The sequence below is a fragment of the Acetobacter okinawensis genome (assembly GCF_002153655.1).
Lineage (GTDB): Bacteria > Pseudomonadota > Alphaproteobacteria > Acetobacterales > Acetobacteraceae > Acetobacter > Acetobacter okinawensis_A.
In genome coordinates, this window is the sequence record NZ_JOPJ01000006.1 from 57,105 (window position 1) to 114,775 (window position 57,671).

At 57.4% G+C, this 57,671-nt stretch carries 48 protein-coding genes (2 of these 48 cut by a window edge); 32 read left to right on the plus strand and 16 right to left on the minus strand.

Annotation, left to right across the window (positions count from 1 at the left end):
* The 6 genes from HK26_RS03050 to HK26_RS03075 all read left to right on the plus strand — a co-directional run.
* Window positions 1-1,269, plus strand: the 3' portion of a protein-coding gene (locus HK26_RS03050; RefSeq protein ID WP_086638445.1) for a Ppx/GppA family phosphatase. Its footprint begins 222 nt before the window's first position; only the last 1,269 of its 1,491 coding nucleotides appear in the window; its start codon lies off the left edge, out of view; it ends in the stop codon at window positions 1,267-1,269.
* Window positions 1,270-1,441: 172 nt separating this feature from the next.
* The gene (locus HK26_RS03055; protein ID WP_086638446.1) at window positions 1,442-3,763 is read left to right on the plus strand and encodes an adenylate/guanylate cyclase domain-containing protein; all 2,322 of its coding nucleotides are present in this window, start codon (window positions 1,442-1,444) and stop codon (window positions 3,761-3,763) included.
* Complete coding sequence (locus HK26_RS03060) at window positions 3,760-4,662, plus strand: MlaE family ABC transporter permease (protein WP_086638447.1); 903 nt, start codon at window positions 3,760-3,762, stop codon at window positions 4,660-4,662. Before HK26_RS03055 ends, HK26_RS03060 begins: the two co-directional genes overlap by 4 nt.
* A 1-nt stretch (window position 4,663) precedes the next feature.
* The gene (locus tag HK26_RS03065) at window positions 4,664-5,365 is read left to right on the plus strand and encodes a P-loop NTPase family protein (RefSeq protein WP_086638448.1); all 702 of its coding nucleotides are present in this window, start codon (window positions 4,664-4,666) and stop codon (window positions 5,363-5,365) included.
* Window positions 5,365-6,315, plus strand: a complete 951-nt coding sequence (locus HK26_RS03070; protein ID WP_086638449.1) for an MlaD family protein — start codon at window positions 5,365-5,367, stop codon at window positions 6,313-6,315. Before HK26_RS03065 ends, HK26_RS03070 begins: the two co-directional genes overlap by 1 nt.
* A complete protein-coding gene (locus HK26_RS03075) occupies window positions 6,312-7,247 on the plus strand; it encodes an outer membrane protein assembly factor BamD (protein ID WP_086638450.1) in 936 nt (311 codons plus the stop codon). Before HK26_RS03070 ends, HK26_RS03075 begins: the two co-directional genes overlap by 4 nt.
* A 130-nt stretch (window positions 7,248-7,377) precedes the next feature.
* Here the strand turns inward: HK26_RS03075 and HK26_RS03080 are convergent, their stop codons facing one another.
* Window positions 7,378-8,844: a hypothetical protein gene (locus HK26_RS03080; RefSeq protein ID WP_143296281.1), complete on the minus strand. Its 1,467-nt coding sequence runs from the start codon at window positions 8,842-8,844 to the stop codon at window positions 7,378-7,380.
* Window positions 8,845-9,159: 315 nt separating this feature from the next.
* Between HK26_RS03080 and HK26_RS03085 the strand changes: the two genes are divergently transcribed.
* From HK26_RS03085 to HK26_RS03095, 3 genes are all read left to right on the plus strand, one after another.
* Entirely contained in the window at window positions 9,160-10,131 is a 972-nt protein-coding gene (locus HK26_RS03085) for a glycosyltransferase family 2 protein (RefSeq protein ID WP_180539287.1), read from the plus strand.
* Window positions 10,132-10,179: 48 nt separating this feature from the next.
* Window positions 10,180-11,640 carry a glucosyltransferase domain-containing protein gene (locus HK26_RS03090; protein ID WP_143296282.1) on the plus strand — a complete coding sequence of 487 codons (1,461 nt, stop codon included), beginning with the start codon at window positions 10,180-10,182 and terminating at the stop codon, window positions 11,638-11,640.
* A gap of 260 nt (window positions 11,641-11,900) precedes the next feature.
* The gene (locus HK26_RS03095; protein WP_086638453.1) at window positions 11,901-12,908 is read left to right on the plus strand and encodes an ion channel; all 1,008 of its coding nucleotides are present in this window, start codon (window positions 11,901-11,903) and stop codon (window positions 12,906-12,908) included.
* Window positions 12,909-12,964: 56 nt separating this feature from the next.
* On the opposite strand, the gene HK26_RS03100 is transcribed toward HK26_RS03095, so the two are convergent.
* Complete coding sequence (locus tag HK26_RS03100; RefSeq protein WP_086638454.1) at window positions 12,965-15,148, minus strand: FUSC family protein; 2,184 nt, start codon at window positions 15,146-15,148, stop codon at window positions 12,965-12,967.
* A gap of 242 nt (window positions 15,149-15,390) precedes the next feature.
* Between HK26_RS03100 and HK26_RS03105 the strand changes: the two genes are divergently transcribed.
* Both HK26_RS03105 and HK26_RS03110 read left to right on the plus strand, forming a co-directional pair.
* A complete protein-coding gene (locus HK26_RS03105) occupies window positions 15,391-15,762 on the plus strand; it encodes a YidB family protein (RefSeq protein WP_086638708.1) in 372 nt (123 codons plus the stop codon).
* A gap of 79 nt (window positions 15,763-15,841) precedes the next feature.
* Window positions 15,842-16,372, plus strand: a complete 531-nt coding sequence (locus HK26_RS03110) for a hypothetical protein (RefSeq protein WP_025828274.1) — start codon at window positions 15,842-15,844, stop codon at window positions 16,370-16,372.
* Window positions 16,373-16,390: 18 nt separating this feature from the next.
* Here HK26_RS03110 and ccmI read toward each other — a convergent pair whose 3' ends face one another.
* Genes ccmI through HK26_RS03140 form a run of 7 tightly spaced genes read right to left on the minus strand, consistent with a single transcriptional unit; the run spans window position 16,391 to window position 21,653 of the window.
* Window positions 16,391-17,122, minus strand: a complete 732-nt coding sequence (ccmI, locus tag HK26_RS03115; protein ID WP_086638455.1) for a c-type cytochrome biogenesis protein CcmI — start codon at window positions 17,120-17,122, stop codon at window positions 16,391-16,393.
* A 4-nt stretch (window positions 17,123-17,126) separates the two neighbouring features.
* A complete protein-coding gene (locus HK26_RS03120; RefSeq protein ID WP_086638456.1) occupies window positions 17,127-17,600 on the minus strand; it encodes a cytochrome c-type biogenesis protein in 474 nt (157 codons plus the stop codon).
* Window positions 17,597-18,172, minus strand: coding sequence for a DsbE family thiol:disulfide interchange protein (locus tag HK26_RS03125; protein ID WP_086638457.1), 576 nt, complete (start codon window positions 18,170-18,172; stop codon window positions 17,597-17,599). The genes HK26_RS03120 and HK26_RS03125 overlap by 4 nt, the downstream gene beginning before the upstream one ends.
* Window positions 18,169-20,154: a heme lyase CcmF/NrfE family subunit gene (locus tag HK26_RS03130; RefSeq protein WP_086638458.1), complete on the minus strand. Its 1,986-nt coding sequence runs from the start codon at window positions 20,152-20,154 to the stop codon at window positions 18,169-18,171. The genes HK26_RS03125 and HK26_RS03130 overlap by 4 nt, the downstream gene beginning before the upstream one ends.
* Before the next feature lie 37 nt (window positions 20,155-20,191).
* Window positions 20,192-20,725 carry a cytochrome c maturation protein CcmE gene (gene ccmE / locus HK26_RS03135; RefSeq protein ID WP_086638459.1) on the minus strand — a complete coding sequence of 178 codons (534 nt, stop codon included), beginning with the start codon at window positions 20,723-20,725 and terminating at the stop codon, window positions 20,192-20,194.
* Window positions 20,722-20,883: a heme exporter protein CcmD gene (locus HK26_RS13170; RefSeq protein ID WP_143296283.1), complete on the minus strand. Its 162-nt coding sequence runs from the start codon at window positions 20,881-20,883 to the stop codon at window positions 20,722-20,724. The genes ccmE and HK26_RS13170 overlap by 4 nt, the downstream gene beginning before the upstream one ends.
* On the minus strand, window positions 20,880-21,653 hold the full coding sequence (locus HK26_RS03140) for a heme ABC transporter permease (protein WP_025828286.1): 774 nt from the start codon (window positions 21,651-21,653) through the stop codon (window positions 20,880-20,882). Before HK26_RS03140 ends, HK26_RS13170 begins: the two co-directional genes overlap by 4 nt.
* A gap of 180 nt (window positions 21,654-21,833) precedes the next feature.
* On the opposite strand from HK26_RS03140, the gene HK26_RS03145 reads away from it, so the two are divergent.
* Window positions 21,834-22,127, plus strand: a complete 294-nt coding sequence (locus tag HK26_RS03145; protein WP_025828287.1) for a YciI family protein — start codon at window positions 21,834-21,836, stop codon at window positions 22,125-22,127.
* Window position 22,128: 1 nt separating this feature from the next.
* Window positions 22,129-22,548 carry an EVE domain-containing protein gene (locus HK26_RS03150; RefSeq protein WP_086638460.1) on the plus strand — a complete coding sequence of 140 codons (420 nt, stop codon included), beginning with the start codon at window positions 22,129-22,131 and terminating at the stop codon, window positions 22,546-22,548.
* Window positions 22,549-22,644: 96 nt separating this feature from the next.
* Here the strand turns inward: HK26_RS03150 and HK26_RS03155 are convergent, their stop codons facing one another.
* Together HK26_RS03155 and HK26_RS03160 are read right to left on the minus strand one after the other, a co-directional pair.
* Entirely contained in the window at window positions 22,645-22,980 is a 336-nt protein-coding gene (locus tag HK26_RS03155) for a protein tyrosine phosphatase family protein (RefSeq protein ID WP_086638461.1), read from the minus strand.
* Between the two features lie 107 nt (window positions 22,981-23,087).
* Entirely contained in the window at window positions 23,088-23,786 is a 699-nt protein-coding gene (locus tag HK26_RS03160) for a hypothetical protein (protein ID WP_257640834.1), read from the minus strand.
* Between the two features lie 249 nt (window positions 23,787-24,035).
* Between HK26_RS03160 and HK26_RS03165 the strand changes: the two genes are divergently transcribed.
* A complete protein-coding gene (locus tag HK26_RS03165; protein WP_025828294.1) occupies window positions 24,036-24,860 on the plus strand; it encodes an EcsC family protein in 825 nt (274 codons plus the stop codon).
* 91 nt (window positions 24,861-24,951) lie between these two features.
* On the opposite strand, the gene HK26_RS13405 is transcribed toward HK26_RS03165, so the two are convergent.
* Window positions 24,952-25,122 (minus strand): hypothetical protein, encoded by a 171-nt coding sequence (locus HK26_RS13405; protein ID WP_180539291.1) that lies wholly within the window; start codon window positions 25,120-25,122, stop codon window positions 24,952-24,954.
* Window positions 25,123-25,147: 25 nt separating this feature from the next.
* Entirely contained in the window at window positions 25,148-26,122 is a 975-nt protein-coding gene (locus HK26_RS03170; RefSeq protein WP_086638462.1) for a 2-hydroxyacid dehydrogenase, read from the minus strand.
* A 180-nt stretch (window positions 26,123-26,302) separates the two neighbouring features.
* On the opposite strand from HK26_RS03170, the gene aat reads away from it, so the two are divergent.
* The 4 genes from aat (at window position 26,303) to HK26_RS03190 (ending at window position 29,128) form a co-directional block, all read left to right on the plus strand.
* Entirely contained in the window at window positions 26,303-26,944 is a 642-nt protein-coding gene (aat, locus tag HK26_RS03175) for a leucyl/phenylalanyl-tRNA--protein transferase (RefSeq protein WP_086638463.1), read from the plus strand.
* A gap of 73 nt (window positions 26,945-27,017) precedes the next feature.
* The gene (locus tag HK26_RS03180) at window positions 27,018-27,818 is read left to right on the plus strand and encodes a DUF4412 domain-containing protein (protein ID WP_086638464.1); all 801 of its coding nucleotides are present in this window, start codon (window positions 27,018-27,020) and stop codon (window positions 27,816-27,818) included.
* Entirely contained in the window at window positions 27,818-28,471 is a 654-nt protein-coding gene (locus tag HK26_RS03185; RefSeq protein WP_257640836.1) for a hypothetical protein, read from the plus strand. The genes HK26_RS03180 and HK26_RS03185 overlap by 1 nt, the downstream gene beginning before the upstream one ends.
* A 48-nt stretch (window positions 28,472-28,519) precedes the next feature.
* Window positions 28,520-29,128, plus strand: a complete 609-nt coding sequence (locus HK26_RS03190; RefSeq protein ID WP_086638465.1) for a hypothetical protein — start codon at window positions 28,520-28,522, stop codon at window positions 29,126-29,128.
* 35 nt (window positions 29,129-29,163) lie between these two features.
* Here HK26_RS03190 and HK26_RS03195 read toward each other — a convergent pair whose 3' ends face one another.
* On the minus strand, window positions 29,164-32,430 hold the full coding sequence (locus HK26_RS03195; protein WP_086638466.1) for an AsmA-like C-terminal region-containing protein: 3,267 nt from the start codon (window positions 32,428-32,430) through the stop codon (window positions 29,164-29,166).
* Window positions 32,431-32,468: 38 nt separating this feature from the next.
* On the opposite strand from HK26_RS03195, the gene HK26_RS03200 reads away from it, so the two are divergent.
* Both HK26_RS03200 and bcp read left to right on the plus strand, forming a co-directional pair.
* Window positions 32,469-35,579: a bifunctional [glutamine synthetase] adenylyltransferase/[glutamine synthetase]-adenylyl-L-tyrosine phosphorylase gene (locus tag HK26_RS03200; RefSeq protein WP_086638711.1), complete on the plus strand. Its 3,111-nt coding sequence runs from the start codon at window positions 32,469-32,471 to the stop codon at window positions 35,577-35,579.
* A gap of 35 nt (window positions 35,580-35,614) precedes the next feature.
* Complete coding sequence (gene bcp, locus HK26_RS03205; protein ID WP_086638712.1) at window positions 35,615-36,109, plus strand: thioredoxin-dependent thiol peroxidase; 495 nt, start codon at window positions 35,615-35,617, stop codon at window positions 36,107-36,109.
* A 54-nt stretch (window positions 36,110-36,163) separates the two neighbouring features.
* Here bcp and HK26_RS03210 read toward each other — a convergent pair whose 3' ends face one another.
* Window positions 36,164-36,544 (minus strand): hypothetical protein, encoded by a 381-nt coding sequence (locus HK26_RS03210; RefSeq protein WP_257640837.1) that lies wholly within the window; start codon window positions 36,542-36,544, stop codon window positions 36,164-36,166.
* Window positions 36,545-36,678: 134 nt separating this feature from the next.
* Entirely contained in the window at window positions 36,679-37,947 is a 1,269-nt protein-coding gene (locus tag HK26_RS03215) for an MFS transporter (protein WP_086638714.1), read from the minus strand.
* Between the two features lie 193 nt (window positions 37,948-38,140).
* Between HK26_RS03215 and HK26_RS03220 the strand changes: the two genes are divergently transcribed.
* The 12 genes from HK26_RS03220 to rpoC all read left to right on the plus strand — a co-directional run.
* Window positions 38,141-39,412, plus strand: a complete 1,272-nt coding sequence (locus HK26_RS03220; RefSeq protein ID WP_086638715.1) for a DNA recombination protein RmuC — start codon at window positions 38,141-38,143, stop codon at window positions 39,410-39,412.
* Window positions 39,413-39,433: 21 nt separating this feature from the next.
* Complete coding sequence (locus HK26_RS03225) at window positions 39,434-40,147, plus strand: response regulator transcription factor (RefSeq protein ID WP_257640853.1); 714 nt, start codon at window positions 39,434-39,436, stop codon at window positions 40,145-40,147.
* Window positions 40,134-41,507 carry a sensor histidine kinase gene (locus HK26_RS03230; RefSeq protein WP_086638468.1) on the plus strand — a complete coding sequence of 458 codons (1,374 nt, stop codon included), beginning with the start codon at window positions 40,134-40,136 and terminating at the stop codon, window positions 41,505-41,507. Before HK26_RS03225 ends, HK26_RS03230 begins: the two co-directional genes overlap by 14 nt.
* 119 nt (window positions 41,508-41,626) lie before the next feature.
* Window positions 41,627-44,800, plus strand: coding sequence for an efflux RND transporter permease subunit (locus HK26_RS03235; RefSeq protein WP_086638469.1), 3,174 nt, complete (start codon window positions 41,627-41,629; stop codon window positions 44,798-44,800).
* The gene (locus HK26_RS03240) at window positions 44,797-46,110 is read left to right on the plus strand and encodes an efflux RND transporter periplasmic adaptor subunit (RefSeq protein WP_180539295.1); all 1,314 of its coding nucleotides are present in this window, start codon (window positions 44,797-44,799) and stop codon (window positions 46,108-46,110) included. Before HK26_RS03235 ends, HK26_RS03240 begins: the two co-directional genes overlap by 4 nt.
* Before the next feature lie 41 nt (window positions 46,111-46,151).
* Window positions 46,152-47,720: an efflux transporter outer membrane subunit gene (locus HK26_RS03245; protein ID WP_374188215.1), complete on the plus strand. Its 1,569-nt coding sequence runs from the start codon at window positions 46,152-46,154 to the stop codon at window positions 47,718-47,720.
* Between the two features lie 106 nt (window positions 47,721-47,826).
* The gene (gene rplK / locus HK26_RS03250; RefSeq protein ID WP_025826986.1) at window positions 47,827-48,261 is read left to right on the plus strand and encodes a 50S ribosomal protein L11; all 435 of its coding nucleotides are present in this window, start codon (window positions 47,827-47,829) and stop codon (window positions 48,259-48,261) included.
* Window positions 48,262-48,265: 4 nt separating this feature from the next.
* Window positions 48,266-48,958: a 50S ribosomal protein L1 gene (gene rplA, locus HK26_RS03255; protein WP_086638471.1), complete on the plus strand. Its 693-nt coding sequence runs from the start codon at window positions 48,266-48,268 to the stop codon at window positions 48,956-48,958.
* A 284-nt stretch (window positions 48,959-49,242) separates the two neighbouring features.
* Complete coding sequence (rplJ, locus tag HK26_RS03260; protein ID WP_025826982.1) at window positions 49,243-49,761, plus strand: 50S ribosomal protein L10; 519 nt, start codon at window positions 49,243-49,245, stop codon at window positions 49,759-49,761.
* 99 nt (window positions 49,762-49,860) lie between these two features.
* On the plus strand, window positions 49,861-50,235 hold the full coding sequence (rplL, locus tag HK26_RS03265; RefSeq protein ID WP_025826980.1) for a 50S ribosomal protein L7/L12: 375 nt from the start codon (window positions 49,861-49,863) through the stop codon (window positions 50,233-50,235).
* 215 nt (window positions 50,236-50,450) lie between these two features.
* Window positions 50,451-54,623, plus strand: a complete 4,173-nt coding sequence (gene rpoB / locus HK26_RS03270; RefSeq protein ID WP_086638472.1) for a DNA-directed RNA polymerase subunit beta — start codon at window positions 50,451-50,453, stop codon at window positions 54,621-54,623.
* 93 nt (window positions 54,624-54,716) lie between these two features.
* On the plus strand, window positions 54,717-57,671 hold the 5' portion of the coding sequence (gene rpoC / locus HK26_RS03275; RefSeq protein WP_086638717.1) for a DNA-directed RNA polymerase subunit beta'. Its footprint extends 1,221 nt past the window's final position; only the first 2,955 of its 4,176 coding nucleotides appear in the window; the start codon lies at window positions 54,717-54,719; its stop codon lies off the right edge, out of view.

Consider the following 57,671-nt stretch of genomic DNA (forward strand, 5'->3'; position numbering starts at 1 on the left):
ATGCAGGCTGACCCGTTTGAGGTGCTGGCCACGGCTGCGGTGCGGGATGCGACAAACGGCCCCGCATTTGTGGAAATGCTGCGCCAGAGCATGCCCGGTGTGCCGGTGCGTATTCTGTCCGGCAAGGAGGAGGCTGACCATTCCGCCATAGGTGTGATGTGCGGCATTCCCCGTGCAGAGGGTCTGGTGGCGGATGTGGGGGGTGGCTCGCTTGAGCTGATCCACATGACCGAAACCGGACGGCACGATGCCACAACCCTACCTTTGGGTATGATCCGTCTGGCTGACCGCAGCGAGGGTGATCTGGATGTGGCCAAGCTGCTGACCGATCAGGATATTGATAGCGTGGAATGGCTGTCACGGGTCAAGGGGCAGCCGCTGTATCTGGTTGGGGGGGCGTTCCGCGCCCTTGCACGTTTGCAGATTGCGCGTACGCAGTACCCGCTCAACATTGTGCATTATTATACGCTGGACGTGCAGGAAGCGCGCGAGATGACCGGCTGGCTCCAGAACAGCTCCCGCCGGAGTCTGGAACGCCTGCCCGGTGCGCCACGCAAGCGGCTGGATGATATTCCCTTTGCCGCCGTGGTCCTGCGCAGGCTGATGAAAAAAATCCAGCCAAGCAAGATCGTGTTCTGCGTCGATGGCCTGCGCGAAGGGTGGTACATGATGAATGTTGCCCCCAGCTATCTGCCGCAGGACCCGATGGAAAGCGTTGCGCGCGATATGTGCGCGCGCTTTGGCCGCAGCAACACCCTGCCAGAAATCCTGTGGACGTGGACAGGGTGCATCAAACCCGACGAAACGCCAGAGGAGCAGCACCTGCGCCGCATTGCCTGCTGGCTGTCTGACATAGGAAGTCACGATCACCCCGAATACAGGGCCGAGCAGACTTACCTACGGATTTTGCGTGTTCAGGGAGCAGGGTTTGACCACCGCGCACGGGTCTGGCTGTCTTTGGCGCTTGCGGTCCGTTATTCGGTAGATATGAGCGCGCCAGCACTTATGCCCTCCTTTACCCTGCTGAGTGAGGCAGAGCGGCGTGATGCCACGGCCTGTGGTCTGGCCCTGCGTCTGGCCTATTCGCTCTCGGGCGGGGCCGGGAGCCTGCTGGAAGGCACATCCCTTGCGTGGGAAGGGCAGGAACTGGTGCTGACCCTGACCTCCGCCCGTGTGGCCGTAAAGGGCGAGAGCGTGCGGCGCGGGCTGGAACGCCTCGGCCAGACGCTTGGAGTGCAGACACGTTTTGAGGTGGAGCTGTCGGTCTGACCTGCCTCCACCCATTGGGGGTGGACAACAGGGTTGGTGACAGGCACGTTACCGATTATACATCTCTGTTGTATGCAAAAGCGGCTGCCCGCCAGCATGCCCCCTGCTGCATGCAGGATTATGGTGGCGCGGTCGTGAATGCCCATGACCAACAGGCAGTGGAATTTGGTGCGTGTCTTCTGAAGAGATCATAGACCCGACAGTCCAGCATAATGCATCCGTTCGGCGGGTGCTGCTGCACATGGTCCTCCCGTTTGTCCTGATTATGATGACAGTTGGCGCCATTGTGTGGGTCGGCATCAACTCGTATCGCACGACCAGCGAGGGCGTGTCGGTGCTGACGCGTGAACTCATGGAGGCAACGCAGCAGTACATCGGGCAGGAAGTGGGGGATTATATTGCCCCCTCCGCCGCAGGGAACCTGATTGCTGGCGGCATGATCGAGCATGCTCCCCCCCTTGTGTCAGACAAGGTGTTTTACTCCTACGGCAGCGTCATGCTGCAGAAAATCCCGCAGCTGCAGTCTTTTTATCTGGCGGATGATCTGGGTAATTTTACGCTGATTACCCGTTCTGCCACCAAGGATGTGCAGGACCGCGTGCGGCTGGTTACGGGCGCGGATGGCAAAAAGTTTCTCCAGCATACGCTCTACAATGCTGCGGGGCAGGTCGTCGGGCATTATGATGCCCCGGCCAATGATTATGACCCCCGGACCCGGCCGTGGTACAAAAACACGGCAAACAAAGATACCATCCAGTGGACGCAGCCTTATCTGTTTCCGTCTGACAAGCAGTTTGTCATGACCAGTTCGCTCCGCTTCAAGCGGGACGATGGGCATGAAATGGTTTTTGCCACCAATATCTCGCTCAATGAACTGAGTGCGTTTTTGGACAAGATCAAGATCGGCAAAAATGGCAGCGCCATGATTGTGGATGCAAATGGTCGGGTCATAGCTGGGCGCAATCTGATGCAGCATGCACAGGCCGCAGGCTGGGACCCGGACAAGATGGTGCTCGACCCCAAGGATTACCCGGTTTTTGCCTTGGGTTATGACCACTACCGGGTACGTGGCTTTGGCCCCAAGCATGTGGAATGGGACGGAAAAACCTACATTGCCATGGCATCGGCCCTGCCGCGCTACTCGCAGGGCTGGATTTTGCTGATTGTTGCGCCAGAGAACGATTTTGGGAGTTTTGCGCACCAGAGCAGCCGGCAGAGTTTGCAGTTTGCAGGTATTGTCACGGTTTTCTCCCTTCTGCTGGGGGGGCTGTACCTGCGCCAGCTGCGCAGGACAGAGGCTGGCAACCGCAGGCTGTCCGTGCACCAGTCGCAGGTTGCGCAGGAAAGTGGTGCGCTACAGCAGGTTGCCGTAACTCCCCATCTGTTTGACCCGACAGCCGAACCCTTGGTGATTACGGAGCAACTGGCGCAGGTCACAGGTGCCCGCCGCGCCAGCCTATGGCGCTTTTTGCACGATGGTGCGGCCATGGTCTGTGATGATACCTATGACCGGACCCAGAACACCCATTCCGGTGGGTTTGAAATGGGGCGGCAGGAACTGGGCAAGTTCTTTGATGCGGTGGAGGAGGGAAATTCCTTTTTTGTCTCCAACGCGGCAACGGATGAGCGGACCACCCGCTTTGAGCGGCTTGTGATGCGTGAAGTCAGCACGCATGCGCTTGCGGTTTACCCTGTGCACGGACCGCATGGTACGTTGGGCATGCTGGCCCTTGAAGAGCCAGTCATGCTGCCGCACCTGCTCTATTTTGTAGAGCTTATGGCCAGTATTGCTGGCACGCGCTTTGTAGCGCAGAGCACGCTGGAGGCGCAGCAAACTCCCGTGGTAGCGGGGGGCGGACTACCCGCACCCAATGCGCCCCCTGGACCAACCAAATCCGATAACCTGCTCATGCGCGCGGATGAAATGGCAGCGGTAACAGGGGCCAGCATTTACCCCTCCGTGGCTGTGCTTGTTGTCAGCTTTTCCGACCCTGTTGTGGAGGGGAACAAGGAGACCGCAACCCTTATTGCCCTGATTAACCAGTTGGCCACACAGGTCCAGAGTGTGGCGCAGGAAGAGCAGTTGTTTGCGGTGGAAGTTGCCGGTCACCGCATGATCTGCATGGCGGGCTGCACAACGGAGCCCGACCCAACGGCCCTGTTCCGTCTGGCCAATGCGGCGCTCAAAATGCGCGAAACCTTTATGGGAGCACTGGCTGCGGCCGATCTGGAGCCGGTGTTTACCATGGGTATGGATTTTGGCCCCGCATTTGGTGGCGCGGTGGGGCAGGCGCCTACGGTGTTCAACCTGTGGGGGCAGACTGTGTCCCTCGCGGAGTTGATGGCCGAGAGCGCCATAGACCCGGGCACCATTCAGGTGACGGAGCGGGTTTATGCCAGTTTGCGTGACCGGTATCTGTTCCGCAGTCGTGGCTCGTTCTTTGTGCCGCATCTGGGGCTTGGTCGCGCCTATACACTGGCAGCGCGCCGATGAGTGAGGAAAACTCACAACCTACCCAGCAGTCCTCGGCCCCCCAGACCGACACAACACGTGACCCGGTTCTGGCTGGGCAGACGGGTGGCGGCAGGGTCTTTACGCCCATACAGTGGGCGCTGGGCAAAATGGCATGGACCGGGCGGCTGACACGCAGGCAGGCCCGCTTTTTGCTGATTATGCTGGGTGCGTCATGGGGGGTGATTTTCGAGAGCTTTCGCGCCCATTCATGGCGCAGAACGGTGCGGTACGAATTTATCAGCACCATGAACGGTATTATCCGTGGCGGGCTGATCGCCACCATGTTTGCCGGTGTGCTGACCGGGGTGGCTGCTGTCTCGCAAGTTATTTACTGGCTGGGCCTGACTGGCCTTGCCACCATGACCGGCTCAATCCTGATCAATATTGTGGTGCGCGAAATTGCCCCCATTCTGGTGGGGATGCTGCTGCTGGGGCGCAATGGTATGCTCTCCACGACCGAGTTGGGGCTGTTGAGCATTGGGGGGGAAATCCGCTCCATGCAGGCTGTGGGCATAGACCCGTTTTTGCTGCTGGTGCTCCCCCGTACTCTGGCCTTTACCGTGGCGGGGTTTACGCTGGGCATCCTGTTTTCATTCGCATCCCTTGTGACCGGTTATGTGATGAGCCGCATGTCCGGGGTTATCAATAATCCCGTCTGGGTTTTTCTGGATGACGTGGCAACGGCCATGTCCGGGACGGATTATATTATTATTCCGCTCAAATTCATTACTGTCGGGTTTGTGGTGGGGCTTGGGGGATGCCTGACCGGACTGACCGCCACAAACGAGGATTCACTGCGCACACTCCTGCCTCGCGGTTTTTCCCGCGGAATGCTGATTGTGATGGTGGTGAGCGTTCTGTTCAGTCTGGACCTGTAAGATGGATGTTTACACTTCCGGCCCACTGCTCGAACTGAACAAGGCCATCCCCTCGTTTGATGAGAGCGGGTTGCCCCCTGTTCCATTCAGTATGAAGCTGATGCCCGGTGACTGTATGGTGGTGGAAACGCGCGACGTCGGCCATGCCACCATGTTTGCGGACCTGTGCAGCGGTCTTGTGCCGCTGGATGATGGGGCCGTGCGGTTTATGGGGCTGGACTGGACGGACCTGAGGGACCGTGAACTGAATGCCCTGCGCGGGCGTATTGGTCGGGTTACACGCCGGGCAAGCTGGCCTGAGTTTGTTCCCATTCATCTTGCGATCGTGCTCCAGCAGCTACACCACACAACCCGCCCGATTGATGAGCTGGTGCAGGATGCTGCACATCTGGCGGAGCGCTTTGGTCTGCCCGGCCTGCCAACGGAAAACCCGAGTTTTTTGCCCGAGGATGACCTGCTGCGCGTAAGCTGCGTACGGGCTTTTCTGGGGCGGCCCCATTTATTACTGCTGGAAGACCCGATTGAGGGTGGTCCGGCGGAATTGAGCAATTCTTTTCTGGCTGCAATAACCGAGGCGCGCGACAGGGGTGCCGGGGTTATCTGGCTGGTAAGGAATAACGCAGTCTGGCAGGAATATCGGCAGGGTATTACCGCAACCTGGCGGCTTGCAGATGATGGTCTTGTAGCAGTACGGATGGGATAATGTTCCAACTCCGCTTACGACAGAAAGTAAAACCACTCATTTCTCTGCGCTATGCGGATGAATGGGTCGGGTTTCTCGTGCTTCTGAGCATACTCATTTTTGGGGGCGCGGTTATCGAGGCTGGCGTGCTGCGTGACTGGCTAACCCCTCCGGCACGGTTGCGCGTGGTGCTGCCTGCATCGGGCGTTGGCGGGCTGACCGTAGGGGGCGATGTGCAGCTAATGGGAGCCCACGCGGGGACCATTCGCAGCATCAAACTCAATCCGTCGGGGAATATGTACGCCATGGTCGATCTCGACCCGCAGGCAAAGCCCTTTATCCGGCGAGACAGCACAGCCCTTATCCGCAAACAGCTTATTGTGACCGGTGCATCCTATCTGGACCTCAGCCGTGGGCATGGTGACCCGATGGACTGGAGCTATGCTGTTATTTCGGCAACGCCAGCCCCCAACCCCGCAGACCAGATTACGGCAACCCTGAACAGTATTCAGGCCGAAATCATGCCTGCTCTGGCCAGTGCAAGGCACATGATGGCGCAGTTGGATGGCACCATTACCGACATGCACGCGGGCAAGGGCACAATCGGGCAGTTGATGACCAATGACCAGCTTATCCGCCAGTCAGAAGCTACGATTGCCTCCTTGGATGCTGTGATCGAACGGCTCAAGCCGATTGAAAAACAGGTATCGGGGATTATGGCCAAAACAGACGCGACCATGGGCAACCTCAAATCCGCAACCAAGGACGTCAAGGATGCAACGCCGCATCTGCCTGCCATTGCCAGCAATGTGGAGGCCAGCACGGCGGACCTGCCAGCCATGCTGGCACAGGCCCAGACAACGCTGTACGGGTTACAGCAGTTGACTGACCAGTTGCGTGGCATGTGGCTGCTGGGCGGGCAGAAGGTCACACACCATAAACGACTGGCTCCCAGACAGGTGCGACCATGAGACGGCTGAGACACATGCTGCTGCTGGCAACGCCGCTGGTGTTGGCCGGGTGCAGCGCAAGCCAGAGCAAACCCACGGCTCTTGATGATGCGGCATGGGACCAGGCCATGGCGGCAGGGCGGGATTCGTTTGAACTGGGGCGTTACACGGTTGCCGTGTCCCAGTATCGCAAGGCTGCCAATCTGGCCCTCGTGCGTGATGACGGATCTGCTGTGGCCGAGGCAGGGTATGACCTTGCTGTGTCCCAACTGGCGGCCAATGCTCCAGCAGATGCACTGCAAACAACGCAGGCAACCCGGCAGGCGGTGCAACTGCGTGGGGGAGGGGAGCAGTTCTCGCTTGATCTGGTGGAGGCTGCCAGCCACTACAGGCTTGGCCACTATGGGCAGGCGTTACCTCTGGCAAGCCACGCCATGCTCTCGCCCGACACAGGGGTCGCGGCACGGGCGGCACTGGTTCTGGGCCTTGCTGCCGATGCGCAGGGTGATCAGGCGGGGTTACAGAGTGCGGCATCTTATCTGAGCACCCTCAAAGCACCACTGTCTGTGACCCAGCAGGCGGACAGAGCCGAAATTCAGGCCCGTGTGCTGCGTAAGTCCAACCCTGCGCTGGCGGAACAGCAGGCTGAAGATGCAGCCTCCCTCCGCCAGAGCGAAGGATCATACCATGACATGGTCCGCGCACTAGCACTTGCCGCACGGATAGCGGCCAGTCAGGGCGATCAGGCCAAGGCGCGCGTGCTCTGGGCGCGTGCCGCGCAGAGTGCTGCGGCGCAGTCTGGTGCGCTCAACAGGGTGGATGCACAAACGCTGGCGCATGGCGCGTTGACCAAGGGCAATGCGATCCCGCCAGAAGATGATGCTCAGGCATGGGCGCGCAATGCCGGGAGTGTTGTGCTCCGACCGTTCGACAAGGAGACTGGAACACCATAATGTGGTGTTCTAACCCGCAAGCAGCCTGAAAAAATGGTTGAGCCTATTGCAGGCTCAGCCAAGATCAAGGTGATTTGTGTAGTCTTATACTGACTGCGGCGGGGAGGTATTTGGCCCGTGTTGCGCATGCTTATTGTGCATGAGCCTGCTGCAATATGTCATCAAAGTTAAAAATTGTTACATTGTCCGTCTTGGGGATGTCTGTTGAAGGACCAACGCGCGCCGTTGTTACTGTGGCAAGGTTGGGCGCGTGCTGGGCATTCAGTAAAACCCAGACAAGATTTTTTGGTACCCATACTTGAGAAGAAGATGGGAGACCGAACTCATCATACCGTAAAAACGGCGCCAGTGTTTCCTCACGTCGTGCCAGAACGAAATATATGGATGAAGCATTTTTGAGGTTGTTAATTTGAGACAGATAGTGCGCCGTTAGGTGCAATTCTGTGGACTGGGGTTTGGCAAATCCGTTTTTTACATCGCTGTGGGCAGTCCATGCGCAGAGTACAAGCATGATACTCATGCATGACGTCATGTAGTGACTGGCTTTGATCGTATTTAACCACGACCAAAGGGCCATGGTAAAATAGAGTAGCAGCAGACTGGTTAATGCAGATTGTGTGCGATATGCAGCCCAATTCTCCTGTACGACAAGGTTAGGTAGATAGCTGAGGGGAACCAGAAATATACAAATAAAAACTTTCTGATAATTGAAATATTTGCTTGCTCTATAATGGAGAGCAAAACCCGAAACTATAAAAATAAGAACGAGTATGGATAAGAGAGTGCTTCCTTTGGCGTAAGGAAGGTCTAAGGCATTGCGCAAGGCTTTAAGCAAAAACCATGTACATTTCTCTCTTATGTCAGACACCAAAGCAGTACGGTTCATGGATGGCGCTGTATGAAAAATAAGAGAGGGAAGCGTCTTGGTTGCAATGAAATCAAGAATTAAGGCCCCTGCCATAACTGCGCAGGTAATAAACATAACTTTGCGTGTAGGGAGTGGTTTATCAGACGCAAGCCATGCCGTGCCAGCAAAGACCCAATACATCATTGCGGAAGGTTGGTAGGTGCAAATGGCAAGCCCAAGAAGGAGAAACGAGAAGAAAAGTCTCTGCCACTGCTGTTTAGAGTTGTGTTGTACAAGGCGGTAGCTCAAGCCTGCCAGAAAAGCAGCCCAAGTATAACCAGCAGTGACTGACCAAGCGGCATAGACCTGAAAAGCAGGCATAAGCCCGATGCATGCCGCAAAAATTATACAAACACTTGAAGAAAATTGAGAGTTTTCCTTTAAATGTTTCATAAATAAAGTTGAAAGAGCAGCTATTCCTGCAAGGGAGAATAATCGTATCCAGCACAGGTCTGATACATGCGTAACGTCAATATAAATACAGCTTAAAACAGCGTAAACTGGTCTGCCTCCTTGTGTCATCATAGATAGAAGATCGAGCAATTGGGTATGCGCGGCTGCTATGTAGGCATAATCATCGGCAAAGCCATAAACTGTAGTGAGGGAAGTGATATAAACAATGCTAAAAAAAGCAAGATACGCACAGTATATTAATACATTTTTAGCAGTCTGATTCTTTAAAGTATTCACAAAATATCCTTTACCATGACTATTTTTTCATGATTATGGCTATCTTTTTATCTAAGGCCCTCAAAAAAATCCACATAGTTTTATCCTCATGAGGCAAGAGTATTATCTTGGCTGTATTCATGGGCGGATCAGAGTTACAATATTAAATCCTATTGGGTTGGGAAGCCTGAGTGGACTAGCCTGTTTGGCATATGCTACAGAGGGCAGGTCATATATGGGATAAATAAGAAAAATGCGCAGATTTGATTACTGTGTGTATATTTTTGCAATTTTTCTTGTTTCAATTCCATTATAGAGCAAGGAATTTGTTTTAATATGTCTGTAGAAGTCGATTTGAGTATTGTTGTTCCTTGCTATAATGAACATCTTGTTCTTTCTGAATTCCATAAAAGATTATGTGTGGTCATGGATGCCGTGGGGCAGACATGGGAGGTCGTTTATGTAAACGATGGTTCAACCGACCAGACATTGGCAACAATCCGCGATCTGGAACGGCAGGACCAGAGGATTTCCAGCGTTAATCTCTCCAGAAATTTTGGTAAGGAAATCGCGCTGACCGCAGGGCTGGATTATGCGCGCGGCACAGAAGGTGTGGTTGTTATTGATGCGGATCTACAGGATCCACCAGAAGTCATTCAGGAGATGATCGCCGCACGGTCCGATGATGTGGATATGGTTTATGCCCGCAGGCGACTGCGCAAAGGGGAAAGTCTGCTTAAAAGGCTGACCTCATGGGGCTTTTACCGGATTATGACCAAGCTGGGTAATCGGATTGTTATTCCACCAGATACGGGTGATTTCCGGTTCATGAGTCGTAGATTACTGAATGATCTTTTGCGGATGCGAGAGCGGCATCGCTTCATGAAAGGCCTGTTCTGTTGGGTTGGTTATCCATCCAAGGAATTGCTGTATGATCGCGCGCCGCGGTTAGGTGGCAAAACCAGTTTTAATTATTGGTCTTTGTGGAATCTGGCATTGGAGGGAATTACCTCCTTTTCGGTATTGCCTTTGCAACTGGCGACTTATTTAGGTTTTGCGGTATCGTTTTTCGCAGCACTTTATGGTGTGTGGGTTATAATTTTTACAATTACATCTGGCTCTCATGTGCCCGGTTATCCCAGTTTAATGACAGTTATTCTGTTTTTGGGTGGAATACAGCTGATGACACTGGGGTTGATAGGAGAATACGTAGGAAGGATTTTCAACGAAACAAAAAATAGGCCGCTTTACTTTGTGGAATTTTATCATTCATCTTTCTCGCAATCAGAGGATAAGAGAAAGATTTAAAAATAAACTTTCTGAATGTAGATTTATTTTAAAATTAGGATAAATATCGTGTTCTCGAATAAGTATATAAAAATAAGAGATTTATCAATATTTAATTATTTATTCTCTTTATCATTTTTGTATATACTCCCAATTATATTAGCGAATAGATACTATATAGATGATATGGGGCGCGTACTTCATGGCTATACCCATTGGAAACGAGATGGGAGGCCGTTGGCTGATATTGTAATGCAAGCTCTAAATTTTGGGAAACCTATTTTAGATTTGTCTCCAATAATACAAATATTAAGTGTTTTTACTTTGTCTGTATCGTTAACATTGTATGCAAAAAGATACTTCAAAAATGGAAGTGTGTTTTCGATTTCTATGGGATTATTTTTGTTTGTTGGAAACCCATTTTTTATACAAAACTTGTCATTTAAATATGATTCCCTTACAATGTCATTAAGTCTTTGTGCTTTAATTTTTTGCTTTTCCTTTGATTTGTTGACTTTATATACATGGTTTATGGTTTCTTTTTTAATTGTTGTTTCTTTATCTCTTTATCAAGCTTCAATAGGTTTATTTTTTATACTATCTGTTATTGAATTGATTCAAAAGAAAATTAATGACCGTGAATTTAATACGGTTGCCTTTTCATGTTTGTTTTTTAGGTTTGTGCAGTTTGTCACAGGGTATATGTTTTATTATTTTGTGGTATTAAGAAGTTGCAATCTAAGTGACTATGGTGGGCAACACTCTCAAGTAATTCCGTTTGATAGAAATGGAATTCATATTTTAATAAAAAACATTGAATCTTATTTCTTTGTTTTTAAAAATTCATTTATAGGGTTCCCTACTATTTTTATTTTATTTTATGCCTTTGTAATTTTCTTATTTATTGTAAAATATGCAAAATTTGAAAATTTTTATCTGAGTACGTGTGTGGTTTTATCGCCATTGTTGTGTTTTTTATTTTCATTTATTCATTTATCGATTTTGCGAGATCCTATTTTTCTAGAGCGTGTTTTCTTATCTTTTTGTGGGTTTATGCTTTTTATATATTTCTGTGTATATAATCTTTTTAAGAAATATTCTGCATATATTCTTTTTCCATTGGTTTCTTTTTGTTTTTTCTTAAGTTATTCTTATGGAAATACATCTGCGGCACAAAATCGAATAGATACTTTGATAGCATCATCAATCTCGTATGATCAGGCTCATTATAATGGGACATTTAAAACGCTTTCTATTGTTGGGGTAATGCCTCAAGCAAAGCAAAGAGAGCTTATTGTCGAGAGACTTCCTATAATGAAAGGCCTTGTGCCTATTTATATAAATAATTCTTTGTACTGGGGTGGGGAGCTATTAAATAGTTTTCTTGTGGTTGGGGAGCCAGTTAACGCAGATCAAAATGATTTTGATTTTATGATTAAGAATAAGCCTTTTTTATCATCGAGAGATTATGATTTGTATGCGAATAAAGATAAAATGATAATAAATTTTAAAAATAAAGCACCTGATTGAATTTAATGTAGAGAGATGGGTGTATTATGGTGGATAGTGTTCTTTCTAGTGGAGCAAATAGGTATGTTTTGAATCTTACTTTATTCACAATTGAGTGAATGCGTTTTATCATGCTTTTCTGAAAAAAGGAGTTTTGAAAAATAACCGCAAGACAAGCAGGTCTTCCATGCGCAATTCATGGAGCGCAAATGCGCATTGTTGTGTAAAAGCGCAATAATGCGCTGGCGTTTTTGCATGGCTGTGCGCACGGAGCGGTGATCATGAAAAGATTTTTCCACCATTACAAAAAACGCAGCCATAAAGAGGATGCCGAGCGCCATACCAAGTTGGAGGATGTCGCACCCAACCTCCATACCAAGGAAGGCGGGCGTTTCCGCCTGAGCACCAAAGAGGCCGTGCGGCGTTTTCGTGCTCATGCGCTGGTGGAAGAAAAAAGCCACCGGGACGTGGTGCGTGTAGGGTTAAAAGATAGCGTATGGAGTGACCTCTACCACCATGCGCTTACGGCAAGCTGGCCTGCTTTTGCTGCTATTGCCGTTGTGTCTTATGTCCTGATCAACCTTGTATTTGCATTGCTGTACATGCTGGCTCCGGGGCAGATTACCGGTCTGTCGCATGGCGTATTGCTGTCTTTGTTTTTCTTTAGCGTGCAAACGCTCTCCACCGTTGGGTATGGCACCATGAGCCCGATCGGGGCCTATGCCAACGCGGTTGTCTCGCTTGAGGTTTTTGTGGGTATGATGTTGACCGCCCTTGCCACAGGCGTTGTCTTTGCCCGTTTTGCCCGCCCCCGTGCCCGGCTGATGTTCAGCAATATTGCTGTTATCAGTAACGAAGGGGGGATCCCTGCCTTATGTATCCGCATTGCCAATTTGCGGATGAGCGTGATTTTATCAGTTGATATTGAAGTCGCTCTTTCTCGCCTGGTTATGAGCGATAACGGGCATCTGGTACGCAAGTTTGACCAGCTTCTGCTTATGCAATCGCATGTGCCGGTCCTGCGCTTTGCCTTTGTCATGGCCCATGTCATTACCCCGGATAGCCCTTTGCACGGCAAGACTGTTGCTGAACTGGAAGGGGAAGAGGCCGAAATCATTGTGACCGTCACAGGCACGGATGAGGCACTGGGCCAGACCGTGTTTGCAAGAACTGCTTACAGGTTTGACCGAGTGCAGCATAACCACCGCTTTGTGGATATTGTGCTCTCTCGGCCGGATGGGCGTATTACGGTGGATTATACCCGTTTCCATGATGTTGAGGCGCACTGAAGCGCCCCCTCTTGTGGAGGAGGCGGAAGGTCCTGACCAATGTGGCAGGCTTTTAATCAGACCGCGCGGTAGGGTCGCGTTGCATCCAGGAAGACGGCATTGGCGTCCAGTTCGTGGGAGACCACAATCAGGTAGGCAATGGCGCGGGTTAGCTCAATACGGGTAGAAATATTGGGCTCCACCGCTTCCATCCGCCGTAACGCTGTTGTGGCTACGCGGGCGGCATGGGCCGTGTGGCCGTATTTGCCTGTAAAGTGGCTCATCCGTTTCATCACAATTTCTATGGCCCTGCGTGCAGCGGGGGGGATCTGGTTGCGGTGGAGGAGTGCGCGCAGGCGGATAATGTTCAGCCCTATGGTCATGGCTGCCAGCGTGCCTTGCAGGCACCCCTCAATAGTGGGGGAGGGCGTGGGGCCAGCGTGGCGGATCAAGCGGGCAAAGCGGTCAATGTTGCGGCCAATCCAGTCCCGCGTCATGGGTGTGGGCTCGGCCGAGGCCAGTGTGCGCAGGTCGCGCAGCAGCGTCCGGCGCATGCGCCAGCGTTCTGCCGCACTGTTAAACGGCAATACTGCGCGGAAAATCAACACCGCAAAAAACACACCCAGCAGAATGGCCCATGTGGAATTGAACCATGTGATCTCATCTACCCGACCTTGGTTGAGAGGATGGACAAAGTTGGGCAGCAGCAGCGTGTAGGCGGCAGAGTGCAGGGCCGTACCGGCATTACGGGCCGCCAGCCCCCCGGCAAACATGGGAATGGCCAGTGTTGCCACCAGCATTTCGTAATTGGCTTGCGTGGGCAGGACAAAAAAGACCAGAAAAAAGGCAACGAGTGCTGCCCATATGCCGCCGATCATAAACTGTGTTGTGGCAACGACAGGGTTTTCACGCGTGGCAAACAGGCCGCACACAATGGCTACAAATGTAATAAAACCAAGACCCGTTGGCCAAGCCGTGCACTCCCATACCAACCCGGCGGCGCTGAGTGCGACAGCAGCACGGACGCCGTTATAAGCGGCCTCGCGCTTGTCCACATGGGACTGAAGGCGGAAGTGGAAGTGGTCACCACGAATAAAGTGCTGGCTGGCATCGTATTCACGAATGGCCTGTTCCAGCTCACCCAGCAGTTCGTCCATGGCGTTGTGCAGGATTCGTCCGTCCAGCAGGGCGGAAATCTGGGCGTGTTCGTCCTCCAGCGTAAAAGCGGAGCCAATTTCATGCGTGAGCGCATCCACAATCTGCTGGTGGCATTCCGCTCGGAGCAGTTGCAGGTCGCGCAGGATCCCCCGGACGCCGTTTTCCGTATTCAGCCGGTGTGGCAGCCCGCTCAGATAGGTGCTGACGTTGGAAGCCGTCTCGCGGAAGATGGGCTGATCGGTCTGCACGTATTGCAGACGCACTGTCATGCCCAACCCGCGGGAGAGCAGGACGGAAACAGCCGCCAGCGCGGCGCGGGCGTGGTCCCCCTCGTGCCCGTGCGGGCCCATTTCGGCTTCAGAGAATTCGATCTGGTCGTTAATGGAGAGGATCGGCCCGAACATGGCGCGTGAGCGGATCAGGGCTTCCTCATCCCCCGCCAGCAGGCTGGCCACCGCTTCGGATACATTGCTCAGGGCAGTGCAGAGCTTGTCGCGGATGTTGCGGCGTGCGGTTTCTGCCAGATTATGGGCAAACAAGCCCGCAACCGTGCTTTCGCACACAATGCCCAGCACAATATAGGTGGCGCGGGACATGGCGGTCATAAACACGTTTTCGGGGTGTGGAATAGCACCTATGGCAATAATGGCCGTTGTGTAGCCTGCAAGCACCAGTGCGTAGGAGCGGAAGTTGCGCACAAGGGTGGCAAGCCCGCAGCATAGCCCCAACCAGATGGAAAGAGCGGGGAAAAACAGCCACGCAGTCTGGTTAAAGGCTGAAATAAGGGTGATGGACATGACCACCCCAATGGCCGTACCCACCAGACGCCACCGGGCCTTGGACATGCTCTCCCCGCGGGAGCCCTGCGCCACGATCCATACGGTCATGGCGGCCCATTGCGGGTCGTCCAGCTCCATCCACAAGGCAATAACAAGGGAGATGAGTGCCGCAGCAGTTGTGCGCAGCGCAAAACCGATGGCCGAGGGCGTGGGGGCCAGCAGCCAGCCAAAAGGCAGCTTGCGCTGCACACCCGGCGGCCCCAGCGGGCGGAAGGTGCGCAGGCGACCGATCCTGTCAAGCAGGGGAAAAGAGAGACTGGGCACGATGGCTACTTTGTTGCAACAGAGGAAGGTCGGGATTCTGGTGATGACCGTAGACCGTTTTTCCCTTTTTTCCTTGTGGGTTCAGACGCATATCAGCTATCGCTTCTCAAAAGGGAAAGGTCGGTCTGCTACCAGCTTCTATTTATAACTATCGCATGGAGCCGTTATTCGGTCCATGATGATAATGAAGCCGGATCAACCGCTTGGCCACCGTTGTGGCACATATGGGAAAGATGATGGATATGTCTGATTTCTTTCAGAATATTGTAGGTAAGGTTGAAAGCGTTCTGGGTGGGGATGTGCAGACTCTGCTCAAACAGCAGCTCCAGTCCCTGACGCAGCCGCAGACGATCCAGTCCCTGCTGGACCGGGCCGATCAGGCAGGTCTGGGGGACAAGGTGCGCTCATGGGTCAGCCAGAGCGGTAACGTGCCTGCCACCCCGGATGAAATCCGCGCCATACTGGGGAGCGATACCGTGCATGATCTGGTAGCAAAAACAGGTCTGCCAGCCGATGCCGTTGTTACGGCACTGGTCCATTTTCTGCCCGACGCGGTGGACAAGCATACGCCCGATGGCGTGCTGCCCGCAGCCGACGCCACCAAAAGCGCCTGACCTGTAGGGAAAAGGCCGCACATGTGCGATGCGTGGCACGGACGTGCATCGCACAGCATAATCCGTTATGGATGCTGCCATGACATTGGGTGAACGTATAACACGGATGGATAGCTGGCTGCTTGATCAGGTATGCCAGCCCATGGCGGACAGGTTGCCTGAACGCTTTGCAGCGTTTGATGCAGGGATGAGCTGCCAGTTTGGCTCCCTCCTACTTTCCGCCGTATCCATTATTGCCGTGTTTGTGCTTACGGGCATGAACGATTTTGGCAATATGATTTTTAACGTGCTGGTCTGGTGCCTGTGTGTGAGCTTTTTTATCGGTCTTGGCCGCCTGCGTGTGCTGGTCAAACCCGGGCAGGCCAATCCGCTGCGGCACATGCTTGTCAGCGTGCGGATTATCTCCATCCCCTTTGCCCTGTACGTTGTGTATCAGGCACTCACATCCCCCCCGTCTTTTGGGACGGCTGTGTGGTTCAACGCGTTTTCAAACATCGTTTTTGTTGTGGGGTTGTATCTTATTTCGTGTCAGCCGCGCCCACCGCGCATGCGGGCGAAGGAAGATGTCTGGGGGCGTGGCTTTGCTCCCCGCCCCGGTGGTGGTTTTTAGGCTCATTCGACTGAGCGTTCACGGGTTTTCCTGCTCATGCTCGCCTTGGGCAATGCGCCCCTGCACGGCAGAGCGCCAGCCAGCGTCCTTGGGCGCTGCATCCAGTGCTTTACGGAACAGGTCCAGCGCCTGTGTGCTTACATGGTGTTCTGCGCGGGTCATGGCCTCTGCCGTGCGTGCGGCCAGTTCCGGGTCAAAGCCCAGAGCCAGCGCACGGCCCCATGCGTCTGCCGCCTGCGCGTAGTGATCGCCCGATGCCTGTAACTGGCCGAGCAGGAGGTAGCCCTGCCTGCGGTTGGGGTCATCGGCGGGTAGAGCACCAACAGCCTGCTGAAGCTGGGCAATAAGCGCATCGGTCTTGCGGTTTTGCATATGCTGGGCCATCAGCCGTGGCCCAAGGGGCTGTGCGGGCAGGTCGGGGGCACCGTTTGTCAGGTACAGCCCCACTGCCAGAGCCGGGGTTGCCGCAAGGGCAAACCAGCCTAGCAGTGACGAACTGCGGGCTCGAGCGGTGGAGGGGGCCGCATCGGCCGAGAGAATACGGCGCTGGATTTCCAGCAAGGCCACGTCATGTTCGGCAGGGGCGATCAGGCCAATGGCAAGGTCACGGTCAACTTCGGCCAGCTGGGCTTCATGCAGGGCAAGGGCGGTGCTGCGTTCATCACGAATGGCACGCGCACGTCCACGCAGAGTTAAAGCCGCTGGGGCCAGTGCAAGCAGGCTGAGCAGCCCGATGGAAAACCAGATCATGCTCTCAGTCCTTTGTCAGTCTGGCCAGACGGGCCTTTTCGTCCTCAGTCAGAGGAGGGGGCGGGGGAGCGGACGCCCTGCGGCGATAGAACAGAAAAGCCGTACCAAGCCCCATGAGCAAGGCCAGAACAGGCATGGCCCAAAGCAGGAGCGTGCCAGCGGAAAACGCAGGTTTAAGGCGGATGAAGTTGCCATAGCGGCTGACCATCCATGCCATGACCTGTTTATTATCCTCGCCTTTGGCAACATGCTCGCGCACAACGCGGCGCAGGTCGCGGGCAAGGCTTGCGCTGCTGTCCTCAATGGATTCATTCTGGCACACAAGGCAGCGTAACTGGGCGCCAATGGCCTGCGCACGGGCCTCCTGCTGTGGGTCGCTCAGCATTTCGGACGGGTCGTCCACGGCCAATACCAGAGCGGGTGTTGCCATTAGGGCAAGGACTGCCATGCAGGCAATCAGTCTGCGGTGCAGCGTCATGGCGTTTGCAACCTGTGGGCGAGCGGCAGAAGCACCCTGTTAATGGTTTCTTCCGTAAGTGGGGTTGCCGTGTGCCAGCGGATGACGCCGCCCGGCCCAACCAGAAAGGTTTCCGGCACCCCCGAAATACCCCATTCCATACCAGCCCGCCCTGTATGGTCATCCCCCAGACGCGTAAAGGGGTTGCCGGAGTGGCGTAAAAAACTGGCGGTGTTCTCGGGCTTGTCCTTGTAGGCAATGCCCCAGATGTCCAGCTTGCCTTGCAGGGTCATGAGTGTTGGCATCTCCGCAAGGCAGGGAATGCACCATGAGGCAAAAAAATTGACCAGCACGGGCTTGCTGGTGCGTTGCAGGTCCTGCGCCGTAAACCCTTCGGTTGGGGGCAGGGGTGTGAGTGGAAAATCTGGCACGGGCCGGTCGAGTACCGGCGCGTTGATGTCGTGCGGGTTGAAGGAGCCATGCTCCATGCCGCTCAGCATTTTCCAGAAGGCAAAGCCCGCAACACCGGCTCCGGCCAGCGGCAGGGCCATAAGCAGGCGGCGGCGGGTCAGGTTGTCAGTCGGTGTGCTCATGATACGCTCGTGGTTGCGGGGGAGGTTCTGGCCCGTTGGGGGGCCCCAACACGCATACGCCGGTCAGACAGGGACAAAGCCCCGCCAAATGCCATAATCAGCGCGCCCAGCCACATCCATGGGGCCAGCGGGTTGTAATGCAGGCGCAGGACATAGGTTGGACTGCTGTCCGATCCATGTTTGTCACCCAGAACGCCGTACAGGTCGGCAAGCAGGTTGGTATGGATGGCAACGTCTGTGGTGGTCTGGTTCTGGCTGTTAAAGCTGCGTTTGGAGGGATGCATGACCGTAATCAATCGGCCATGACGCCGGACTTCCAGTGTTGCCGCCATGGCTGTGTAGTTGGGGCCGGGTTCATCTTCCACCGCTTTGAGTGTCCACTCATAACCGGCCAGCTGTTCAGTGGTGCCAATGGGGACTTCCACAATTTTGTGCTGTGCCTGAGACATGGCGGCAAGGCCAAGCACGGTAATGCCAACACCCGCATGGGCAATGGCGGTGCCCACAATGGCGCGTGGCAGCATGCGCGCACGTTGGATGGAGGTGGCAAAAGATGTGCGGAACAGGCGTGTGCGCTCGGCAATGTCTGTCAGGCTTGCGGCAATAATCCACAAGGCAGCAGCGGCACACAGGATCGGCAGCACGCCAGAGAGCGTAAACACCGCCACGGCACAGGCTACGGCGGCCACAATGGCTGCCAGCCAGAGCTTTTGCAGCACGGGCCACAGTTGCGCACGCTTCCATGGCAGCATGGGGCCAAACCCCATGAAGATGAAGAGCGGTAACGCCAGTGGAATGGTGGTTGCGTCAAAGAACGGTTTGCCAACCGATATGGTGCGGTCAAACAGCAGGGACATGAAAGGCGGATACATGGTGCCGGTCAGCACTACGGCGCACAGGGAGCACAGCAGAATGTTGTTGAGAACCAGCGCCCCCTCGCGGGAGACGGGGGCAAACAGTCCACCAGCCGTCAGGGTTGGTGCACGGTAGGCGAACAGGGCCAGCGAGCCGCCAATCACCACCCCAAGCAGCCCCAGAATGAACACCCCGCGTGCTGGGTCGTTGGCAAAAGCATGCACCGAATTGAGAATACCCGAACGCACAAGGAACGTGCCCGATAGCGAGAACGAAAAAGTGCCAATTGCCAGCAGCACGGTCCAGATTTTAAGGGCTTCGCGCTTTTCCACCACAATGGCGGAGTGGATGAGTGCCGTGCCGGTCAACCATGGAATGAGGGATGCGTTTTCCACCGGGTCCCAGAACCAGTAGCCGCCCCAGCCCAGTACGTAATAGGACCACCATGACCCCATGGCGATGCCGCAGGTCAAAAAGCACCATGCAGCCACAGCCCATGGGCGTACCCACCGGCCCCATGCTGCATCCACCCTGCCTTCAATCAGTGCTGCAATGGCAAAGGCAAATGGCACGGCAAAACCAACGTACCCTGTGTACAAAATGGGGGGGTGGAAGGCCAGACCGGGGTCCTGTAGCAGGGGGTTCATGCCCTGCCCGTCCATGGGGGCGGGCCAGACCCGTGCAAATGGATCCGATGTTGTCAGGCAGAACAGTTCAAACCCTGTTGCCACAAGGCCCAGTACGGCAATAACGCGGGCACGCAGGGCGGAGGGCAGGTTGCGTCCGAATGCTGCAACAGCAGCACCACACAGGCCCAGAATAAGAGCCCAGAGCAGAATGGAGCCCTCGTGGTTCCCCCATACGCCGGTGATCTTGTAGAGCAGAGGTTTGGAAACGGCACTGTTTTCGGCAATGTTCTGGACCGAAAAATCATCCGTAACAGCCGCATAAACCAGGCTGAGGAAGGAGACGCCAAGGGCGATCATCTGCCCGATGGCAAGGCCGGGAGCCAGCGCCATAAGCCGCACATCGCGCCGGGAGGCACCAATAAGGGGGATAATACCCTGCACGGCAGCCAGCACACAGGCCAGCGCAAGGGCGTAATGTCCAAGTTCGGGGCTTAACATATCAGGGGGGAGGCTCCCGTCTTCTTTTTCAGGCGGTTCAGTTCGGCGCAGCCGTGGGGGCGGAAAGGTTTTTGCCTGCGTCCTGCACGGTCATGGTGTTCCAGCTTGCTGCACTGGGGGGCGGGCCAAAGCGGGGGTCCCATTTGCCAGATTTTTTAAGGGCTTCCGCCACTTCCTTGGGCATATAGGTCTCATCATGCTTGGCCAGCACTTCGCTGGCGGCAAAGTCATGTGTTGGCTGGACCGTGCCAATGGCGACAACACTCTGCCCCTCGCGGAACAGGTCAGGCAGAATACCCTCGTAATGCACCGTCACGGCGGCCTGACCATCGGTTACGGCAAAGGTGGCGACTGGGGTTTCGCCGTGCTTTTCACGCTTGACGGAACCCGCAACAACCATGCCGCCCAGCTTGACGGTACGGTCTGCCGGTGGGGGCGAGGCTTCTACCTGAGAGGGTGTTACAAAAAAAACAATGTCGGAAGAAAACGCCCGCAGGATCAGGGCGGCCGCGGTGCCAAGGCAGGCAACACAGGCAATGACAAGCCAGAGGCGACGGGTCTTGCGGGTCATGGGGTAAAGGGTGTTCCTGCGTTGCGGTTGTGGGTCTGCTCAAGGGCCGCCAGTCTGGCCCGGGCGCGCCGGAGCCTGAGTGCGGCACCAATGGAGAGAACAAGTGCCATAACGGTGGCCAGCCCGTAGCTGGCAACAATATAGGGCAGATGGGTCATGCCGCACCTCCACCCCGGCGGGGGGAGGAGAGCAGGGCGCGGATGCGGCTTTCCATGACTGCCGCACGGGTGCGGGCCACAACAATGGCAGCAAACCCGAGCGAAAACCCGATGGTGGAGAGTGCAAGCGGCCACAGCATGGAGGCGGACATGGTGGGGGCCCCTGTCAGGGTAATGCTGTCAGGCTGGTGCAGGGTGTTCCACCATTGCACGCTGAACTTGATGATCGGCAGGTCCACAGCCCCGGCCAGCGCAAGAATGGCGGCAGCCCGGTAGCCGCGCTGCGGGTCATCAAACGCGCGGATCAGGGCGATATGCCCGAGGTAGAGAAAAAACAGTACCAGCACGGAGGTCAGGCGTGCATCCCACACCCACCATGTTCCCCACATGGGTTTGCCCCAGATGGACCCGGTCGCCAGACAGAGCGCTGTAATGCATGCCCCTACCGGCCCGATTTCCACCGCAGCAAGGTCCGCCAGAGGATGACGCCATACCAGTGAGAGCAGGCCGCACAGGGCTAGCCCGGCATACCCGCCAGAGGCCAGCATGGCAGCAGGCACATGCACATACATAATGCGCACGGAATCCCCCTGTTGCCAGTCGGCGGGGGAGTAAAACAGCCCCCAGCCAAGTCCGGCAAGGGTAAAGGCAATGGCAGGCCATGTCAGCCAGGGCTGAAGACGCGCGCCCAGCTTGAGGAACCGGCCGGGGTTGGCATACCGGTGGAAAAAACTGCCAGTACGCGCGACAAGGGTCGGTGAGGCGCTCAAAAGTTGGTCTGCTCCGTCAGTCTGGTTGCAAGGCAGGGGGGAATACCCTTGCCCGTAGGGGGCGATATGTCTCAAAGTGGGACTGCTGTTGTCTCCTTTATAGCATTATAAGCGGTCTGACACGATGCAGTTCTTCATGGGCGACCATGCCCGTAAGACACAACAGAAGGAAAAAGAGGCATGTTGTTCGCCATTATCTGTACGGATCGCCCTGACTCTTTGGAGCTGCGCATGGCCACCCGCGCCCAGCATCTGGCTTTTCTGGAACTGAACAAGGCGGCCATCCAGTTTGGCGGCCCGCAACTGGGTGCGGACGGCAAACCCTGCGGTAGCCTGATCCTGCTTGAGGCCGAAGACCGTGCCAGTGCGGAGGGCTTTGCCGCAGCCGACCCTTACGCCAAGGTGGACCTGTTTGAGAGCGTAATCGTGCGCCCGCTGCGCACGGTTTTCCGCGACGGGCAACTGGCTGAATAACATGGCATTCTGGCTGATAAAGAGCGAGCCTGACGCATTCAGTTGGGATGAGCAGGTTGCAAACGATGTAGAGCCATGGACCGGAGTTCGCAATCATCAGGCCAAAAAGAACCTGGCCGCCATGCAGGTGGGGGACAGGGCTTTTTTTTACCACTCCAACGTGCAGCGCGCGATTGTGGGCGTGGTGGAGGTGGTGCGTGCCGCCTACCCCGATCCAACGGCTGAAAATGGTGCGTGGGTGTGTGTGGATGTCAGGGCGGTTGGCCCCATGCCGCAACCGGTAACACTGGCCAGCATCAAGGCTGAACCGGGGCTGGAGGAGCTGGCTCTGGTCAGGCAGTCCCGCCTGTCTGTCTGCCCGGTTTCGGCAGAGCATTGGCAGAAGCTCTGCCAGATGGGAGGGTGGACGGAGGGGCGTTAAGGCAGGCGCTGCCCGGTCCGGATCAACTTATTGTGACAAAGGCCGCCCAACCGGGCGGCCTTTGCTTTGTCATACCTCGTAGTCGCAGGAACTGGCTCAGGACTGTGTGGCCAGCATCCATGCCTGTGCCGAGCGGTTGCCGGAGCGACAATAAGCAAAATATGGCCCCGGCAGCGTGTTGAGCACTTCCTGCGTTTCCAGCACCACGTCAGAGGTGGGGGGCACGCCAGAGGCCACGGGAATGGCAATAAAGGTCAGGCCAGCCGCACGCACGGCCTCGCCAACGCTTTCTGCCGTGGGTTGGCCTGCTTCTTCCCCATCAGGGCGGTTGCAGATAACGGTTTTAAACCCGGCTTCCTTGATTGCGGGAATATCGCTCAGTGCGATCTGCCCGGTTACGGCAAAATCAGGAGCAATGGACTGGTACTTCATGGGGTCTGTATCCTCTGGATGGTGGACCGGATGGAGGAAGGATGCGGTTTTTGCGCCTTAATGCAAGGGGCGGACCATAATCTGCCCCTTGGTGCGTGCCGCCAACTTTAGCGGTGAATAAAATACATGTCCGAATACAGGTTTTTAAGGGCGGCATGGTCCGCCATGCAGTGGCGGACAAGCAGGGCGCGCAGGCCCACAGCAGCCTGCTGCACGGACGGGTCCGTGCTGTTTGTCTGCAGGGCTGGGTAGTGAGTCATGCAGGCCTTCAGGGTGGGGTTGTCCATGTCCACACCGCTGCTGATCTTGGCTTTCAGCGCATCATAATACTGGGACACCTCGGTGTCGGAGTTCCATTTGACCAGTGATGTGTCCACTTTGCCGTTGTGCATGAAGTAGGCCACCGTCATGAACCCCGTTTCTGGCGCATGGCTGCCTACCTGCACGGTCATGCGGCAGGTCCGCTGGGAGTAGGGTGGGAAGTTCACATTCGGCATGGCTGTGGAGGCCGTAACCTTGATGTGCGGCAGGCTACCCGGTGCGGGGGACGATGCCTCCTGCGCATCAACATCCGTACCCATGTGGGCTTTTTGCCATGCTTCTGCCAGAAGTGGGTAGTAACGGATGGACTGGCACAGGGCCGGGTCCGTACGGGCGTCGGCCAGTGCCATGTCGTAGGTTTTGTGTTCGGGTGTGGCGCAGGCGGCCAATGCCAGAATGGAGGCCATGCACCCCATACGGCTCAGGTTGTGGCCGTGTGTGGTACGGTTTGCGCGTGAGGAAAAAAGGCGGAAAAGACCAGCCATGAGGAAAGCTCCTTAAAAGCGGCACGGCGTTAAGCCAGATTCTTCATGCGTTGTGTAAGGGCTGCACGCCACGCTTACAACGCTGTTTGCGTGGATGCAGGGGAGCGCGTTGTAACAGGTCATCTGTTTTTCATGGGGCCAGCCTGTTATGATTGTTCCAAATACATAGCATTACGGCGCTCACGCGGCGCCGGTTGTCGCATTTGCTGTAAATGAGGCAGGTAGCAGGCAGGAAAGGCACGTATGAGCATGAAGGAAACAGCAGGCACCGCCCTGACCCCACTGGCGCTGAGTGGGCGCGAACTGGGGGAGCTGGAAACCGCTCTGGTTGCAGTGGAATCCGGGCGTGGCGTTCTGGTGCGTCTGGCGGACCTTATGGGTGGGGCCGTGGGCCATGCCGCGCGTTTGGGCATGCGGGGTCTGGGCATGGCGCCCAACATGGAGCAGAAGCTGCGTGCATTGGCCGAAACCGCCATTACCCGTGCGTTTGATGTGGCCGTGCTGGGTATGAAAGGCCCGGCAGATACAGCCATGGAGGAACCGCGCTGGCGCACACCGGGCCTTCAGGCGGCGGTTGCGGTATCGGGCGCTGTGGGTGGCTTTGCAGGGCTTGCGGGGCTTGCGCCAGACATCGGCTTTACCACCCTGACCATCATGCGTGAAATTGCCCGGATCGCCCGTGAGGAGGGCGAGGACCTGAGCCAGCCAGACGCCCGGCGCGCCTGTCTGGAGGTGTTTGCCCTCAAGGCTTTTCCCAACCGCAGGAATGGCGAGGAGAGCGAATTGGGGTATTTTTCCGCCCGTGCCGTGCTGCGTGGCCGCCCGGTTGTGATGCTGATAGCCGAAGTGGCCTCGCATTACGGGCTGGCTCTTGGGCAAAAAATTTCCGTCCAGCTTATGCCGGTTGCCGGGGCTTTGTGTGGTGCATCGCTTAATACCGCGTTTTTCAACCATTACCGCGCACTTGCCCGCGCACATTTTACCATTCGCAGGCTTGAGCGTGAGCACGGCCCCGTAGTGCGGGACACCGCACTCGCTCTGCGTGACAGCCTTGAAGGGCGCGAAAAGCTGTAAAAACCAGCCTCCCCCCATTGCGTACAGTGTTCCGCCTGGGGGGAGGCACAGGGCTGCTTTACGCGGCCCCGCAGCCCTGCTGGACGGGCTTTTATTTTTTGGACGGTGCAGGCGGGCCTGCGCGTTCCAGAAAGGTCGTGATAACGGCCATAGCCAGAAAACTGATCGCCAGAACCCGTAAAACGCCCTGATAATGGAACGCCGGGTACCAGAGCAGGGCGCAAAAACCTATGGCAAGTGTGCAGAACAGCCGCATGGTCATGGTGTGTTTTCCCCCCGTTGCAGGTTTACGCGCTTACGCCAGAAGGCAGGGGTTTGCCTGCTGCCAGAGCGCGGACGTTATCAAGTGCCAGCATGCCCATGGCTGTTCTGGTTTCCAGTGTCGCGCTGCCCACATGGGGGGTCATGAACAGGTTGGGCAGTGCCAGCAGGGCCGGGTTGGGGTTTGGTTCGTTGCGAAAAACATCCAGACCGGCAGCAAATAACTGGCCGGAGCGCAGGGCTGCAATCAATGCATCTTCATCAATCAGGGAGCCGCGTGCTGCGTTGACCAGCACACTGCCGCGCGGCAGCAGCCCAAGTGTGCGGGCGTTGATAAGCGGCGGAGCCGTGGGGGAGCCGGGCATGTGCAGGCTGAGGATGTCGCAGTGCGGCAGCATGTCCTCCAACGTGTCAAAATAGGTGGCGCCAGCCTCTTCCGCTGGGTCAAGCTGCCGCCTGTTGTGGTAGAGGATGGACATGTCAAACCCGCGTGCCCGTTTTGCAACGGCCTGACCTATGCGGCCCATGCCCACTATGCCCAGACGTTTGCCCGTTACGCGGTGGCCCAGCATTTCGCCCATGCCCAGTGCATGGCCCCATCCCGCCTTCATGAGCGTATAGTATTCAGCCGCTCTGCGGCTCGCGGCCAGAATAAGCATGATCGCCAGATCGGCATTGCAGTCGGTCAGCACGTCGGGGGTGTTGGAGACGGCAATATTACGTGCAAGCAGGGCCGGTACGTCCAGATGATCCAGCCCGACGCTGACTGTGGCAACCAGACGGACACTCTGCGGCAGGGCGTCTACGTCTGCCCCTTTCAGGGGGGCGGTGTGCGTCACCAGCACGGCAAAGGGCTGGTAGGCATGTGCAAGCTCCAGCAGGGCTGCCGTGTCCAGCGCCTGTTCTGGCGGAGGGGGGGCATTGAACTCGGCGCGGATGCGGTCTTCCACCCCGTCCAGCAGGCGGGTGGAGCGGATCAGGCGTGGGGCGTCGGTGGTCACAAAAAATCTCCGGGGTGCGGCATGGTGGGCCGGTCAGGGATGTGTTTATGTCGCCCGGCAGGGTAGCATATCGGGCCGGGTGCGCTACACCATATGCGGGTCATGGCTGATAACGAGTGCGGCAAAAGTCGGTTGCACGCGCGTTGGAGCCAGAACAAACACTAAGGGAGCCAATACGACATGCCCGATGGCCTGACGCCAGAACTCATGCTGGGGGCTTACGCCGTGGGCCTGTTCCCCATGGCCGAAGGCGAAGATGACCCGACCCTGAGCTGGTATGACCCCGATCCGCGTGGCGTGCTGCCGCTGGAGACATTCCATATTCCCAAACGTTTGCGGCGGACGGTACTGTCCGGTCGGTTTGAGGTGTGCGTGGACAGGGACTTTCCCGCTGTTATGCGTGGCTGCGCGGCCCCGGTCAAAGGGCGGGAGAGCACGTGGATCAACAGCCGCATTTACCAGCTGTTCTGTGCGCTGCACACCATGGGGTTTGGCCATAGCGTGGAATGCCGCGTGGAGGGGGAGCTTGTGGGCGGGTTGTACGGGGTTGCACTCGGTGGCGTGTTTTTTGGGGAGAGTATGTTCAGCAAGGTCACGGATGCCTCCAAGGTTGCACTTGTGCATCTGGTCGCCCGTATGCGCCTTGGGGGCTTTATTCTGCTCGACACCCAGTTTGGAACCGAGCATCTGGCCCGCTTTGGCGGGGTGGAAATTCCGGCCGCAGACTATAAACAGCAACTTGAGCGCGCTGTAAGCATGCAGCCCTGCTGGCCCGATGTGGTCGCACCCGATATGCTGGAAGCAGAAATTCGCGGCATGTAACGCCGCCAGAACTTGAACAGACAGTCTGCTCAGGGCCGCGCGCATAAGTGGCTTTGGCCGGGCAATAACGGAGATGGACTTGGTGACAGACAAATCTTTATCGGCCTGCTTACGTAGCCTGCGTGTATCGGGCCTGTGCGCGGCAGGTGTTCTGGGCGTGTCTGCCATTACTGCCGCGTCCTCGCATGCCCAGCTTGCAACCGACCACCCGCGCCTGACGCCCGGACGTGATGCGGTGATTGACTATGTTTTTCAGCCCCGCCCGACAGAGCAGGACCTGCAGGCTGGCGCCAAGGCGGACACGCCGGTTGCCAGCCGCCATGTGCAGGTGCTGTATTCGGGCGATGGCGGGCTGATGCGGATTAACTACATGACCGGCATGGAAGGCGACCAGAGCCGTGGTGCGGTGATTATCAACCGTGCAGCACAGGAAGTGCTGGTGATTATCAACGATCGCCACATCTACACCCGGTTGGTGCAGCAAGAAGGGGTGCGCAACCCCTTTTTGCTGGATATGTCCATGCAGTTCACCAAAACGGGGAGCAGCGTGGTGGCAGGCCAGCCCTGCACCACATGGCGGGCGGTTTCTGCTCAAGGCAAGGCCGAAACCTGCGTGACGGATGACGGGTTTGTGCTCCAGCAGGATGGCGTGGATGTGGACGGGCTTAACGGCAGCCTGCGCGCCACAAAGGTGGCGTATGACATTGTGCCGGTCAGTGCTTTTCAGCCACCTGCCGGTTTTGTGGAGGTGACGCCACACTCCCCCCGCCCGGATGCCGCAACGCAGTCCCAGTCCCAGCCTTCCACCATGGGTGTTGGTCCAACGGCCACCTTGCCCACCGGCAACACCAACCCCGAAGGAGAGAACCGGTAATGCAGGCCCACTCCATGCTCTTGCAGCGCAGTGCCATGCTGGTGGTAGCCCTTGGGCTGGCCTGCCCGGTAGTGGCCGTTCAGGCCCAGAGCGCACCGCAGGCGGCAGGCTCTGCCACAACCAGCGCGGCTGACGGGGCAGGGGCAGATGCACCGGCCATTACCCCATCGGTGGATGTGGATGTGGAGTATGAGCTTGCCTCCCCCCAAGGGGATGTCAGCACCCGCCAGCGTATGCGCTGGCAGAGTGCCACGCTGCGCCAGCGGCTGGACCCGGACAAATCCTCCGTGTTCATGCTCACGTCCTGGAAGGACAGAACCCTGAGTGTGGTGGACATGGGGCGCAAGCGGGTCAGCATCATGCCTGTACCCGGCACGCAGCAGCTGACACCACCGGGCCAACCCGCAACGACAGGCTCCTATGCACGATTGGGGAGTTCCGTTGTGGCGGGTGAGCAGTGCACAGTATGGCGCACAAAAGATACGGATGGCCACCCGACGGATGCCTGCTACACGGCTGACGGCCTGCTGCTACAGGTAGCGCAGGGGGGGCAGGTTACGGTGCGTGCACTCAGTGTGCAGCGTGCGGCCCAGCCCGATAGCCTGTTTGTCATTCCTTCCGGTTTGCAGCAGGAGGATCCCGCACACCCGTAACAGCGGCGTAAAGGGGCCATCGGTGCCAACGGGCAGGAAAGGGATGGAATGCGGAACAGAACCTATGGCCACACCACGGTGCTTCTTGCGTTATGTGCTGCCTGTGGTGCGCTGCCTTGCGTAGCGTATGCACAGGGGGTAGCAGAGCCAGTGACGGTCTGCCTGAGCGCACAGGCGGCGCAGCCAGCGCAAACACTGGTTGTTGTTCCCTCGGGCACGGTATTTGCCACGCAGGCTCCGGGCGGCGGACACCCCGAGCACGCGCCCCCCGCGCAGGCGCTTGTTACAACCGAAACCATAACCCTGACCCATATGCAGCCCTGCACAGGCGCAGATGCGTCGAGCGTTGTCTCCCACACCCGCCACTGGCTGGGCGAGAAGATCCGCCCCCGTAATGGTCTGGTCCTGTATGCGCTAGGCGAAGTCAGCGGTAATGGGGTGGATACGGATATGGGGGATGAGGATGCCTCCCTACGTGGACTGGTGCATGATGGCGCACTGAGTGCCACCATAAACCACACCGTGCAGGACCCCGTGTTTTTGCAAGAAAGCGATGCAGATCTGCCCGATGGAGGGGACGGGGTGGACACATCCGCCTCCCGCGCGGCGGCATCGGACCTGCCGTCGCAACATGCGCTACCTGTGCAGGCGCATTAGCCCGGGGTGCCAGTGGGGCTGGTGGCGCGCGGGGTTCAGAACATCTCGCGCAATGCGCCGGGCAGAAAAATGGAATAGGGGTTGATGTGCAGTGTCGGGTCTTCCAGCTTGCCCGAGACACCAAAGGTGACTGCCAGCAGCCCCCCATTTTTTTCCGGGCTGAACAGCCTGCCAATGCCCGGTAGCCTGCCGGGCAGGGTGTTCAGGGCAAATATGGGAACCACGGTGCCGTTCAGGTCTATGCTGTTGCGGTCAAGGTTGACCCGGCCTTCCAGCGTGGCACCCAGTGCGGCGTTGCCGGCTGTGCCATCATGAATTTCCAGCACGCCATCTTCAAAGGTTACAGGCATGTTCATGTGCGTGACCTGAAAGTCATTGGCATCCTGAGCATTGAGCCAGCCATAGAGTGAGATATTGCGCGCGACCTGAAGGGTGGTTGGCGCTTTTTTGAGCGTAAACGGCGTAACACTGAGCTTACCACTAAAGGGGGCTGCGGGCAGTGTGTCATCAAACGTGCCGTCCAGTCTGGCCTGCCCACCCTTGACGTCGGGCAGAATGCCAAAAGCTGCCAGAAAAGCCCCCATGTCGGGAATATGCGCATGCAGGGTACGGTTGGCCCCTGTTGGCATAAGGCTCATGCTGGCAGTAACCGGACCTTGCATGGTAAAATGCATTTTTTCCAGCCGCAGGCCATTGTCTTCAAAATAAGCCTGCACGGTGCGTAGGGGTTGCTTGTTCTTGCTGTACCAGAGCTGGTTGGCGCTCAGGTCAATGGCCCATGCAGTGCCGGGGGGGCCGTGTAGTTTGCCGGTTGCGGCCTCTGGCACATGGTAGTTTGTGGGCTTTTTGGGCTCCGCCGTTGTGCGCTCATGCTCGTCTCCGTCAATAAGGGGGGAGAGGTCGAGCGTGTCGGCATAAACGCCAACATGGATCATATTGCCAGATTTGTCTTGTGGCAGCACCAGTCTGGCATGGCCACTCGAACGCGCGATGCGGAAGGAGGAAATAATCAGTTCCGGTGCATGTCCGGCCCGTAGCTGTGCCTTGCCAACAACGTTCATGTCCGGGCCCGTGGCCTGAAGGCGATCAACATTTGTGATCTGCCCCCTGTCCAGCATCAGGGTGGCGGAGGCCTGCGCGGGCTGCCCTGCTGTTTTGTGCCACATGGGGATGTGAATATCCGCGTGGTTCAGGTCCAGGTTCAGGCCGACTGTACCGGTATGGTTGGCAAGTTGCTGGTACTCTACGGCAAGGTCCGCGCTGCCATCAAAGTGTTGACCCGTGGCAATTCCCGCAGCCAGCGCTGTATCGGGGGTTATGCGTGTTGTCAGGTGGGCTTTTTCCGCAACGGCCTCGGGGGGCAGGGAGCGGAAGTCCATATCGTATGTCAGTTCGGAGGGGAGGCCGCCGATAACGCCGTGTCCACTGAGGGCCAGACCATCTGTGGTGACGTCCAGCCCAAAGCGGGCATTGGCCACGTCCCGCCCGGCAACCACATTGCCCATGGAGGCATGGCTGACATCGGCATGGCTTTGGATGCTCATGTCGTTAATGGTCACACGGCTGATCAGCGGCAGGCTTAAGCCCAGATGCAGCATGGCTGCGCCACGCGGGCGGGTCAGGCTGAGCGGGTGGCGGGAGAGCAGGTGCAGGCGCGGTTCTGCCAGCAGGGCCATAACATTCTGCAAGGGGCCGCTCAGGTCTGTTTCTATAATGCCGGTCTGGTCTTTTTTGGTCAGGCCGACAATATCCATGCTGCCCGGCCCGGCCTCAATGCGGCCTGTGCCGGACTGGCCGACGTTTTTGCCTGTCCGGTTTACAAGCTGGTAGCCGTGGTCAAAATGGATGCTCAGCTTGTCCGGGCTGACAATATCCAGCCGGGCATCCAGCCCCTGAAGGGGGGATATGGGGCGCAGCCAGTGGATGGTCAGGCCTGTTGCGTCTATTCCACCTTGTATGCTGGTCAGTTTGATGCCGCTCCAGCCTCTGGTACTGCCCAACTCGGCAGTGGTCACAAGGTTGGTGGCGGTGCCGGCTGTAATGTTTTCAGTCACCCATTTTTTACCGCCCTTGGCGGCAAGGCTTGGCCAGTAATAGGTCAGGTCCTCAAACGCAACATGGGGGATGGTCGCGCTCAGATGGGCGTTAATACGACCGGGCTCTACAAGGTCGGAGGCATCCAGCGCGCCACTGACGTTCACACTCAGCGCGCGTGTGGCGTCATTGGGGGTGCCGGGGTTGCGCAGAAGCAGGCTGATGGAGGGGATGGTAATCTGCGCAGGTGTGCCCTGTGTCTGGCTCTGGTCAAGGTGGACGGCAATGCTGGCCTTGCCGTGGTCTACCTCATAGCGCGAGCCACCGGCTTCTACCTGTCCTGCGCCAATCAGGGCGGTCAGTTCCAGCGTGCTCGGCAGCAGCCATGCCGCTTTTGCACCGGGTATGAAAAACGTGTCCGCCGTTATGCTCAGGGGAATATTGATTTTGGCCAGTTCGGGGCGCAGGGGTGCAAAGGTGGCGGGGTTGAGCGTGTTGGTGCTCAGGTGCCATGCAATTTTCTGGTTGTTATCGGTGGGCGCACCGTGTGCGCTCAGCACCAGCTTGGCGTCGGGGGTGTTCAGTGGGGCTATGCTCAGCTTTACGTCGCCACTCACACCCGTGCCGTGCCCGATTGTGTGCAGGTGCAGATTGACAGCAATGTCGGATGCCAGCCAGTGGGTGCCGGTCAGCCGGTCATCCATGCTTATGGTTGCATCGTCTATATGGGCTTCTTCCAGCCCATAGGTTTGCAGGCCGGTGTTCTGGTGGGTCTGGGGTGTGGCGGGCAGGTCGAGGTCAAACCCCACGCTGCCGTCATGGGCGCGGCGCAGGGCCAGATGCACGCCTCTGATGTTGATGGTACGCAGCTTTATACCCCCATGCAGCAGGGCAAGCGGGTCGAGTGTTACGTCTGCCTCTTGCACCGTGTTGGGGGCTGTATTGTCTGGCGCAATAAAGCTGAGGTTCTGCAAGGCGACTGTTATGGGGGAGCTTATGCTGCCGTCACGCAGGCCTTTCCAGCGCAGTTCGGCATGGCCAAGGCGCAGGCTGACCGCAGGTGGAGCCCCATGCCCGCCCTTGATAAGGGTAATAGGCAGGAAAGGCCGGACCAGAGGCGTAATGTCGAGCGGGCCAAGTGCCACGCGGCCCAGCAGTGCCGCAGTTCCCACAAATGGCAGGGCGACCAGCACACATGCGCCAATAACCAGCGCACGGGGAATTTTTGTTCCCGCAGGGGGGGAGGTCTCTTGACCGTTGGGAGTCAACGCAGCAAGCCTTTATGGTTCACAGTACGGGCCATATCATGACGCAGGCAGATCATTCTCTCTTCCGTGACGTAAGGCAGACCCGCAGGCAAGGCCCGCGGACATGGCCGGATGCAGACTGGCCCGCCCCGGCGGACAGGCACAGGGCCACCGTATTTGTTGAAGACATGCTGGAACTGGCCAGCCAGAGTGGTGTTGCAGCCTCTGTTATGGCGCAGCCGGGGGCGCACGCGTTGATGTTGTGCCTTGGCGGGAACAGTCCGTACCTGTCCGATCTGGCGCGGGAGGATATTCAAGCCTTTGCGGCTCTGCTGGACAAGGGGCCAGATAGCTGTGTGCTCGATGCTTTTGCAACATGTGCGCAGTTTGACGCCACATCGGGGCGAGAGTATGTCGCAGCGTTCCTCCGGCATGCCAAAAAGCGTATAGCTTTTATTTGCGCAATTGCGGATTTGGGTGGCGTCTGGTCCCTGGAGGATGTCACGCAGACCCTCAGCCGTCTGGCGGAGACCGCGCTCGAACTCGCGCTCAAACATATGCTCTGGCATGCCAGCGAGGCCGGGCAGCTTGAGCTGCCACACCCCGAAAACCCAACACAGGGGTGTGGGCTGGTGGTGCTGGCCATGGGCAAGCTTGGCGCACGTGAGTTGAATTTCTCATCCGACATCGACCTGATAGTGTTGTACGACCCCACAACCTATTACCAGTCAGATGCGGTGCGACGTGTATTTGTGCGTATGACTAGCGATCTTGTCAGCCTGATGGAAGCGCGCGATGCAAATGGCTATGTTTTTCGCACCGATTTGCGGCTCAGACCCGACCCGTCCTCCACGCCGCCTGCGGTAACAGTGCAGGCCGCCACGTTATATTACGAAAGTCTGGGCCAGACATGGGAGCGCGCCGCCATGATAAAGGCGCGCGCCGTGGCGGGAGATCTTACGCTGGGGCGGCGCTTTTTAGCGGCCATCAGGCCCTTTATCTGGCGCAAACACCTCGATTTTGCCCTGATAGACGATATTCACGACATGAAGGCCCGCATAGACCGCTACCGCAAGGCGGGGCGGACGGACCTTGCGCAACTGCCCGATTCTGTTCTGGCGGACCCGGATGCCAGCCGGGAATGGCTTTTGGGCCATAACCTCAAGCTGGGGCAGGGCGGCATACGCGAAATTGAATTTATTGCGCAGGCCATGCAGCTGGTCTGGGGTGGGCGCGAGCCGGGCCTGCGGGATAAAACCACTTTTGGCGCGCTCAAAAAACTGGTGGGTTCGGGCAGGCTACCCCGTGCGGAAGCCGAGGTGCTGGCCCGCACCTATCGCTTTTTGCGTGATGCGGAACACCGCCTGCAAATGCGCGCTGACCACCAGACCCATAGCCTGCCCGACACGGTGGCAGGGTTTGATGCATTCGCCATTTTTATGAACCACCCGGATGGGGAGGCTCTGGCGCTGGACATGCTGCCGCGTATGCGTGAGGCACGGCGGATATTCGAGCGCCATTTTGTTATCCAGCCACCACAGAATGGTATGGAAGCAGGCAGTGTGCTCATGCCCGGCCCCGAGGAGGGGCAGGTGGCCGAACTGCTGGAAAAATATGGTTTCCCTCCAGCACAACTGGTGGAGGCGGCACAGGTGCTGGGGCGGTGGAGTGGCAACGGCCTGCGCGCCCTGCGCTCGGAGCGTGCCCATGCGCTGCTGCGTGCGCTGCTGCCTGCCCTGCTGGCCAATTTTGGCCAGCGTGGGAACCCACTGGCCTGCCTGCGCAGGTTTGACGCCCTGCTGGCGCGCCAGCACGCAGGCGTGCAACTCCTCTCGCTCTTTGAGCGTAACCCGGAGCTGATTGATCGTATCGCCAGCATTTTTGATGCCTCGGCCTTTCTGGCGGACCATCTGGCAGACAAGCCCTCCGCACTTGAAGGGCTATTGGCCCCCGAGCCGGAGGAGGGGCGCAATGTTGTCGCCCGGCTGAAAACGCTGGCCGGAGAGGTTGCGGATGTGGAGGAGCTGCTGACCACCCTGCGCCCGCTTTTGCGGGGTGAGGAGTTCCGCCTGTCCGTTGCCCTGTTGGAAGGGCGGATCAGTGAGGATGACGCCGAGCGTGAGCGGACCCTTCTGGCCGATACGATCATGGGGGTTATCAAGCAGGCGGTCGAGCGTGACCACGTGCGCCGTTATGGCCGCGTCCCCGGCGGGGGCATGGCCGTTATTGCCATGGGTAAGGCTGGCTCGCGGGAGATGATGCCCGGCTCCGATCTGGACCTGCTTATGGTGTTTGACCACCCGGAGGACATACAGGCCAGTCAGGTTCCCGGCAAAAAGCAGAATAACGGTACGGGGCTTGCCCTGTCGCAGCCCCGGTCGGTGGCTGTGGGGCAGTATTATACCCGTCTGGCCCATGCCTTTATCGCCGCATTGACTGCGCCCGGGCCGGAGGGGCCGCTTTATGCGGTGGACATGCGGCTACGGCCCTCGGGGGCGGCCGGGCCGGTGGCTGTGCCGCGCACGGCATTTGTGCGCTACCATACAGAGGCCGCATGGACGTGGGAGTGCATGGCATTGACCCGCGCACGGATCGTAGCGGCTCCCGCCCCCCTGCGCCGTGCTCTGATGCATGATCTGGAGCGCGTGCTGGATGGGAGCATCCGCGCAACTCCGCCCACACGCGCAGCCCTGCTGGCTGATGCACGGAACATGCGGGAGCGTCTGGCGCGCGACCTGCCTGCCAGCTCCATATGGGACATAAAACGCCGGGCAGGGGGGCTTATGGAGGTGGAGTTCATCGCCCAGATTTTTCAGCTTGTCGCAGCAGACCCCATGGCCCGTAGCCCGTCCACCCGGCTGGCTCTGGGGCGGCTGGAACGGTGCGGCGTGCTGGATGGAGCCGATGCAAAACTGTTGAAGCAGGCAGATTTTTTCTGGCGGCGGTTGCAGGCTCTGCTGCGTTTGCTCTGTGGCCCGGTCCCCCCCAAGGAACTGGAGGCGGATATGGTGCCAGCAGCCCTGAATATCCTGCTCAGGAACATGAAGGCCCGCACCCTGCCTGAACTGATGGAGCGGGCCAATCTGCTGGCGCGGGATGTCCGCACCTGTTTTGAAAAACTGGTCGGCCCCCTTGCGCGCACGGAGTCAACCGAACGCCCAGAAGGCTGAGAGCGGGCCGGTCGTTTTTCTTAATGGAGTTGAAGATCATGGATAAACATACCCCCCTGCAAGTCGGGGATAAGGCTCCCGCCTTTAGCATGCCTGCCAGCGGCGGGCGTACGGTGCAGAGTGCCTCCCTTACGGGCAAACCTTATGTGCTGTATTTTTACCCCAAGGCCGATACGCCGGGATGCACCAAGGAAGCCTGCGGGTTTAACGAGGCCTTGCAGGCATTTGAAAAGGCCGGGCTGAGTGTGATTGGCGTCTCACGCGACCCAGTTAAAAAGCTGGATGCCTTTGCCACAAAATACAGCCTGACATTCCCCTTGGCGTCAGACGAGGCCGGGCATGTTACCGAGGCCTATGGCGTCTGGGTGGAAAAATCCATGTATGGCCGGACCTATATGGGTATCGAGCGCGCCACGTTCCTGATCGATGCGAGCGGGCACATTGCTTACATCTGGCCCAAGGTCAAAGTCAGCGGCCATGTGGAGGCTGTGCTGGCGCAGGCCAGCACACTGAGTGGCACGCCAGACTGATCTGGCCTGAGCAGGTGCCGGGCCGGTATAAGGCTGGCACCTGACAGGCAGGGTTTACCAGCCGGAGTAATACCCGCCGGGCGCTGCATAATAGTAGCCCGGTGGCGGCCCCATGGGGGCAACCGGCACCATGTAAACACGCGGTGGCGGCGGGGGTGGAGGCGGCGGCGGTGGGCCGTAGCCATACCCGTATCCATAACCGCGTGGGCCATCGCTCATGGCGGCCCCGGCCAGTGCGCCAACGGCCAGCCCGCCAATAAGGGCGCCAGCTATGGCGCCACCATCACCATGGTGGTGGCCACCCCAGCCGCCGGGGCCACCTCTCCCCCAACCGGGGCCACCGCCACCCCAGCGTCCGGGCTGTGCCTGGGCGGAGGGCAGAGCTGCCAGACCAAGACCCGCAATAACGGGCAGGGCCATCAGAAATTGTGTCATGCGGCGCATGATGCGTGCCTCCTTGGAGCAGGGTGTCACGCTGCTCCATGTTTTTGTTCCTCCTTAAATATCGATCAGCTTGTGGCAAATTAAAGGCTGCACCCTGTCCTTTTGTTGATGGTGCAGCGGGCCGCTTAAGGCGTGCTGTCAGGTATGGCGCTGGTTTTTGGCAGTGTCAGTGCCGTTGCCAAGGTGACCAGCGCGCAGGCCGAGACATACCACGCAAACCAGCCCTCATGCCCGACATGCTTGCACCACAAGGCAATATATTCGGTTGTGCCCCCAAAAATGGAGACAGTCAGCGCATAGGGCAGGGCCACACCGAGTGCCCGCACACGGGTGGGGAACAGCTCGGCCTTAACAATGGCGTTGATGGACGTGTAACCAGACGCCATGAACAGGGCCGCAACAATCAGCCCAAAGGCGACCCAACCCGATGTGGCGTGGGAGAGCGCATTCAGCAGCGGTATGGTGCCAAGGCTTGCGCCAATGCCAAAAAACAGCAACAGGGGTTTACGTCCGACCCGGTCGGAGAGAGCGCCAAACAGGGGCTGCATGGCGGCAAACACAAACAGGCTGGCAGCAGAGATAAGGGTTGCCGTCTCCTTGGAAAAACCAAGGGAGTTGGCAAGGTATTTCTGCATATAAATGGTGTAGGTGTAAAAGGCGACCGTGCCGCCAAGGGTCAGCCCACACACCCGCAGGACAGATGGCCAATGCGCGAGCATAACGCGCACGCCGCCTTTGGTCTGTTTTTTGCTGGTGTTTTCAAAGCTTTCGCTCTCCACCATCTGGCGGCGGAGCCAGAACACCAGCACCGCGCCACATGCCCCGATCAGGAAGGGAATGCGCCAGCCCCAGTTTGCAATCTGCTCGGGGGTTAAAAACACATATTGCATGACCAGCAGCACGCACAGTGCCAGCAACTGCCCCATGACCAGCGTGACGTAGAGAAAACCAGACCAGAAGCCCCGGTGCTGCGGGGTGGAGACCTCGGCCAGATAGGTGGCCGATGCACCGTATTCTCCCCCAAGGCTCAGGCCCTGCACCAGACGTGCGAGCACAAGAATAACCGGTGCCACAACCCCGATCTGCTCATATGTAGGGCACAGGGCAATGGCCAGCGAGCCAAAACACATCGCCAGAACAGAAAAGGTCAGCGCCTTGCGCCGCCCGTAGCGGTCCGCCGCCATGCCCAGCAGCCACCCACCAATAGGCCGCATGAAAAAACCGACGGCAAACACCGCAGCGGCATTGAGCAGTTCCGCCGTGGGGCTGCCGTGGGGAAAAAACGCATGGGCAAAATAAATGGTGAAGGAGGAATAGACGTACCAGTCAAAATATTCGAGCAGGTTCCCGGCTGATCCTGCCAGAATACCCCGAATGCGTTGTGCCGTGTTCAAGCTGTGCTCTCCGTTCATGGGCTTTTTGTTGTGGTGGTGAACAAGGCACCGTGGACAAGGGTAATATCATTACCATGCCACACCTGTCATTACGTGCGCGTCATGAGAGATGTTGCGTGCCAACCCGTTTTTTTGTTCAAAAACAGGCGTGGGGGGTGCTTGCTCTTGGCTGGAACATAAGACACAACAGGGCATGGGTTCTGTAATTGTTCTTGTATGTGTGGCACTTGCGGCTCTTTTGCTGGGGGTGCTTCTGGCCTGTGTGCTGCGCAGGCCCCCCGCGACAGGTGCGGATGGCGATATGCTGGCGCGGCTGTACGTGATGATGGAGCGTGAGGCCGCGACCGCGCGGGCTGATTCGTCTGCCCAGAGAACCGTCATTAACAATATGGAGCGTGCATTTGGTGAGCGGCTGGAGCGCATGCGTGCGGAGCTGGCCGAACAGCTTGGAAGCCTGTCTGGCAACCTTGGGCGTGAGCAGGCGGAGGCCCGCGCCGCCCAGTCCGAGGCCCTGCGTAATATGGCGGAGGCGTCCGCCCAGCAGTTGTCCGCCATCCGCCATGCCGTGACCGAGCAGCTGCACGAGGCAGTGGAACGGCAGATGCACTCGTCATTCCAGCGGGTGCTGGAACAGTTTACCGCCATGCAGAAGGCTATGGGCGAGGTCCGGGCCATGACAGCCCAGATCAGTGACCTCAAGCGGCTGTTCAGCAATGTCAAAACCCGTGGTGGCTGGGGGGAGGCGCAACTCCGCGCCATTTTGGACGATGTGCTGCCACCGGGAACGTACGAGAGTAACGTCAGGCTCGGGCCGGGGAACGATGTGGTGGAGTTTGCCATACGCATGCCGGTCAAAACCCAGACCCCGCCGCTTATGCCGGTGGATAGCAAGTTCCCGACCGAAGCATACGAAAAACTGCTGAACGCGGCGGAGGAAGGCGATGTAGCGGGGGAAAAGGCCGCCCGCAAATCGCTGGAAAACACAGTGCGGGTTGAAGCACGTAAAATTGCCACCAAATATATTCAGCCCCCCGCAACGGTGGAGTTTGCCGTGCTGTATCTGCCAACCGACGGGCTTTATACCGAGGTAGCCCGCATTCCGGGGCTGATTGATGATGTGGGGCGGCAGTTCCGGGTTATGGTCATGGGGCCTGCGCTTATGCCCGCCATGCTCCGCACGATTCATCTGGGCTATGTGACCCTTGCACTGGAAGAGCGGACAGAAAGCATTGCCCGCCTGCTGGGAGCCACACGGCAGGAAATGTTGAAAATGGATGCAGTGCTGGACAAGCTCGCGCGCAATGCGCAGGCTATGTCCTTCTCCATTGAAGAGGCCAGACGGCGGACCAGAGTGGTCACACGCAGGTTGAAGGAGCTGGATAATCCGGTTGCTGCGGAAGATGAAGGCGAAGAGTCTGAAATTGAATTTAGTGGCCATGTGAAGGACGGGGCTGCAACACAATAGAGTATGAGCGAGAGGACAGTCATGGCTGAAGACGACACACTCCCCCCTTTTCTGGCAGGGCGGACGGTTCTCCTTGTCGAGGATGACGGCAGGATTGCCGAGGAAATTGTGGGCGAGCTGACCGGTCGCGGCTTTAACGTCCACCATGAGGAAACCGGCAATGCCGGGCTGGATGCGGCCCTGAAGGCAGAGGCCGATGTGATGGTGGTAGACCGGCTTTTACCCGGGTGTGATGGCCTGTCTGTTATTGAAACCATGCGCCAGCAGGGGATTCGCATCCCTGTTCTGGTCCTCTCTGCCCTGTCTGCCGTGGATGACCGCGTAACAGGGCTGAAGGCAGGGGGGGATGACTACCTGACCAAACCATTTGCCATGGAGGAGCTGGTTGCGCGCATTGAGGCCCTGCTCCGGCGGCCGGATGATACGCGCAATACCAAACTGAGTGCTGGCCCGCTGGAAATGGACCTGATCGAACGCCGCGTCTGGCGTGATGGGCGCGAGATTGACCTGCTGCCGCGTGAGTTCCGGCTGCTCGAATACCTTATGCGCAGGCCCGGTCAGGTGCTGACCCGCTCAATGTTACTGGAAGATGTCTGGCAGTACCGCTTTATCCCGCGTACCAACCTTGTTGACGTGCACATAGGCAAACTGCGCAGGAAGGTTGATGCGCCGGGGGAGGAACCCCTCATCCAGAGCATTCGCGGTACAGGGTTCCAGTTGCGTGTTTCTGACTGAGGTTTTCCGGACAGCCACATTCAGGATCACCCTTATGGCGCTGGCGGCCATGGCCGGTGTCATGCTGATGCAGTTTGGTCTGGTTTATGCCCAGATGGAAGCCGTGGAATCCCGCCGCTCCACCGAACTGCTACAGGGGGAGGCGGAACTGCTGGCTCAGATGTCTCCCGAACATCTGGAATATGTTATCCGCCGCCGTGCGACCGATGACCTGCGGCTGATTATCAACAGTGCAGGGCTGTTTGATGCAGGGCACGCGTTGATTGCAGGCGACCTGCATACATGGCCGCGCGGGCTCAAGGCGGACGGCAAGCCGCACAATATCGATATTTACCCCGAGGAAGGGGCGGCCTACCCCCTGCGCCTGCTGGCCGTAACCCTGCCAGACCATACCATTCTGGTGCTGGGGCGCAGTTTTCATCTGCTGGCGGAGCAAAAGCTTATGCTCCGCCACGCCATGCTGGTTGCGGCGGTGCCGACTTTCCTGTTCGCGCTGTTCCTGGGTGTGGCACTCAGCCACCGTGCGCTCTCCCGTGTGAAGGAAATGCACGAGGCCATAGACCGCATTATGGCGGGGGATATTCATGAGCGTTTGCCCGCCAACAAGGAGCGGGATGATCTGGAGCGACTGGCCGGGAGCGTGAACCGCATGCTCGACCGGCTGGAGCATCTGATGGATGGCATGCGCGCGGTGGGTAACGATATTGCGCATGACCTGCGCACCCCGCTCTCGCGCATGCGGGCAAAGCTTGAGCGCGCCCAGTCGGGCGAGCGCAACCCGGAGCAGCTTGAGGCTGCCATAAGTCGGGCGGTGGATGATCTGGACCAGTGCCTTGGCATTATTACCGCTCTGCTCCGGATTGCGGAGATCGAGAACAGCCGCCGTATGGCGGGTTTTGCTCAGGTCAGGCTGCGTGAGTTGATGGATGATGTGTTCGATCTGTACGAACCCATTGCCGAAATGGAAGACAAAAAATTACAGGCACTGCCCTCCGCAGCGGAGGGGCCTGTGTGGGGTGACCGGCATCTTTTGATCGAACTTCTGGCCAATCTGGTTGACAACGCCATCAAATTTACCCCTGAAGGGGGGAGTATTGTATTGGATGTGCAACAAAAAGATGATGCGGTCATGCTGGTCGTCACAGATACGGGTACGGGTATTGCCCCAGAGGAGCGGCAGAATGTGCTCTCGCGCTTCTATCGTTCGGACAAAAGCCGGCATGTGCCCGGTAGTGGTCTGGGGTTAAGTCTTGTTTGCGCCATTGCGCACCTGCATGATGCGCAGGTGAGGATAGAAAGCGGCCCAGATGGCAGGGGTACGTGCTTCAGCATCGCCTTTCCGGTTTTAACACCGGGCTAGAGCTATGGTTTGTAAAGATAATGTCACAAGCGGGAGCAGGATGTGCGGGTATCTACTTGCAAAATGACAACCATTTCCAGACTGATTGCCAGACCCGTTGTTAGGCGGGGACAAGGCGCATGAACCAGATTGTTATAATAGCACTCAAAAAACCGTACACTTTTGTTGTGCTGTCCATCCTGATTCTGGTTTTTGGAATTAAGGGCATTTTTTCCACTCCCACGGACGTCTTCCCCAGTATCCGTATTCCGGTTGTGGCTGTTATCTGGCAGTACACCGGGCTTATGCCGGAGGATATGTCTGGTCGTGTGGTCTATTATTACGAGCGTGCATTGACCGCGACCGTCAATAATATCGAACACATTGAGAGCCAGTCCTATTACGGGCGCGGGATTGTTAAAATCTTTTTCCAGCCCGGTACAAACACATCCGTGGCCCAGACGCAGATCACCTCAGTCTCGCAGACCGTGATCAAGCAGATGCCCACAGGCTCTACCCCTCCGCTTGTGCTGGCGTATGACGCCTCCTCCGTGCCAGTCATTACGCTGCAGGTCGCCTCCACCTCCATGACGGCGTCCGAGATTTATGACATGTCGTCCAACCTTATCCGGCCTGCGCTGGTGTCTGTTGCGGGGGCGGCCATTCCCAACCCGTATGGGGGCAAGCCGGGTAACGTCATGGTGGACCTGGACCCGGTCAAGCTTCTGGCGCACAGCCTCTCCCCGGTTGATGTCTCACGCGCGTTGAACAGTCAGAACATTGTGCTGCCCGCGGGGGACCAGCGCATCGGCCCGTTTGACTGGATGGTGCAGACCAATGCCGCCCCGCGCGAGCTGGACGAGCTGAATGACATCCCCATCAAACAGGTCGGCCACGCGGTTGTCCGCCTGCGTGACGTGGCATGGGTGCATCAGGGTGGGCCACCCCAGACCAACCTTGTGCTGGTCAAGGGCCAGCAGGGTGTTCTGATTGTGGTTATGAAGAGCGGGGACGCCTCGACACTGGATGTGGTGGCGGGGATTAAAAAGCTCCTGCCCGGCATTGTGCAGACATTGCCGCCCGGTGTGAGCATTCGCGTGCTCAATGACGCCTCGACCTTTGTTAAAGAGTCCGTGGAGGACGTGGTGCGCGAAATGATAACCGCCGCCATTCTGACCGGGCTTGTTGTGCTGCTCTTCCTCGGCTCGTGGCGCTCCACGGTTATTATTGCCACCTCCATCCCACTGGCCATGCTGTGCTCTATCATCGGGCTGGGCTGGGCCGGGCAGACCATTAACGTCATGACCCTTGGCGGGCTTGCGCTGGCTGTTGGTATTCTGGTTGATGACGCCACGGTCATGATCGAGAATATTGATGCACATCTGGAGATGGAGAAGGACCTGGAGACGGCCATTGTGGATGCGGCCAACCAGATTGTCATTCCAACCTTTGTCTCCACCCTGTGTATCTGCATTGTGTGGATGCCCCTGTTCCAGCTGACGGGCGTTGCGGGCTGGCTGTTCATGCCCATGGCTGAAGCCATTATTTTTGCCATGCTGGCCTCGTTCATCCTCTCGCGCACACTTGTGCCGACGATGGCCAAATATATGCTGGCAGCACAGGTGGCAGCCCATGCCCACGGACCGCAGGAGCCCAAAACGGTTTTTGGTCGCTTCCAGCGTTCCTTCGAGCGGGGGTTTGAGACCTTCCGCCACCGCTACCACGCCCTGCTGGGGTACCTGATTGAAGTGCGCGGCACGTTTATTCCGGTGTTTGTGCTGTGCTCCTTCGGGTCGTTGGGGCTGCTGTTTTTTGTCGGGCAGAACTTCTTCCCCGAGGTCAATTCGGACGTAATCGCCCTGCATATGCGCGCACCCGTCGGGACACGGCTGGAAGAGGCGGGCAAAATTTCCCAACTGGTGGATGCGGAGGTCGAGCGTACGCTGCCCGGTCAGGTGGAAGGGATTGTCAATAACTGTGGTCTGGCGTTCAGCCCGCTCAACATGGCCTATATTCCCACACCAACCGTGGGGACGCAGGATTGCGATATTACCATCTCGCTCAAAGATCAGGCCGCACCTGTTGCACAATACCGCCACCTGCTGCGCCAGAACCTGAACGAAAAATTCCCCGGCACCCAGTTCTCCTTCCTGCCGGGGGATCTGACCGCCAAGATCCTCAATTTCGGCTTGCCATCTCCGATTGATGTGCAGGTTGTCGGGCGTGACCTGCCTGCCAACTTCCGCTTTGCCAACCGTATTGCCGAGAGACTGCGGCACGTAACGGGCCTGACCGATATTTCGGTGCAGGAACCCATGACCACGCCAACCCTGCGCGTGAACGCACGCAGGATGTACGCCCTCGGCACGGGTATCCGCGAGGCGGATGTGGCCGATAACGTGCTGGTCTCCCTCTCTGGCAGTTCGCAGGTCGGGCAGGTTTACTGGCTGGATACAAAAACCGGGGTGTCGCATCTGATCGACATCCAGACCCCTGCATCGTTCCTCCAGACCATGAATGATCTGGAGATCACACCGATTGATAAGGGGGATGGTAACCCCAGCGGGCAGACCCCGCAGATTCTGGGGGGGCTGAGCCAGATCGAACAGGTGGGTACACCTGCCGAGGTTGCGCACTACAACATCATGCCTGTGTTTGACATCTATGCCTCAAACGAGGGGATTGATCTGGGCACGGTCTCCCGCGAGGTGGAGCGGATTGTGGACGAAATGCGCCCCGACCTGCCGCGTGGCGCATCGCTTATGGTGCGTGGGCAGGCGGTGACCATGAACAGTGCCTACGTGCAGCTGCTGGCCGGGTTGGCCATGTCTGTCCTGCTTGTTTACCTGCTGATTGTGGTTAACTTTCAGTCTTGGCTGGACCCGTTCATTATCATTACCGCGCTGCCCGGTGCGCTGGCGGGTATTTCCTGGAGCCTGTTTTTGACCCACACCACATTGTCCGTTCCCGCACTGACCGGGGCGATCATGTGCATGGGTACGGCCACGGCCAACGCCATTCTGGTTGTCGCGTTTGCGCGCGAGCGGCTGGAGGAGCATGGAGATGCCATTCTGGCCGCACTGGAGGCTGGGTTTGAGCGTATCCGCCCTGTTATGATGACAGCATCCGCCATGATTATTGGCATGCTGCCCATGTCGCTGAGTAATTCGCAAAACGCGCCGCTGGGCAAGGCGGTCATGGGTGGGCTTCTGGTCGCAACGGTTGCGACCTTGCTGTTTGTTCCCTGCGTGTTCGCAATGCTGCACAACAAAAAAGACGTGCCGAAGACAAAAGAAGAGGAAGCTGGCGTATGACCCCGGAACACGACAAGACGGGTGGCGTGGACGCCAGGGCAAAAGCTGCGGCAGCTGCGCGTAAAAGAAAAATGGGGTTTGCCATTGTCGCAGGCGTGGCAGGGTTCCTGATTATTATGGGGCTTGTGCAGCGGCATTCGGCCTATGTGCAGCTTGCGCGTGAAACGGCGCATGACGCGGTCCCTGTGGTGCAGATCATCTACCCCCAGAAGGGGCCGGAGGAGCGCCAGCTTACGCTGCCTGCCAATATTGCCGCGTGGTATCAGGCCCCCATATACGCTCAGGTCTCTGGCTACGTGAAAATGTGGTACAAGGATTTTGGCGCACGCGTAAAAGCCGGGGATGTGCTGGCCGAAATTGATACCCCGGGGCTGGACGCGCAATATGCCGCAGCGCAGGCCAACTATAACGTCGCTCAGGCCCGCTACAAACTGGCCCAGATTACTGCGCGGCGCTGGAAGGCTTTGCAGGGCACGCAGGCTGTCTCCCAACAGGAGGTGGATGTGCAGGCCGCCAATGCCGAGGCCGAGAAGGCACAGGTCGAGGCCGCGCTGCATGATGTGGAGCGTTATGCAGCCCTTGAGGGTTTTAAAAAGATTGTGGCCCCATTTGACGGGATTGTCACATCGCGCATGGCCGACGTGGGGGACTACGTCAATGCCGGGCGGGGTGATGTGGATTCACGCGGGAATGCTACGGAACTGTTCAGCGTGGCCGATGTGCATGCCATGCGTGTGTTTGTAGCAGTGCCACAGGATTATGCCGATATTATCTCCCCCCGCCTGCAGGCCGAACTGATTGTGCCGCAATACCCAGAGCGGACGTTCAAGGCGCGCTTTCTGGCGACCGCCAGTGCGTTCAACCCCAATACCCGCACGGTCACAACCGAGCTGGTGCTGGACAACAAGAGCGGGGAGCTGTGGCCCAACTCCTATGCGACCGCCACATTCCGCGCCCCAGCCGACCCCGATCAGCTTATTTTGCCAGAAGGGGCGATTGTCTTCCGTCAGGAAGGTACGCAGGTGGCGCTGGTGGATGACAGCAACCATGTGCATCTGGTCAATGTAGCCCTCGGGCGTGATCTGGGGACCACGGTGGAAGTGCAACGCGGGGTCAAAAAGACCGATCGGGTTATCAATAACCCTTCAGCCGGGTTGCTGGACGGGCAGCTGGTCCGGATTGTCAAAGGGACACCGGGCTATAATGTGCAGCCCACTCCGCCTGCACCCGCCGCCAGTGGCAGCAAGAATGATACGCGCGCCATGCCGGAAGATAACCGGCCAATGCCTGAAGCCGGGGGGCGGCCATGAGAGATCATGGGTGGCGCGTCAAACATTTTGCTTCGCGGTTAATGGTGGGGTCATGCGTTCTGTCCGTGCTGGCAGGGTGCGACATGGCGCCACGCTATAAACCCGCAACTTTTGTGTACCCGGATAACTGGAGTGGCGGCGGTGTTATGCAGCCAGCCGGGGGAGGGGATATACAGATCAGCCCCACATGGTGGACCATTCTGGGGGACCCGGTGCTGAATGGTCTGGAGGAGCAGGCCATGCGGCTTAATCCTGACCTTCAGGCACAGGCGGAAGCCTTCCTTCAGGCGCGTGATCTGGCCATGGAGGCCAAGTCGCAGCTTTATCCGCAGGTTGGCGGCATGGCAGGGGGCGAAAAATACAAAGGTTCGGCCCATCGTCTGTGGCGCGGGGCGGGTTCTACTGGCCCTATGTACATGTCGTCCGAGCAGTATTCGGGCACTGCTACGTGGGAGCCGGACTTCTGGTCTGCCATACGTAACAAAACCCGCATGGCCAAACAGAATGTGCAGGAGCGTGCTGCCGACTATGCCGCAGCCCGCCTGAGCCTGCAGGCCGAACTGGCGAGCGATTACATTATTCTGCGCGGGCTGGATGCGCAGGATGCGGTGTACCGTGATTCCATCCGCTACTACAAAACCGCCGTGCAGATTACCAACATGCGGCTGGCTGGCGCCATTGCTCCGGGTATGGATGTCTCCCGCGCGGAGGCGCAGCTTTACACCACGCAGGCGCAGGAGACCGACATCCGGACCCAGCGTGACGTCATGGAGCATGCCATTGCAACGCTGGTGAATCAGGCGCCCGCGGCGTTTCATATCGCGCCGGTGCAGGGGCTGAATTTTGCCCAAGGGTCTTTGCCCGTTGCCCTGCCATCCACATTGCTGGAAAGACGGCCGGACATTGCTGCGGCAGAGCGGCGTATGGCGCAGGCTAACCGCGCCATCGGGGTCTCCCGCGCGGCTTTTTATCCGCATGTCACGTTCAATGCCATGACCGGTTTTATGGATAGGGGGTTCGACCTCGCCTCTCTTTCCAACTCCATGTACCAGTTTGGTGCGCAGGCCGTACTGCCACTTTTTCAGGGTGGGTTGCGGCGTGCAGACCTGCAACGGAGCTGGTCGCAGTACCGCGAAAAAGAGGACATGTACCGCAGTACGGTTCTGGACGCCTTCAAGGAGGTGGAGGACGGGCTGACGCGCGTCAACAGGCTCAAGCTGCAGGTAGAGCAGCAGTCCAGCGCGGTGGATGCCGCAGTCCGCACACAGGGCATGACCATGGCGCTCTATACGGGCGGGCTCACCAACTATCTGGATGTTGTGGTGGCGCAGGTTGCGGCGCTGAACGCGCGCATTGGTATGGTGCAGACCTCCACACGGGCCATAAACGCACGGGTGGAGCTGATTCGCGCACTGGGCGGGGGATGGTCGCGTGAGCACCTTCCGCAAGGGGAGAGCGTACTTATGCCGTTCAAGCCGCTGCAATACAGCAACCTGCGGCAGGCCCCGGCTGCGGGCGGCATTACAACCGTGCGTGACCCTGCCAGCATGGACCTGAGCGGGAGCACAAAAGTGAGTGCGCCCCTTGACAGCAGTGCGGCGCACAGGTAAGCGCGCCTTTCCTGATCGGAACGCGGGAGGTACCTGCCAGCACGGATGTGTATGGCAGGAATCGTTAAGAACCGCGGTCCGGGTACATTTTTGAGGAGTCCCGGATATGGCCAAAAAAGTTGTTGGCTACATCAAGCTTCAGATTCCCGCTGGTAAAGCCAACCCTTCACCGCCGGTTGGTCCGGCTCTGGGTCAGCGCGGTCTGAATATCATGGAATTCTGCAAGGCCTTTAATGCCAAGACCCAGGGCCTTGAACCTGGCATGCCGATTCCTGTGGTGATCACGGCTTATGCAGACCGTACATTCAGCTTCATCACCAAAACCCCGCCGAACACCTACTTCCTGCTCAAGGCCGCCAAGATTTCCAAAGGCAGCCAGACAGTTGGTAAGGGCGCTTCCGTCGGTAAGGTGACCATGGATCAGCTGCGTGAAATTGCTGCCCAGAAGCAGCAGGACATGAACGCAAACGATATTGATGGCGCCGTGCGTATGCTGGTCGGGTCTGCCCGTTCCATGGGTATTGACGTGGTGGAGGGCTAAGGTCATGGCACAGAACAAGCGTCTTACGGCGGCTCGCGCCAAGGTGGTTGCAGGGCAGGCCTATGCTCTGGACGAAGCCATTTCCCTCGTCAAAGACAACGCAACCGCGAAGTTTGACGAAACGGTTGAAATTGCTCTGAACCTGGGCATCGACCCCCGTCATGCTGACCAGATGGTCCGTGGTTTTGTCTCCCTGCCCAACGGCACGGGCAAGACCCTGCGCGTTGGCGTGTTTGCACGTGGCCCCAAGGCTGAAGAAGCCAAGGCAGCCGGTGCAGATGTTGTTGGTGCGGAAGACCTGATGGAGCAGGTGCAGGCTGGCGAAATCGCTTTCGACCGCTGCATTGCAACGCCCGACATGATGGCTCTGGTGGGTCGTCTGGGTAAGATCCTCGGCCCGCGTGGTCTGATGCCTAACCCCAAGCTGGGCACAGTAACCATGGACGTTAAGGGTGCCGTTCTGGCAGCCAAGTCCGGGCAGGTTGAATACCGTGCTGAAAAAACCGGCATTATCCATGCTGGCGTCGGCAAGGCATCCTTTGGTGCGGACAAGCTGGCCGAAAACGTGCGTGCATTTGTTGATGCCGTGCAGAAGGCCCGCCCCGCAGGCGCTAAAGGGACTTACCTGAAGAAAGCTGCCCTGACCTCCACAATGGGGCCGGGTGTACAGCTGGACGTCTCTGCCTTCGCAGGCTGAGCAAGAATGTTGCTGGACTGGTCTTTATGGCTGGTCCGGTGCATAAGGGAGCGGTTTACCGCTTTCTATACCTGTCCGAGACCACACGCGGCTTTGGTCTTAATCGGCTCCTCCGGGGCTGGCGCGTGGTAAGACGGGGATGCTGGTTGCAGGCTGAGAGTTTTTCGGCAGTGCCAGATATTCCGTTTATCAAGGACAGGCGAGCGGGTTCTGTTTGTTGCAGAACCTAAAGGGCAACCCGTTCTGTCAGGTTTATATCTGATGGAACAAGACGGAGACGGGATTTGGACCGTACGGAAAAGAAGGCCCTTGTTGCCTCTCTGGCCGCCGTGTTCGCCGAAACGTCCATGGTTGTGGTGACCCGTAATAAAGGGTTAACCGTAGCTGATGTGACGGATCTGCGACGCAAGGTGCGGGCAGCGGGTGCAAACTACAAGGTTGCCAAAAACCGGCTGGCAACTCTCGCCCTGGATGGGACCCAGTTCAGCGGCATCGCGCCGCTGCTGACGGGGCCGACCGCGCTTGCGTGGGCGGACGAACCTGTATCAGTGGCGAAGGTGATCGTTGAGTTCGCCAAAACCAATGACAAGCTTGAGCTGCTTGGCGGTTCTCTTGGTTCTCAGGTGCTTGATGCAGCTGGGATCAAGGCTCTGGCCGAGCTGCCGTCGCTCGACACGCTTCGCGCACAGCTCGTGGGTCTTATCTCCACGCCCGCTACGCGCATTGCCAGTGTTGTTCAGGCGCCGGCTGGCCAGCTTGCTCGTGTTTTTGGGGCCTATGCCAAAACGGGTGAAGCTGCCTGACCACGCATTCCTATATTGGGGATGTGTACAAGAAATACGCGCGGCCTCTGTGTAGAGGTTGCGTTTTGCTAACCAGTGTTTATATTAGGAAGTCTGACTATGGCTGATCTTGCTAAGCTTGTTGACGAACTGTCCGCTCTGACCGTTCTTGAAGCTGCTGAACTTTCCAAGCTGCTCGAAGAAAAATGGGGCGTTTCCGCTGCTGCTCCTGTTGCAGTTGCTGCTGCTGCTCCGGGTGCTGCTGCTCCGGCTGCTGAAGAGCAGACCGAATTCACGGTTATTCTGGCCGCCGCTGGCGAAAAGAAGATCAACGTGATTAAGGAAATCCGTGGCATCACGGGTCTGGGCCTGAAAGAAGCTAAGGACCTGGTTGAAGGCGCTCCCAAGCCCGTCAAGGAAGGCGTCAGCAAGGACGAAGCTGCTAAAATCAAGAAGCTTCTTGAAGACAACGGCGCGACCGTCGAAGTTAAGTAAGATTGCCTTGACCCTCTCCGTTAAGGTTAGGGTGAAGGGAATTGAGGTTCTCGGGTGGGGGTGTATGCCTCCGCCCGTTTGCCTGTTTCAGGTTGATCTGGGGCAGGTGGCCGGGTAAATCCGGTCTGGGTTTTGGCCGAAAGTAGGTCGGACCATCAGGCTCGCGGCAGACCACGAGCCTGATGGTCCGAGATAAGGGCGGGGCAGGAGCGACGATGAACGCAATTACCAAATCGTTCACAGGACGGAAGCGGATTCGCAAAAGTTTCGGGCGGATTCCCGAAATCGCCCCGATGCCGAACCTGATAGATGTGCAGCGTGCGTCTTATGAGACGTTTCTTCAGGCCAATGTGTCGCCTGATGCGCGCGTGCCGACGGGTTTGCAGGAGGTTTTCCGTTCTGTATTCCCAATCAATGACTTCGCAGGTCGTGGTCGTCTGGAGTTCGTCAGCTACGAATTCGAAGACCCGAAATATGATGTTGAGGAATGCATCCAGCGTGGCCTCACATTCTCTGCGCCTCTCAAGGTTATTCTGCGCCTGATCGTATGGGATGTGGACGAGGACACAGGTTCCCGCTCCATCCGCGACATCAAGGAGCAGCCGGTTTACATGGGCGACATGCCGCTCATGACTGATAACGGCACCTTTATTGTCAACGGCACCGAACGCGTGATCGTCAGCCAGATGCACCGTTCCCCCGGTGTGTTCTTTGACCACGATAAAGGTAAGACGCATTCTTCGGGTAAATACCTGTTTGCTGCGCGCGTGATTCCGTACCGTGGTTCATGGCTCGATTTCGAATTCGATGCCAAGGACCTGCTGTACGTCCGCATTGACCGCAAGCGTAAGCTGCCTGTCACCACGCTGCTGTATGCGTTGGAAGGGGCTGCATCATCCGCCGCACGTAAAGCCAAGCTGGCAGAAGGTGGGGATGTGGATGCGCTGGATATTCAGGGCATGGATGCCAATGAAATCCTCGGCTACTTCTACGACACGGTGACCTTCACCAAGTCCGCCAAAGGCTGGGCACGTCCGTTCGATGCTGATTCGTTCCGTGGTCTCAAGCTGCTGGCTCCTCTGGTGGACGCCGAAACCGGTGAAGTTGTGGCAGATGCGGAAACCAAGCTGACGGCCCGTCTTGTTCGCAAAATTGCCGAAAAAACCCGTGAAGTGCTGGTGGGTGAAGTCGATCTGATCGGTCGCTTTATCGCGCATGACATGGTCAACATGAACACTGGCGAAATCTACGGTGAAGCTGGTGAGGAAATCACCGAAGCCCGTCTGGTTGCGCTGGAAGAGGCTGGTATTAACGAGCTGCCGGTTCTGGCGATTGATTCTGCCAAAGGCCCGTGGATCCGCAATACGCTGACTGTTGACAAAAACAGTGGTCGTGACGAAGCGCTGATCGACATTTACCGTGTTATGCGTCCCGGCGAGCCGCCAACGGCTGAAACAGCAGAAGCAATGCTTCAGGGTCTGTTTTTTGATGCCGACCGCTATGACCTGTCCGCTGTCGGTCGCGTAAAGATGAACATGCGGCTGGACATTGATGTGCCAGATACCGTGCGCGTGCTGCGCAAGGACGATATTCTGCGCACCATCAAGGTTCTGTGTGACCTGAAGGATGGTCGCGGCCAGATTGATGACATTGATAATCTGGGTAACCGTCGTGTTCGCTCTGTGGGCGAACTGATGGAAAACCAATACCGCATCGGCCTGCTGCGTATGGAACGTGCCATCCGTGAGCGTATGGGCTCGGTGGATATTGATACGGTCATGCCGCATGACCTGATCAACGCCAAGCCTGCTGCTGCCGCTGTGCGTGAGTTCTTTGGCTCTTCACAGCTCAGCCAGTTCATGGACCAGACCAACCCGCTGTCCGAAGTCACGCACAAGCGTCGTCTTTCAGCGCTTGGTCCGGGCGGTCTGACGCGTGAGCGTGCGGGCTTTGAAGTCCGTGACGTGCACCCGACCCACTACGGCCGTATCTGCCCGATTGAAACGCCAGAAGGGCCGAACATCGGTCTGATCAACTCTTTGGCTACATACGCCAAGGTCAACAAATACGGCTTTATTGAAACACCTTACCGTCTGGTTAAGGACGGCGTGTTGCAGGACGGCTGGAAATACCTCTCCGCTATGGAAGAGGAAAAGCTGGTTGTTGCTCAGGCGGACGCCAAGGTGAATGATCAGGGTGCTTTGACCAGCGACCTGATTTCCGTTCGCCGTAACGGGGACTTCCGTCTTGTTCCCCCGACCGAAGTGACTGCCTGCGACGTGTCTCCCAAGCAGCTCGTTTCTGTTGCCGCAGCGCTTATTCCGTTCCTTGAGAACGATGACGCGAACCGCGCACTGATGGGCTCGAACATGCAGCGTCAGGCTGTGCCGCTGGTGCGTTCCGACGCTCCGCTGGTGGGTACAGGCATGGAAGCGGCTGTTGCACGGGATTCCGGTGCAACCATTGTTGCTAAACGTAACGGTATTGTGGACCAGATCGACGGTGCCCGTATTGTTGTGCGCTCAACGGATGCAAGCGGTGCCACGCAGGGTGTTGATATCTACCGTCTGCGCAAATACTCCCGCTCCAACCAGTCCACCTGCATCAACCAGCGTCCGCTGGTGCATGTGGGGGATCAGGTTAGCGTAGGTGACATTATTGCGGATGGTCCCTCCACCGAGCTGGGTGAACTGGCCCTGGGGCGTAACGTGCTGGTCGCGTTCATGCCATGGAATGGTTACAACTTCGAAGACTCCATCCTTATTTCCGAGCGGATTGCCAAGGATGACGTGTTTACCTCGATCCATATCGAGGAATTCGAAGTCATGGCCCGTGACACCAAGCTGGGTCAGGAAGAAATCACCCGTGACATTCCCAATGTCGGTGAGGAAGCGCTGCGCAACCTCGATGAAGCCGGTATTGTCTATGTCGGGGCTGAAGTTAATCCTGGCGACATCCTGATCGGTAAGGTCACGCCAAAGGGCGAAAGCCCGATGACGCCGGAAGAAAAACTCCTGCGCGCCATTTTTGGTGAAAAAGCATCCGATGTGCGCGACACATCCCTGCGCCTGCCGCCCGGCACAACGGGTACCATTGTTGACGTTCGCGTCTTCTCCCGCCGTGGGGTAGACAAAGATGAACGTGCGATGGCCATTGAGCGGGCTGAAATTGAGCGTCTGGCTAAAGACCGGGATGACGAGCGCGCCATTCAGGAACGCTCTTTCTACAGCCGTCTGCGTGAAAAGCTGCTCGATCAGACCGCAGGTGCTGGTTACAAAGGTATTCGCTCCGGTACGGTCATCACACAGGAAGTTCTGGACGAACAGCCGCGTGCGACATGGCGCCACATTGTTGTGGCTTCTGACAGCGTCATGGCTGAGCTGGAAACCCTGCGGCGTGAGTTTGATGCGGCGATCGCCCGCATTCAGGCACGCTTTGAAAGCAAGGTGGAAAAGCTCCAGCGTGGTGATGAGCTGCCGCCCGGTGTCATGAAGATGGTCAAGGTGTTTGTGGCCGTTAAGCGCAAACTCCAGCCGGGTGATAAAATGGCTGGCCGCCACGGGAACAAGGGTGTTGTCTCCCGCGTGGTGCCTGTTGAAGACATGCCGTTCCTTGAGGATGGTACCCCGGTTGATCTGGTGCTGAACCCGCTTGGCGTGCCATCGCGCATGAACGTCGGGCAGATTCTGGAAACGCATCTGGGCTGGGCCTGTGCCAACATCGGTCGTGGCATTGGTGATCTGGTGGATGACTACCAGCGTACGGGTGAAAAACGGCAGGACCTGCTGGATCGTCTGAAAGATGTCTATGGCGAAAAAGTCTATGACGACGCCATTGCAGACATGAACAACGACGAACTGGTGGAACTGGCCAACAACCTGCGTAAGGGCGTGCCTATTGCCACTCCTGTGTTTGATGGTGCTTCCATCCCCGATATTGAAGCCATGCTGGAAAAAGCTGGTGTGAATAAATCGGGTCAGTCGCAGTTGATTGACGGGCGTACGGGCGAGCAGTTCGAGCGTAAGACGACCGTTGGTTACATCTACATGCTCAAGCTGCATCACCTTGTTGATGACAAGATCCATGCGCGTTCCATTGGTCCATACTCGCTTGTCACGCAGCAGCCGCTGGGTGGTAAGGCGCAGTTCGGTGGTCAGCGCTTTGGGGAAATGGAAGTGTGGGCGCTCGAAGCTTATGGCGCGGCCTACACCTTGCAGGAAATGCTGACTGTCAAGTCGGATGACGTTTCCGGTCGAACAAAGGTTTATGAAGCGATCGTACGTGAACAGGATGACTTTGAAGCCGGTATTCCGGAAAGCTTCAACGTGTTGATCAAGGAACTCAAATCCCTTGGTCTCAATGTGGAGCTGGAGCAGGGGGCAGGCTAACGGTGACTTTCCCCGCCACAATCCGTACTTATTTCAAGAAGGAGGCTGGAGCTATTGCTCCAGCGCTCCATTTCCCTTTGGGGGCTTCTGCACATGAATGAACTCATGAAAATTCTTGGCCAGACTGGCCAGGCAATGACCTTTGACCAGATCAAGATCCAGCTCGCATCTCCCGAGCAGATCCGGTCCTGGTCTTTCGGTGAAATCAAGAAGCCCGAGACCATTAACTACCGTACGTTCAAGCCTGAACGTGATGGCCTGTTCTGCGCTCGGATCTTTGGCCCGATCAAGGATTACGAATGCCTGTGCGGCAAATACAAGCGGATGAAGTTCCGCGGTATTATCTGCGAAAAGTGCGGCGTTGAAGTTACGCTGGCCAAAGTCCGGCGTGAGCGCATGGGCCACATCCAGCTTGCAAGCCCTGTTGCGCACATCTGGTTCCTGAAGTCCCTGCCTAGCCGCATCGGCCTTATGGTCGATTTGACGCTCAAGGACCTTGAAAAAGTTCTGTATTTTGAGAACTATCTGGTTCTCGAGCCCGGCACGTCGCCCCTCAAGCAGTATTCTCTCCTGAGCGAAGAACAGTATCTCGACGCCATGGACGATTATGGCGAGGAAGGGATTGAAGTCGGCATCGGCGCAGAAGCGATCAAGAAGGTTCTTGAACGCATTGAGTGCGATGCTGAAAAAGTTGAACTGCGTCAGGCTCTCAAGGAAACCACGTCCGAGGCCAAACGCAAGAAGCTTGTCAAGCGTCTGAAACTGGTTGAAGCGTTCTCCGAAAGTGGTGCACGCCCGGAATGGATGATTCTGGATCTGGTACCGGTTATTCCGCCGGAACTGCGCCCGCTTGTGCCGCTTGATGGTGGTCGTTTTGCTACATCCGACCTGAACGACCTGTATCGTCGCGTTATCAACCGTAACAACCGTCTCAAGCGGCTGATGGAACTGCGCGCACCCGATATTATCGTGCGTAACGAAAAGCGCATGTTGCAGGAAGCTGTTGACGCTCTGTTTGATAACGGCCGTCGTGGTCGCGCCATCACGGGTGCTAACAAACGTCCGCTCAAATCTCTGTCCGACATGCTTAAGGGCAAGCAGGGGCGCTTCCGTCAGAACCTGCTGGGTAAGCGCGTTGACTATTCCGGTCGTTCGGTCATCGTGGTGGGGCCTGAACTCAAGCTCCATCAGTGCGGCCTGCCGAAGAAAATGGCGCTTGAACTCTTCAAGCCCTTTATCTACGCAAAACTGGAAAAATACGGGCACGCCACCACCATCAAAGCTGCAAAGCGTATGGTGGAAAAGGAGCGTCCGGAAGTATGGGATATTCTCGAAGAAGTTATTCGTGAACACCCCGTGCTGCTGAACCGTGCACCAACACTGCACCGCCTTGGCATTCAGGCGTTTGAACCTGTGCTGGTGGAAGGCAAGGCCATTCAGCTGCACCCGCTGGTCTGCACAGCTTTTAACGCTGACTTTGACGGCGACCAGATGGCCGTGCACGTGCCGCTCAGCTTGGAAGCCCAGCTTGAAGCCCGCGTGCTGATGATGTCCACCAACAACATCCTCAGCCCTGCAAACGGCAAACCGATTATTGTGCCTTCTCAGGATATTGTTCTGGGGCTTTATTACCTGAGCCTTGAAACGCCTGAGTTCAAAGTCACCCCCGATCGTAACGAATATGACGCCACGACGGGTGAATTGGTCAAAGCTGGTGCTACGTCTTTCTCTTCCATCGGGGAAGTTGAATACGCGCTGAACGCCGGCGCTCTTAAACTGCACGACAAAATCCGTGCACGTTTTGAGAAGGTCGGTGCTGATGGCAAACGTGTGTACGAAACAGCAGTGACCACGCCGGGACGCGTTCTGATTGCTCAGATTCTGCCCCAGCATGAAACTGTTCCGTTCTCTCTGATCAACCGCCAGTTGACCAAAAAAGCAGTGTCTGACGTGATCGACACCGTGTACCGTCACTGTGGGCAGAAAGAAGCTGTCATTTTCTGTGACCGTCTGATGGCTCTTGGGTTCCGTCATGCGGCCAAGGCTGGCATTTCCTTCGGTAAGGATGACATGATCATCCCGGCAGAAAAGAAGGAACTGGTTGATCGTACGGCAACCGAGGTCAAAGAATTTGAACAGCAGTATCAGGACGGTCTGATTACGGCTGGCGAACGCTACAACAAGGTGGTTGACGCATGGTCGCGTTGCACGGATGAAGTGCAGGCTGCCATGACCAAGGAAATCTCCCGTCAGGAAGTGGGTAAACCCATTAACTCTGTCTGGATGATGAGCCACTCCGGGGCTCGTGGGTCGCCGGCACAGATGAAGCAGCTTGCCGGGATGCGTGGTCTTATGGCCAAGCCATCGGGCGAGATTATTGAACAGCCGATTATTGCCAACTTTAAGGAAGGGCTTTCGGTCCTTGACTACTTTACGTCCACCCATGGTGCACGTAAGGGGCTGGCGGATACGGCACTCAAAACTGCAAACTCCGGTTATCTGACCCGTCGTCTGGTGGACGTGGCGCAGGACAGCATCATTATCGAAGAAGATTGCGGTAGTGAACGTGGGCTGACGGTGCGCGCAGTCATGGATGGGGGCGAAGTTGTAGCGTCTCTGTCCGAGCGTATTCTTGGCCGTTCACTGGCGTCCGATGTGGTTGACCCCACTACGGGTGCTGTGATCGCTGAGCGGAACCGCCTTGTGGATGAAGCCGATGCTGAGCGCATTGAAGCGTCCGGTGTTGAAGTTGTTCACATTCGCTCCGTGCTCACCTGTGATAGTCGCGTCGGTGTTTGCGGCCGTTGCTATGGGCGTGATCTGGCGCGCGGCACACCAGTTAACATTGGTGAAGCGGTTGGTGTTATTGCAGCTCAGTCCATTGGTGAGCCTGGCACCCAGCTGACCATGCGTACCTTCCATATCGGTGGTGCGGCACAGCGTGGTGCAGAACAGTCCATGATCGAAGCGTCGCGTGATGGCAAAGTTGTCATCCGCAATCGCAACGTGGTGCAGAACAGCCAGAACGTGCCAATTGTCATGGCCCGT

Coding starts and splice junctions, on each gene's coding strand:
- HK26_RS03105 (WP_086638708.1), top strand. CDS start 15,391: ATGTCTGATTTCTTTCAGAATATTGTAGGTAAGGTTGAAAGCGTTCTG.
- HK26_RS13170 (WP_143296283.1), bottom strand. CDS start 20,883: ATGACCCATCTGCCCTATATTGTTGCCAGCTACGGGCTGGCCACCGTT.
- HK26_RS03095 (WP_086638453.1), top strand. CDS start 11,901: ATGAAAAGATTTTTCCACCATTACAAAAAACGCAGCCATAAAGAGGAT.
- HK26_RS03155 (WP_086638461.1), bottom strand. CDS start 22,980: ATGAAGTACCAGTCCATTGCTCCTGATTTTGCCGTAACCGGGCAGATC.
- aat (WP_086638463.1), top strand. CDS start 26,303: ATGCCCGATGGCCTGACGCCAGAACTCATGCTGGGGGCTTACGCCGTG.
- HK26_RS03200 (WP_086638711.1), top strand. CDS start 32,469: ATGACGCAGGCAGATCATTCTCTCTTCCGTGACGTAAGGCAGACCCGC.
- HK26_RS13405 (WP_180539291.1), bottom strand. CDS start 25,122: ATGACCATGCGGCTGTTCTGCACACTTGCCATAGGTTTTTGCGCCCTG.
- HK26_RS03185 (WP_257640836.1), top strand. CDS start 27,818: ATGCAGGCCCACTCCATGCTCTTGCAGCGCAGTGCCATGCTGGTGGTA.
- rplL (WP_025826980.1), top strand. CDS start 49,861: ATGGCTGATCTTGCTAAGCTTGTTGACGAACTGTCCGCTCTGACCGTT.
- HK26_RS03220 (WP_086638715.1), top strand. CDS start 38,141: ATGGGTTCTGTAATTGTTCTTGTATGTGTGGCACTTGCGGCTCTTTTG.
- HK26_RS03065 (WP_086638448.1), top strand. CDS start 4,664: ATGGATGTTTACACTTCCGGCCCACTGCTCGAACTGAACAAGGCCATC.
- HK26_RS03125 (WP_086638457.1), bottom strand. CDS start 18,172: ATGAGCACACCGACTGACAACCTGACCCGCCGCCGCCTGCTTATGGCC.
- rplA (WP_086638471.1), top strand. CDS start 48,266: ATGGCACAGAACAAGCGTCTTACGGCGGCTCGCGCCAAGGTGGTTGCA.
- HK26_RS03110 (WP_025828274.1), top strand. CDS start 15,842: ATGACATTGGGTGAACGTATAACACGGATGGATAGCTGGCTGCTTGAT.
- HK26_RS03060 (WP_086638447.1), top strand. CDS start 3,760: ATGAGTGAGGAAAACTCACAACCTACCCAGCAGTCCTCGGCCCCCCAG.
- ccmE (WP_086638459.1), bottom strand. CDS start 20,725: ATGACCCGCAAGACCCGTCGCCTCTGGCTTGTCATTGCCTGTGTTGCC.
- HK26_RS03145 (WP_025828287.1), top strand. CDS start 21,834: ATGTTGTTCGCCATTATCTGTACGGATCGCCCTGACTCTTTGGAGCTG.
- HK26_RS03165 (WP_025828294.1), top strand. CDS start 24,036: ATGAAGGAAACAGCAGGCACCGCCCTGACCCCACTGGCGCTGAGTGGG.
- HK26_RS03245 (WP_374188215.1), top strand. CDS start 46,152: ATGGTGGGGTCATGCGTTCTGTCCGTGCTGGCAGGGTGCGACATGGCG.
- HK26_RS03190 (WP_086638465.1), top strand. CDS start 28,520: ATGCGGAACAGAACCTATGGCCACACCACGGTGCTTCTTGCGTTATGT.
- HK26_RS03235 (WP_086638469.1), top strand. CDS start 41,627: ATGAACCAGATTGTTATAATAGCACTCAAAAAACCGTACACTTTTGTT.
- HK26_RS03120 (WP_086638456.1), bottom strand. CDS start 17,600: ATGACGCTGCACCGCAGACTGATTGCCTGCATGGCAGTCCTTGCCCTA.
- HK26_RS03150 (WP_086638460.1), top strand. CDS start 22,129: ATGGCATTCTGGCTGATAAAGAGCGAGCCTGACGCATTCAGTTGGGAT.
- HK26_RS03240 (WP_180539295.1), top strand. CDS start 44,797: ATGACCCCGGAACACGACAAGACGGGTGGCGTGGACGCCAGGGCAAAA.
- HK26_RS03180 (WP_086638464.1), top strand. CDS start 27,018: ATGGACTTGGTGACAGACAAATCTTTATCGGCCTGCTTACGTAGCCTG.
- rplK (WP_025826986.1), top strand. CDS start 47,827: ATGGCCAAAAAAGTTGTTGGCTACATCAAGCTTCAGATTCCCGCTGGT.
- HK26_RS03130 (WP_086638458.1), bottom strand. CDS start 20,154: ATGTTAAGCCCCGAACTTGGACATTACGCCCTTGCGCTGGCCTGTGTG.
- HK26_RS03225 (WP_257640853.1), top strand. CDS start 39,434: ATGGCTGAAGACGACACACTCCCCCCTTTTCTGGCAGGGCGGACGGTT.
- HK26_RS03075 (WP_086638450.1), top strand. CDS start 6,312: ATGAGACGGCTGAGACACATGCTGCTGCTGGCAACGCCGCTGGTGTTG.
- rpoB (WP_086638472.1), top strand. CDS start 50,451: ATGAACGCAATTACCAAATCGTTCACAGGACGGAAGCGGATTCGCAAA.
- HK26_RS03085 (WP_180539287.1), top strand. CDS start 9,160: ATGTCTGTAGAAGTCGATTTGAGTATTGTTGTTCCTTGCTATAATGAA.
- HK26_RS03070 (WP_086638449.1), top strand. CDS start 5,365: ATGTTCCAACTCCGCTTACGACAGAAAGTAAAACCACTCATTTCTCTG.
- HK26_RS03210 (WP_257640837.1), bottom strand. CDS start 36,544: ATGACACAATTTCTGATGGCCCTGCCCGTTATTGCGGGTCTTGGTCTG.
- ccmI (WP_086638455.1), bottom strand. CDS start 17,122: ATGATCTGGTTTTCCATCGGGCTGCTCAGCCTGCTTGCACTGGCCCCA.
- HK26_RS03160 (WP_257640834.1), bottom strand. CDS start 23,786: ATGGCTGGTCTTTTCCGCCTTTTTTCCTCACGCGCAAACCGTACCACA.